The 55478-nt window shown below is 73.3% G+C and carries 52 protein-coding genes and 4 pseudogenes (2 of these 56 only partly in view); 31 read left to right on the top strand and 25 right to left on the bottom strand.

Annotated elements, in window-relative coordinates; genetic code table 11:
• Window positions 1-1392, top strand: the 3' portion of a protein-coding gene (locus OG294_RS03240) for an SMI1/KNR4 family protein (protein ID WP_327064835.1). It extends 615 nt beyond the left edge of the window; the window shows 1392 of its 2007 coding nt (coding positions 616-2007); its start codon lies off the left edge, out of view; the stop codon is at window positions 1390-1392.
• Window positions 1393-1395: 3 nt separating this feature from the next.
• Window positions 1396-1599 (top strand): annotated as a pseudogene (locus OG294_RS03235) (zinc ribbon domain-containing protein); the annotation flags it as partial.
• On the opposite strand, the gene OG294_RS03230 reads toward OG294_RS03235, so the two are convergent.
• On the bottom strand, window positions 1554-1718 hold the full coding sequence (locus tag OG294_RS03230; RefSeq protein ID WP_442789100.1) for a hypothetical protein: 165 nt from the start codon (window positions 1716-1718) through the stop codon (window positions 1554-1556). The pseudogene OG294_RS03235 and the gene OG294_RS03230 sit on opposite strands and share 46 nt — an antisense overlap.
• Before the next feature lie 125 nt (window positions 1719-1843).
• Complete coding sequence (gene polX, locus OG294_RS03225) at window positions 1844-3559, bottom strand: DNA polymerase/3'-5' exonuclease PolX (protein ID WP_327064834.1); 1716 nt, start codon at window positions 3557-3559, stop codon at window positions 1844-1846.
• 546 nt (window positions 3560-4105) lie between these two features.
• Here polX and OG294_RS03220 point away from each other — a divergent pair.
• Window positions 4106-4726 carry a hypothetical protein gene (locus OG294_RS03220; RefSeq protein WP_327064833.1) on the top strand — a complete coding sequence of 207 codons (621 nt, stop codon included), beginning with the start codon at window positions 4106-4108 and terminating at the stop codon, window positions 4724-4726.
• A gap of 1 nt (window position 4727) precedes the next feature.
• On the opposite strand, the gene OG294_RS03215 is transcribed toward OG294_RS03220, so the two are convergent.
• Window positions 4728-5228: a pyridoxamine 5'-phosphate oxidase family protein gene (locus OG294_RS03215; protein WP_327064832.1), complete on the bottom strand. Its 501-nt coding sequence runs from the start codon at window positions 5226-5228 to the stop codon at window positions 4728-4730.
• Between the two features lie 344 nt (window positions 5229-5572).
• Here OG294_RS03215 and OG294_RS03210 point away from each other — a divergent pair, with 344 nt between their 5' ends.
• Complete coding sequence (locus tag OG294_RS03210; protein ID WP_327071429.1) at window positions 5573-6799, top strand: response regulator; 1227 nt, start codon at window positions 5573-5575, stop codon at window positions 6797-6799.
• 31 nt (window positions 6800-6830) lie between these two features.
• On the top strand, window positions 6831-7625 hold the full coding sequence (locus OG294_RS03205; protein ID WP_327064831.1) for a maleylpyruvate isomerase family mycothiol-dependent enzyme: 795 nt from the start codon (window positions 6831-6833) through the stop codon (window positions 7623-7625).
• Window positions 7626-7680: 55 nt separating this feature from the next.
• Here OG294_RS03205 and OG294_RS03200 read toward each other — a convergent pair whose 3' ends face one another.
• Entirely contained in the window at window positions 7681-8277 is a 597-nt protein-coding gene (locus OG294_RS03200) for an HD domain-containing protein (protein ID WP_327064830.1), read from the bottom strand.
• A 126-nt stretch (window positions 8278-8403) separates the two neighbouring features.
• Between OG294_RS03200 and OG294_RS03195 the strand changes: the two genes are divergently transcribed.
• The 3 genes from OG294_RS03195 to OG294_RS03185 all read left to right on the top strand — a co-directional run bounded on the left by OG294_RS03195 (window position 8404) and on the right by OG294_RS03185 (window position 11889).
• Window positions 8404-8937 carry a GNAT family N-acetyltransferase gene (locus OG294_RS03195; protein WP_327064829.1) on the top strand — a complete coding sequence of 178 codons (534 nt, stop codon included), beginning with the start codon at window positions 8404-8406 and terminating at the stop codon, window positions 8935-8937.
• Window positions 8938-9065: 128 nt separating this feature from the next.
• A complete protein-coding gene (locus tag OG294_RS03190; RefSeq protein ID WP_327064828.1) occupies window positions 9066-10448 on the top strand; it encodes a uracil-xanthine permease family protein in 1383 nt (460 codons plus the stop codon).
• A 100-nt stretch (window positions 10449-10548) separates the two neighbouring features.
• The gene (locus OG294_RS03185; protein WP_327064827.1) at window positions 10549-11889 is read left to right on the top strand and encodes a M48 family metallopeptidase; all 1341 of its coding nucleotides are present in this window, start codon (window positions 10549-10551) and stop codon (window positions 11887-11889) included.
• A gap of 11 nt (window positions 11890-11900) precedes the next feature.
• Here the strand turns inward: OG294_RS03185 and OG294_RS03180 are convergent.
• Both OG294_RS03180 and OG294_RS03175 read right to left on the bottom strand, forming a co-directional pair.
• A pseudogene (locus OG294_RS03180) lies at window positions 11901-13316 on the bottom strand (TROVE domain-containing protein); the annotation flags it as partial.
• A gap of 9 nt (window positions 13317-13325) precedes the next feature.
• Window positions 13326-14777, bottom strand: coding sequence for an amidase (locus OG294_RS03175; protein ID WP_327064826.1), 1452 nt, complete (start codon window positions 14775-14777; stop codon window positions 13326-13328).
• Window positions 14778-14918: 141 nt separating this feature from the next.
• Between OG294_RS03175 and OG294_RS03170 the strand changes: the two genes are divergently transcribed.
• Window positions 14919-15527, top strand: coding sequence for a TetR/AcrR family transcriptional regulator (locus tag OG294_RS03170; protein ID WP_327064825.1), 609 nt, complete (start codon window positions 14919-14921; stop codon window positions 15525-15527).
• A 27-nt stretch (window positions 15528-15554) separates the two neighbouring features.
• Here OG294_RS03170 and OG294_RS03165 read toward each other — a convergent pair whose 3' ends face one another.
• The 9 genes from OG294_RS03165 to OG294_RS03125 all read right to left on the bottom strand — a co-directional run bounded on the left by OG294_RS03165 (window position 15555) and on the right by OG294_RS03125 (window position 22027).
• The gene (locus tag OG294_RS03165) at window positions 15555-17087 is read right to left on the bottom strand and encodes an alpha/beta hydrolase (protein WP_327064824.1); all 1533 of its coding nucleotides are present in this window, start codon (window positions 17085-17087) and stop codon (window positions 15555-15557) included.
• A gap of 220 nt (window positions 17088-17307) precedes the next feature.
• Window positions 17308-17952, bottom strand: a complete 645-nt coding sequence (locus OG294_RS03160; protein WP_327064823.1) for an SRPBCC family protein — start codon at window positions 17950-17952, stop codon at window positions 17308-17310.
• A gap of 167 nt (window positions 17953-18119) precedes the next feature.
• The gene (locus OG294_RS03155; protein ID WP_327064822.1) at window positions 18120-18377 is read right to left on the bottom strand and encodes a ribosomal protein L7/L12; all 258 of its coding nucleotides are present in this window, start codon (window positions 18375-18377) and stop codon (window positions 18120-18122) included.
• On the bottom strand, window positions 18374-19075 hold the full coding sequence (locus tag OG294_RS03150; RefSeq protein ID WP_327064821.1) for a hypothetical protein: 702 nt from the start codon (window positions 19073-19075) through the stop codon (window positions 18374-18376). Before OG294_RS03150 ends, OG294_RS03155 begins: the two co-directional genes overlap by 4 nt.
• A 121-nt stretch (window positions 19076-19196) precedes the next feature.
• Window positions 19197-19916 (bottom strand): class I SAM-dependent methyltransferase, encoded by a 720-nt coding sequence (locus OG294_RS03145; RefSeq protein WP_327064820.1) that lies wholly within the window; start codon window positions 19914-19916, stop codon window positions 19197-19199.
• Window positions 19917-20010: 94 nt separating this feature from the next.
• Window positions 20011-20334, bottom strand: a complete 324-nt coding sequence (locus tag OG294_RS03140) for a hypothetical protein (RefSeq protein WP_327064819.1) — start codon at window positions 20332-20334, stop codon at window positions 20011-20013.
• Window positions 20335-20562: 228 nt separating this feature from the next.
• On the bottom strand, window positions 20563-21177 hold the full coding sequence (locus OG294_RS03135) for a hypothetical protein (RefSeq protein ID WP_327064818.1): 615 nt from the start codon (window positions 21175-21177) through the stop codon (window positions 20563-20565).
• A 39-nt stretch (window positions 21178-21216) separates the two neighbouring features.
• Window positions 21217-21648 (bottom strand): SRPBCC family protein, encoded by a 432-nt coding sequence (locus OG294_RS03130; protein ID WP_327064817.1) that lies wholly within the window; start codon window positions 21646-21648, stop codon window positions 21217-21219.
• 151 nt (window positions 21649-21799) lie between these two features.
• Window positions 21800-22027: a DUF6458 family protein gene (locus tag OG294_RS03125; RefSeq protein WP_327064816.1), complete on the bottom strand. Its 228-nt coding sequence runs from the start codon at window positions 22025-22027 to the stop codon at window positions 21800-21802.
• 180 nt (window positions 22028-22207) lie between these two features.
• Here OG294_RS03125 and OG294_RS03120 point away from each other — a divergent pair, with 180 nt between their 5' ends.
• Both OG294_RS03120 and OG294_RS03115 read left to right on the top strand, forming a co-directional pair.
• The gene (locus OG294_RS03120) at window positions 22208-22378 is read left to right on the top strand and encodes a hydrophobic protein (RefSeq protein WP_327064815.1); all 171 of its coding nucleotides are present in this window, start codon (window positions 22208-22210) and stop codon (window positions 22376-22378) included.
• 96 nt (window positions 22379-22474) lie between these two features.
• Window positions 22475-22840, top strand: coding sequence for a PRC-barrel domain containing protein (locus tag OG294_RS03115; protein ID WP_327064814.1), 366 nt, complete (start codon window positions 22475-22477; stop codon window positions 22838-22840).
• A gap of 111 nt (window positions 22841-22951) precedes the next feature.
• On the opposite strand, the gene OG294_RS03110 is transcribed toward OG294_RS03115, so the two are convergent.
• A complete protein-coding gene (locus OG294_RS03110; protein WP_327064813.1) occupies window positions 22952-23590 on the bottom strand; it encodes a TetR/AcrR family transcriptional regulator in 639 nt (212 codons plus the stop codon).
• 84 nt (window positions 23591-23674) lie between these two features.
• Between OG294_RS03110 and OG294_RS03105 the strand changes: the two genes are divergently transcribed.
• Window positions 23675-24562, top strand: coding sequence for an alpha/beta fold hydrolase (locus OG294_RS03105; RefSeq protein ID WP_327064812.1), 888 nt, complete (start codon window positions 23675-23677; stop codon window positions 24560-24562).
• A 46-nt stretch (window positions 24563-24608) separates the two neighbouring features.
• Here OG294_RS03105 and OG294_RS03100 read toward each other — a convergent pair whose 3' ends face one another.
• From OG294_RS03100 to OG294_RS03090, 3 genes are all read right to left on the bottom strand, one after another.
• On the bottom strand, window positions 24609-25028 hold the full coding sequence (locus OG294_RS03100; RefSeq protein ID WP_327064811.1) for a nuclear transport factor 2 family protein: 420 nt from the start codon (window positions 25026-25028) through the stop codon (window positions 24609-24611).
• A gap of 152 nt (window positions 25029-25180) precedes the next feature.
• Window positions 25181-25678: a MarR family winged helix-turn-helix transcriptional regulator gene (locus OG294_RS03095; RefSeq protein WP_327064810.1), complete on the bottom strand. Its 498-nt coding sequence runs from the start codon at window positions 25676-25678 to the stop codon at window positions 25181-25183.
• 80 nt (window positions 25679-25758) lie between these two features.
• Entirely contained in the window at window positions 25759-26460 is a 702-nt protein-coding gene (locus OG294_RS03090; protein WP_327064809.1) for a TetR/AcrR family transcriptional regulator, read from the bottom strand.
• A 90-nt stretch (window positions 26461-26550) separates the two neighbouring features.
• On the opposite strand from OG294_RS03090, the gene OG294_RS03085 reads away from it, so the two are divergent.
• The 7 genes and pseudogenes from OG294_RS03085 (at window position 26551) to OG294_RS03055 (ending at window position 36136) form a co-directional block, all read left to right on the top strand.
• Complete coding sequence (locus OG294_RS03085) at window positions 26551-27705, top strand: FAD-dependent oxidoreductase (protein ID WP_327064808.1); 1155 nt, start codon at window positions 26551-26553, stop codon at window positions 27703-27705.
• A 96-nt stretch (window positions 27706-27801) separates the two neighbouring features.
• A complete protein-coding gene (locus tag OG294_RS03080; protein ID WP_327064807.1) occupies window positions 27802-28509 on the top strand; it encodes an SDR family NAD(P)-dependent oxidoreductase in 708 nt (235 codons plus the stop codon).
• Window positions 28510-28650: 141 nt separating this feature from the next.
• Window positions 28651-28983 carry a trypco2 family protein gene (locus OG294_RS03075; RefSeq protein WP_327064806.1) on the top strand — a complete coding sequence of 111 codons (333 nt, stop codon included), beginning with the start codon at window positions 28651-28653 and terminating at the stop codon, window positions 28981-28983.
• A 47-nt stretch (window positions 28984-29030) separates the two neighbouring features.
• Entirely contained in the window at window positions 29031-34235 is a 5205-nt protein-coding gene (locus tag OG294_RS03070) for a tetratricopeptide repeat protein (protein WP_327064805.1), read from the top strand.
• Between the two features lie 222 nt (window positions 34236-34457).
• Window positions 34458-34553 (top strand): annotated as a pseudogene (locus tag OG294_RS41005) (MOSC domain-containing protein); the annotation flags it as partial.
• A 171-nt stretch (window positions 34554-34724) separates the two neighbouring features.
• Complete coding sequence (locus OG294_RS03060) at window positions 34725-35186, top strand: cupin domain-containing protein (RefSeq protein WP_327064804.1); 462 nt, start codon at window positions 34725-34727, stop codon at window positions 35184-35186.
• Window positions 35187-35314: 128 nt separating this feature from the next.
• Window positions 35315-36136 (top strand): alpha/beta fold hydrolase, encoded by an 822-nt coding sequence (locus OG294_RS03055; RefSeq protein ID WP_327064803.1) that lies wholly within the window; start codon window positions 35315-35317, stop codon window positions 36134-36136.
• Window positions 36137-36311: 175 nt separating this feature from the next.
• On the opposite strand, the gene OG294_RS03050 is transcribed toward OG294_RS03055, so the two are convergent.
• Entirely contained in the window at window positions 36312-36497 is a 186-nt protein-coding gene (locus OG294_RS03050; protein ID WP_327064802.1) for a hypothetical protein, read from the bottom strand.
• A 241-nt stretch (window positions 36498-36738) separates the two neighbouring features.
• Here OG294_RS03050 and OG294_RS03045 point away from each other — a divergent pair, with 241 nt between their 5' ends.
• Entirely contained in the window at window positions 36739-39216 is a 2478-nt protein-coding gene (locus OG294_RS03045) for a helix-turn-helix domain-containing protein (RefSeq protein ID WP_327064801.1), read from the top strand.
• Window positions 39217-39319: 103 nt separating this feature from the next.
• On the opposite strand, the gene OG294_RS03040 is transcribed toward OG294_RS03045, so the two are convergent.
• Complete coding sequence (locus OG294_RS03040; RefSeq protein ID WP_327064800.1) at window positions 39320-39646, bottom strand: hypothetical protein; 327 nt, start codon at window positions 39644-39646, stop codon at window positions 39320-39322.
• 182 nt (window positions 39647-39828) lie between these two features.
• Here OG294_RS03040 and OG294_RS03035 point away from each other — a divergent pair.
• A pseudogene (locus OG294_RS03035) lies at window positions 39829-40155 on the top strand (dienelactone hydrolase family protein); the annotation flags it as partial.
• 32 nt (window positions 40156-40187) lie between these two features.
• Here the strand turns inward: OG294_RS03035 and OG294_RS03030 are convergent.
• Window positions 40188-40493, bottom strand: a complete 306-nt coding sequence (locus tag OG294_RS03030) for a hypothetical protein (RefSeq protein WP_327064799.1) — start codon at window positions 40491-40493, stop codon at window positions 40188-40190.
• 159 nt (window positions 40494-40652) lie between these two features.
• Between OG294_RS03030 and OG294_RS03025 the strand changes: the two genes are divergently transcribed.
• The 3 genes from OG294_RS03025 (at window position 40653) to OG294_RS03015 (ending at window position 43387) form a co-directional block, all read left to right on the top strand.
• Window positions 40653-40946, top strand: a complete 294-nt coding sequence (locus OG294_RS03025; RefSeq protein ID WP_327064798.1) for a DUF3311 domain-containing protein — start codon at window positions 40653-40655, stop codon at window positions 40944-40946.
• Window positions 40943-42424, top strand: coding sequence for a sodium:solute symporter family protein (locus tag OG294_RS03020; RefSeq protein ID WP_327064797.1), 1482 nt, complete (start codon window positions 40943-40945; stop codon window positions 42422-42424). The genes OG294_RS03025 and OG294_RS03020 overlap by 4 nt, the downstream gene beginning before the upstream one ends.
• A 171-nt stretch (window positions 42425-42595) precedes the next feature.
• The gene (locus OG294_RS03015) at window positions 42596-43387 is read left to right on the top strand and encodes a hypothetical protein (protein WP_327064796.1); all 792 of its coding nucleotides are present in this window, start codon (window positions 42596-42598) and stop codon (window positions 43385-43387) included.
• On the opposite strand, the gene OG294_RS03010 is transcribed toward OG294_RS03015, so the two are convergent.
• Window positions 43384-44586 (bottom strand): epoxide hydrolase family protein, encoded by a 1203-nt coding sequence (locus tag OG294_RS03010; protein ID WP_327064795.1) that lies wholly within the window; start codon window positions 44584-44586, stop codon window positions 43384-43386. The two genes, OG294_RS03015 and OG294_RS03010, sit on opposite strands and share 4 nt — an antisense overlap.
• 231 nt (window positions 44587-44817) lie before the next feature.
• Here OG294_RS03010 and OG294_RS03005 point away from each other — a divergent pair, with 231 nt between their 5' ends.
• Window positions 44818-46587 (top strand): RNA ligase family protein, encoded by a 1770-nt coding sequence (locus OG294_RS03005; protein ID WP_327064793.1) that lies wholly within the window; start codon window positions 44818-44820, stop codon window positions 46585-46587.
• Window positions 46587-49466 (top strand): poly(A) polymerase, encoded by a 2880-nt coding sequence (locus OG294_RS03000; RefSeq protein WP_327064792.1) that lies wholly within the window; start codon window positions 46587-46589, stop codon window positions 49464-49466. The genes OG294_RS03005 and OG294_RS03000 overlap by 1 nt, the downstream gene beginning before the upstream one ends.
• 40 nt (window positions 49467-49506) lie before the next feature.
• Here the strand turns inward: OG294_RS03000 and OG294_RS02995 are convergent, their stop codons facing one another.
• The gene (locus tag OG294_RS02995; protein WP_327064791.1) at window positions 49507-50055 is read right to left on the bottom strand and encodes a hypothetical protein; all 549 of its coding nucleotides are present in this window, start codon (window positions 50053-50055) and stop codon (window positions 49507-49509) included.
• 320 nt (window positions 50056-50375) lie between these two features.
• On the opposite strand from OG294_RS02995, the gene OG294_RS02990 reads away from it, so the two are divergent.
• The 3 genes from OG294_RS02990 to OG294_RS02980 all read left to right on the top strand — a co-directional run bounded on the left by OG294_RS02990 (window position 50376) and on the right by OG294_RS02980 (window position 52980).
• Window positions 50376-50918 carry a hypothetical protein gene (locus OG294_RS02990; protein WP_327064790.1) on the top strand — a complete coding sequence of 181 codons (543 nt, stop codon included), beginning with the start codon at window positions 50376-50378 and terminating at the stop codon, window positions 50916-50918.
• A 170-nt stretch (window positions 50919-51088) separates the two neighbouring features.
• On the top strand, window positions 51089-52297 hold the full coding sequence (locus OG294_RS02985) for a sensor histidine kinase (RefSeq protein WP_327064789.1): 1209 nt from the start codon (window positions 51089-51091) through the stop codon (window positions 52295-52297).
• Window positions 52294-52980, top strand: coding sequence for a response regulator transcription factor (locus tag OG294_RS02980; RefSeq protein WP_327064788.1), 687 nt, complete (start codon window positions 52294-52296; stop codon window positions 52978-52980). The genes OG294_RS02985 and OG294_RS02980 overlap by 4 nt, the downstream gene beginning before the upstream one ends.
• 48 nt (window positions 52981-53028) lie before the next feature.
• Here OG294_RS02980 and OG294_RS02975 read toward each other — a convergent pair whose 3' ends face one another.
• A complete protein-coding gene (locus tag OG294_RS02975; protein WP_327071428.1) occupies window positions 53029-54612 on the bottom strand; it encodes an FAD-dependent monooxygenase in 1584 nt (527 codons plus the stop codon).
• A 95-nt stretch (window positions 54613-54707) separates the two neighbouring features.
• Here OG294_RS02975 and OG294_RS02970 point away from each other — a divergent pair, with 95 nt between their 5' ends.
• Both OG294_RS02970 and OG294_RS02965 read left to right on the top strand, forming a co-directional pair.
• Complete coding sequence (locus tag OG294_RS02970; RefSeq protein WP_327064787.1) at window positions 54708-55274, top strand: YbaK/EbsC family protein; 567 nt, start codon at window positions 54708-54710, stop codon at window positions 55272-55274.
• 100 nt (window positions 55275-55374) lie between these two features.
• On the top strand, window positions 55375-55478 hold the start of the coding sequence (locus OG294_RS02965; RefSeq protein WP_327064786.1) for an SAM-dependent methyltransferase. It continues 745 nt past the right edge of the window; the window shows 104 of its 849 coding nt (coding positions 1-104); the start codon lies at window positions 55375-55377; its stop codon lies off the right edge, out of view.

Here is a 55478-nt window from a genome sequence, read left to right as displayed (position 1 = left end):
CAGCCCGCCGAGCCCGCACCGCCGCCGTGGCGGTACGTCCCGGTGCCGGAGGCGGGCTGGGTCGGCGACCACCCGGGATTCCGCCTCACCTTCGTGGCGGGCGTGAGCGGCCCCGAACTGCTGCGCCGCTACGGCGCCGAGGACGATGTCGCGGTCCCGCGCAGCCGGCAGGAGGCCGACGACGCCGCTCGCCGCTGGACCTCCGGCTACCTGCCGGTGGTCCGGACCGGCATGGCGGGCGACTGGGCGTTCGGCTTCGAGACGGGCAGCGGGGAGGCCGACCGGCCGGAGGTGCTGCGCCGGCTGTCGGCCGGGACCCGGGCGGTGCGGGTCGGCTACGACCGCGACGCCACCACCCTCGCCGTGCTGGCGGACGGTGAGCTGGTCGCCTCCTACGACACCCGCCGGCCCGAGCGGCGGGAGGGCCGCGGGCCCGGCCTTCCGGCCGCGGCGCTGCGGCGTGCGGGCCTGCTCCCGCTCGACACCGAGCGCTATCCGGACCAGGACGTCGCGGCGGTGCTCGACCTGCTCGCGGCGGAGTTCGGCATCGCGATGGACGCCGCGCTGCTCGACCAGCCACTGCTCAGCGCGCATGTGCTGCCCGTGCTCGCTGATCAACCCCACACCAGGGGAGGGGAGTTCACCAGCTCCCACGAGCCGGTCATCGGGGGAGCGCTCGCGTTCGCCGCCGAGGGGCCGCTGCGGGCCGCCGTGCTGGAGCAGGCGGGTCTGCTGGCGGCCGAGGTCGGACTGGACGACTGCCCGCCGATCGCCGAGGCACTGGCGACGGCAGCGGCAGGGAAGTTCGCGCCGGCGACCGACGAGAACGCCCTGGGCAAGCTGCTGCGCACTCTGGCCGCCGAGGCCCGGGCGGCGGCGGAATCCCGGTCGGACCCCGTCGCGCGGGACCTGTTGACCGAGGACGAGCGCCGGGCCTGGCAGGTGCGCCACGGCGCGGCCCTGGCGATCGCGCTGGCCACGGGCACCCCGGTGCGTTCGGCTGCGCCCGTCGTGCTGAGCGGACGGCTGGATCCGCACTGGCGGACGGTTTTCATGGCCACGCTGGGCGAGGAGGCGGTGCCCGTGGACGCGGTCGAGCGGCTGGCGCAGCGGGAGGCGGCGGTGGCGGCGGAGCAGCAGGCGCGGTGGGCGGCCGACGGTGCGGCCGGCGGCGCGTGGCCGGTGCTGCCGCCACCGGCCACGCGCCCGAGCCGGCCCGGACCGCAGCTCGGGCTCGGGCTCGGCCCGGTGACCCTCCCGTCGGGCGGCCCGGTCCGCGGGCACGGCTCACCCCTGGTCGTCCCGGCCGGCACGGTGACAGCCGTGTCGCTGGACGGCCTGCCGGTCGGCCCGCCCGAGCCCGGGGACGGTACCCCGGCGAGTGCCGGCTGACGATCAGCGGGGGCTCAAATCCCCGTGGACCCCCGCAACACCTCCCGCACCTGCCCCGAATGCGGGCACGTCGCGTTGGAGAACAGGCCCACCCAGGAGAAGTTCCACTGCCAGTCCTGTGGCCACACGGCGCACGCTGACACAGTGGGAGCCATCACGTTCTACGTGACTCCTCCCCCGGCTTCAGCCGGGGGAGGAGTCACGTAGTTGACGCCCGCCACGGCGAGCCGGACCAGCACCTCCCCGGGGCCCGGGGTGGGATCCGGCAGCTCGCTCCAGGTCAGGACCTCCGGACCGCCGTGCTGGTGGATCAGGATCGCGTGCATGCGAAAGAGCCTGCTGTCGTTGCTCGTTGACGTTTAATCAGATCGCTCGGCCGGGCCGTGGGCCGGGCCGCACAACTGAACGTAGAGCCGGAAAAATGGACCCGCAAGTCCAGAAATCCCCCGCCTCAGTGCCGCAGGAAGCGCCGCAGGCGGGTGAGGGGCCAGGTGTTGACGACCTCGTCCTTGGTGAGCCAGCCGCGCTGGGCGGTGCCGATGCCGTAGCGCAGGTTGTCCAGGTGCGGGATCGCGTGGGCGTCGGTGTTCACCGCGAACCGGACGCCGTGCCGCCGGGCGGCCAGGATCTGCTCGTCGCCCAGGTCGAGCCGCGAGGGCGAGGCGTTGATCTCCAGCGCGGTGCCGGTGCGGGCGCAGGCGGCGTAGACGGCGTCGAGGTCGACGTCGATGGCGGGCCGGCGCCCCAGCTGCCGGGTGGTGGGGTGGCCGATGATCTGCACGTGCGGGTTCTCGCAGGCCCGGATCAGGCGGCGGGTCTGCTGTTCGCGGTCGGCCCGGAAGTGCGAGTGGATGGAGGCCACGCAGAAGTCGAAGCCGGCCAGGAACTCGGCCGGCCAGTCCACCTCGCCGTCCAGGTCGATGTTGAGTTCGGTGCCGTGCAGCAGCCGCATCCGGCCGAAGTGTTCGCCCAGTGCGCGCAGTTGCTCGCGCTGGGCCAGCATCTTCTCCTCGGTCATCCGCTGCATGGAGAGGTTCGGGGCGTGGTCGGTCACCGCGTAGTAGGCGTAGCCGCGCTCGGCCGCAGCCGTCAGCATCTCCTCCAGCGGGGCCAGGCCGTCGGTCAGGTCGGTGTGGGTGTGCAGGTCGCCGCGGATGTCCCGCTCGGTGACCAGCTGGGGCAGCCCGCCGTCCAGGGCGGCCTCGATCTCGCCGCGGTCCTCGCGCAGGGTGGGCGGGATCCACGGCAGGCCCAGCGCCTCGTACACCTCCTGCTCGGTGCGCGAGACCAGCTTCGCGCCGCTCTCCACCTCGAACAGCCCGTACTCGGAGAGCTTGAGCCCGGCCTTGATCGCCCGGGAGCGCAGCTTGATGTTGTGCGCCTTCGAGCCGGTGAAGTAGACCAGCGCCGCGCCCCAGTCCTCGGGCCGCACGACGCGCAGGTCCACCTGCAGGCCGCTGCCGGTGCGGATCGAGGTCTTGGTGCTGCCGTGCACCAGCACCTCGGCGGTGTCCGGCAGTTCGGTGATGGCGGCCATCAGCGCGGTGGAGTCCTTGGCGGCGGCGAGGATGTCGAGGTCGCCGACGGTCTCCCGCATCCGGCGCAGCGAGCCGGCCCACGCGCACCGCACGCAGCCCCGCACCTGCGACAACTCGCCCACCAGCGCCTCGGCGAGTTCGGTCGCCACGTTCAGCAGGGTGCGCCCGCCGCCCTGGCGCAGCTGCTCGATGCCGTGCAGGATGTTCTCGGCGCTGCGCTCCCCGAGCCCGTGCACGTCGTTCAACCGCTCGTCCCTCGCCGCCGCCACCAGCTCCTCGACGGTCGAGATGCCCAGCTCGCGATGGATCAGCGCGGCCTTCTTCGGCCCGACCGTCGGGATCGCCATGATCTCGCGCAGACCGCCGGGCACCTTGGCGCGCAGTTGCTCCAGCGCCCCGATCCGCCCGGTCGTCAGCTGCTCGGTGATCTTCTCGGCGATGGACCTGCCGACGCTCGGGATCTCCAGCAGCCCCTTGGCGTCCAGTTGGGCGAGATCCTCGTGGTAACCGCCGACCGCCCGGGCGGCCTTCTGGTAGGACCGCGCCCGGTAGGCGTCACCGCCGGTCAGCAGGATGAGGTCGGAGTACTCCTGCAGCAGTGCCTCGACCTCGTCGTTGAGACGGGCCATGGGCCCAGTCTAGGCGCCGACCGGAGGCGGGTCGCGGGCTGCGGCGCAACGCCGGTCCGCAGCGGCCGCGCGATGCCCGGCCGTCACTCCAACGGGTGAATGTCGCGCCGGATCGCCCGTCACGCAATCCACCCCGGCGGCCGCACCGAATGACCGTGTGGGTGCCCGGGTGTCGAAGAAATCGGCTCCCCCAGCCCGGGCACCCACCCGCCGTCGCCCGCGGCCGGCACCCGTCGCACGGCCGCACCGGGCGGACGGGCCCGGTGCAGCCGTGCGACGGGTGCCGGCGCGCGCAGGAGCACGACGCCGTCCTGATCGTTCGGGATCAGGGCGGCCGCCTGGCGTGCGGTTCGCACATGCGGCCCCCTGCCAGGTGGACGGCAGCACCAGGTTGTGCAGCGGGTGGACCGCCGTGGTCAGGGCGGCGGCCAGGGCGCGGATCCGCAGCACCCGGCTGCGTTGCGGCGGAGGGCAGCGCGGGAGCGTGCGGCCTGCCGCTCCCGGCCGCCTTCGGTGTGCCGGGGTCCGTCCCGCATACTGGCGCCTGTGATTCTCGTCGTCGAAGGACCGAGTGCCGCCGGAAAGACCAGCTACTGCCGCCGGTTCGAGGCCCGGCTGCTGGTGCCCGAGTCGGCGGCCGGCGGTGGGCCGGGCGCGGGTGCCTCGCTCGAGGAGGCCGGGGCGTTCTGGACGGAGCGCAACGCGGAGCGGTGGCAGCAGTCCTGCCGCACCGAGCAGGCCGCGGACCTCGCCGTCTGCGACACCGATCCGCTCAAGCTCCACTACAGCTGGTGCCTGGCCCGCGCCGGTCTCGGCGCGCCGGCGGCCTTCGGCGCGCAGCTGCGCCACGCCCGCCGGGCCGTCGCCGAACGGCGCCTCGGCATTGCGGACCTGATCGTCTGCGACATCCCCGGACCCGCCGAGCTGCGCCGCCGCCGGGACGGCGATGCCACCCGCACCCGCCGCAACTTCGCGCTCCACGCCCGACTGGCCGAGCCGCTGCGCGAGTGGTACGCGGCGCTCGGCGCACTGGACCCGGGGCGGGTGCGGTGGCACTTTCCATCCGAGCCGCCCGAAGCCGCCACCCGGCCCCGCTACGACCTCGACCTGTTCGACGCCTGGATGCAGCGGCTGCCCGGACCGGCGGGGGAGCCCGGGGCCGGGTGACTCAGGCGCCGCCGGTGCGCTCGGCCTGCTGCCTGAGCAGCTCCTCGACCGCGCTCGGCAGGGTCGTCTCGAAGTCGATCAGCTTCGCCCAGGTCGGGGTCACGACGATCCGGACCATGCCGTCGTAGAGCGAACGGACACCGGCCTCCCACTCGACCCGCTGCTCGGGCGTCATCGAGTAGCTGCCGTTCATCCGGATGAACTCCTCGGGGATGCCCTCGACGACGTCCAGCTCGGCCCGGCCGCGGACGAGCAGGATCTTCGGCGGGTGCACCTCGGTGTCGATCGTCAGGGCGACCGCCGGATTGCGGCGCAGGGCCGGCAGCTTCGGAGCGTTCTTCGCGGTGCACATGACGAACTCCGCGCCGTTCCAGTCGAAGGCGATCGGCACGACCCGGGGAGTGCCGTCCTTGGCCACGTAGGCCAGACGAGTGAGGTCGCGCGCCAGGAGTTCCTGGCTGAGCGGCCGGTTCAGAATCTCGGAGATCTCGCTCGGCTGCACGGTCGGACCGCCTTCCCACGCTCGTCCACCCGTTCCTCCAGCTTAGGAGGCTTCCGGGCGGCCGCTCCAGTCGAAGGCACTTAGGTATCGCCACTCGTGTGTTGCCGGTCTGTTGCCGACTGCTGCCGTGCGGGTGCTGCGAGCGGCGCAACACCTGGAGGCCGGGGCATGCTGACGGTCAACTCGGCCGACCGGTGCCGGTCTTCGGCTGCCTGATCGGGCAGGAGTCCGGCACCAATGGGCGCCCCGGATCGTCGTCCTAGGAGCAGCAGCCGGACAGCACCAGCTGTGGGGGAGGGAATCGGGACGTGGTGACGGACAACAAGGGGCCCAAGGGGGCACGGATGGCGGGGCTGCAGCCTCTGGACGAGGAACTCAACAGCGAGTGCCGGGCGTTGGCCGAGGCCCTGCGCCAGCAGTTCGAGGCGCTGGGGGTGTCGGTGCGCCGCTACGCGATGCGGCGCTACCTCAACCCGGGCACCCTCTCGCGCTACCTGGCCGGCAGCAGGGTCCCGCAGTGGGCCTTCGTCCAGAACCTGCTCGCCGACGTGGCGGCGGACCGTGGCGCGGCGGTGACCCCGGAGGCGATGAACCTGCTGCGCGGGCTGCACCGAGCCGCGCAGCGCACCTCCGCATCCATGACGAAGGCGGTCGCCCAGCTCCAGCAGCAGCTCGCCGACGCCGACCGGGAGGCGCGCCGTTCCTCGGCGCACAAGGACGTGCTGGACGACGCCCTGGTCGAGCGCAACGAGCGGATCGCCGACCTGGAGGTGCGTCTGAGCCTGCAGCCGCTCAACTCCGGTGACGTGGAGGAGGAGGCGCTGCTCGTCGAACGCAATCGGCTGGCCGCCGAGGTCACCCGCCTGCGGGCCGAACTGACGCAGGCGCAGAGCCGGGCCGAGCTCGCGGAGGTCCGCTGCGACCTGCTGGAGCGCCAGCTTGCCCTCGTCGAGGTCCAGCGTGGCATCGACCCCGCCGAGCAACTGCTCACCGCCGTCGGCAACCTGCGGCATCCGCTGCCGGAGGGTGTCCGCCCCAAGGTCCTCCTCGTGGACGACCAGCCCGCCAACCTGCTCGCCCTCAAGAGCGCTCTGCAGGTGCCCGACCAGGAGCTGGTCGCGGTCTCCTCCGGGTTGGACGCCCTCAGGCAACTGCTCCAGCACGAGGACTTCGCGGTCATCATCCTGGACGTCCAGATGCCCGGGATGGACGGCTACGAGACCGCCGCCCACATCAAGCGCCGCGCCAGGACGCGCCACATACCGATCATCTTCCTCACCGCCATCGGGTCGGACGCCGACTACTCGATGCGCGGCTACTCGGTCGGAGCCGTCGACTTCATCGTGAAGCCCTTCGACCCCTGGGCCCTGCGCGCCAAGGTCGCCGTGTTCGTGGACATCTACCTGGAACGCCAGCAGCGCGGCGGTCCGGACGGGCCGCCCGGGCCGCCCGGGTTACCCGTGTCACCGGCGGTCGCCGCCCCCGCCCCCGCCCCCGCCCCCGCCCCGCCGTCGGGTGAGGGCGCTGGACCCCGCACCGCAACGGGTGTCGCCGGCGCAGGAATTGCCTGACCAGGCCCGACAGATGTGGAAGAGTACGAGCATGGACTACGTTCCCCAGTTCCGTCGTGACGCCCTGGCGTTCGAGGCCGCGATCCGTCGGGCGGCCGATGCCGAGGCAGCCCCGTTGGTGCCGTCCTGCCCGGGCTGGTCGGTGGCCGATCTGGTCGTCCACCTCGGCGGTGTCCACCGGTACGTGGCCCGCCTCATCAGGGAACGGCTGGTGGAGGCGCCCGACCACACGGACCTCGCCTTCCTCGAACTCCCCGCGGACACCGAGGGCTGGCCGAGGCCGGAGGACGCGCCCAGCCACGCCCCGCTCCCGGCGAGCCTGATCGACTGGTTCACGGCGGGCGCCGTCGCGCTGGAGTCGCTGTTCGAGCGCAGCAGTCCCGACGACACGGTCTGGACCTGGTCGCGCGAGCAGACCACCGGGTTCTGGGTCCGGATGCAGAGCATCGAGATGGCCGTGCACCGCTGGGACGCCGAGAACGCCCTCGCCGCGGCCCGGCCGATCGACGCCGTCCTCGCGGCGGACGCCGTCGCTCAGACCTTCGAGGTCATGGCCCCGGGCCGCCGGGTCATGCGGCCGGCCCCGCCCGGCGCGGGCGAGCGGTTCCGGTTCCGGCAGACCGACGGCGCGGGTGACTGGACGGTGCGCTTCGAAGGCGACGAGGTCCGGTTCGGCGAGAGCGACGGCCCTGGTGACGTCGAGTTGGCCGGTTCGGCCTCGGACCTGATGCTCTACCTCTGGCAGCGGATCCCGGCGGACCGGATCGAGGTGAAGGGGGACCGGGAGGTGTTCGACCGCTGGTTCACCCTCGTGCCGCCCGTCTGAGCCCTGCCTGTCCGCGTCCTGCCCGCCCGAGTCCAGCCCGTCCGATCGCAGTCGGTCAGGCCTGCGGGTGGCCGTACCGCTCGCGGGCGGCGGTCAGGTCGGGCTCCCCGAACCGGGCGCGCAGCAGGGCGAAGCCCTCGACCTTGGCCGCGCCGAACCGCGCCACGTAGCTGGCGTAGGAGTCGGCGGTGAGGAAGGTCGGGGGCGTGCTCTTGCTGTGGAACTTGTCGGCGTACATCACCAGTTGCTCTTCGGCGGTCTCGGCGAGGTAGTCGGCCTCGGGGATCGGCAGCCCCTGTGAGCGGATGTCGTGCCGGCTGAGGCCGACACCGGTGTGGCAGCTGCAGAACCGGCGCAGCCGTTCCGGGTACCCCTCCTCGCGCAGGATCTCGTGGCCGAGCACCCCGTGACGGATGTAGCCGCGGTGGTCGAGCCGGCCGGCGCTGTCGTAGAGCCGGTAGACCCCGATGTCGTGGAGCAGTGCCCCGACCCGCACCAGGCCGGCGTCGATCGCCGGCCCCGCACCGGCCAGCAACTGCTCGGCGATCTCGCAGACGATCTCGCAGTGGGTGAGCACCAGTTCCAGTGCCTCGCGGCTCGGCGCATGCTTCTCGTGCAGCGCACGCACCTCTTCGACGGTCGGAAGGATCACCGCGGCAGCCTAGCAACGGAACCCCGGGAGGCCCTAAGGTGTGCCGCCGTGACCAAGACCCAACCACGCCACCGCCGGGGCTGGCCGGGGCTGGTCGGGAGGCGGGGTGAAGTGGATCATGGCGGGATGACAGATCACCACCCTTCCGCCGCGCCGACCGTGGTGCGGCTCGCGGAGTACACGAAGGCCGAGCAGGCCGAGATCCTCGGTGACGGCGCCGATCCGTTCGGCGTCGCGGACACCGGGCTGACCTGGCTGCCCAAGGACGTCCACTTCGGCATCAGGTGGGACGGCCGCCTCGTCGCGCACACCGGTCTGCTGCGCCTGCCCCTGGCGGTCGACGGCGTCGCCATCGAGGTGGTGGGCGTCGGCGGCGTGGCCGTCGCTCCCGATCTGCGGGGCCGCGGGCTCGCGCGGGCGGTCGTCACGGGGGCCCTGGAGCACGCACGGACGATGGGGCCGCAGCACGGGCTGCTCTTCTGCCGGCCGCCGCTCGTCCCGCTCTACCGGCGACTCGGCTGGCGAACCGTGGAGCAGGACGTGCACGTCGAACAGCCCGGCGGGTCCGTGGTCATGCCGCTGCGGACCATGTGGACGCCGCTGCGCGAGGGTGTGCGGTGGCCCGCCGGAGGGGTCCGCCTGCTCTCGCTGCCCATGTGACGGGAGCCAACCGATCCTCGCCCACCCGTCCGGCGGCGGTGTTTTTGCGTTGGCGCGCCTCGTGTGATCGGCTGACGGTCCCATCTGCCTGCATGAGCATGACGCATGACCGACGAGGAGAGTGACCCATGGCCGTCTTCGGCTGGAAGCTGCACGGCGACGGAAGGAGCCCGGCGCCCGGTGCAGTCGTCAAGCCGGACGAGCGGCTGAGCTGGGGACGCACCATCGGCCTCGGCGCCCAGCACGTGGTGGCGATGTTCGGTGCGACCTTCGTGGCACCGGTGCTGATGGGACTCAATCCCAACCTGGCCGTGATGGTCTCCGGGGTCGCGACCATCTTCTTCCTGCTGGCCACCGGCGGGCGCATCCCCAGCTACCTCGGGAGCAGCCTCTCCTTCGTCGGCGTGGCCGCGGTGATCAAGGCGCAGGGCGGTGACGCCGCGACCCTGACGGGCGCTCTGCTGGTGGTCGGGGCGGTGCTCGCGGCCTGTGGTGCGGTGGTGCAGGCGGCGGGTGCACGGGTGATCCACGCCGTGCTGCCGCCGGTGGTGACCGGCGCCGTGGTGATGCTGATCGGCTTCAACCTGGCACCGGTCACCGCCGGGACGTACTGGCCGCAGGACCAGTGGACCGCGCTGCTGACCATGACGTTCACCGGTCTCGCGCTGGTGGTGCTGCGCGGCTTCTGGTCGCGGATCGCGATCTTCCTCGGTCTGGTCTTCGGGTACGCGATCTCCTGGCTCTTCGACCGGATCTTCGGGAAGATCCACGCCGCCAACGGGGCCGGCGTGGTGACGGACCACTGGCGCCTGGACCTCTCCGGCGTGGGCAAGGCCCAGTGGCTCGGCGCACCCACCCTGCACGCCCCGAGCTTCTCCGCCTCCGCCATTCTGGTGGCGCTGCCCGTGGTGGTCGCACTGATCGCCGAGAACGCCGGGCACGTCAAGGCCGTCGGCGAGATGACGGGTGATCCGTTGGACGACCGGATGGGCGTGGCGATCATGGCGGACGGCGCCGCCACCATGATCGCCACCAGTGTCGGCGGCCCGGCCACCACCACCTACGCCGAGAACATCGGGGTGATGGCCGCGACCCGGGTCTACTCCACCGCCGCGTACTGGTGCGCCGCCGGGTTCGCGATCCTGTTCGGCCTCTGCCCGAAGTTCGGCGCGGTGATCGCCGCGATCCCAGGCGGCGTGCTCGGCGGGATCACCGTCGTCCTGTACGGCATGATCGGCCTGCTCGGCGCCCAGATCTGGGTGCACAACAGGGTGGACCTGACCAACCCGCTCCATCTCGTCCCGGTGGCGGCCGGCGTCATCATCGGCATCGGCGGGGTGTCCCTGAAGTTCACCGACAACTTCTCGCTCAGCGGCATCGCCCTGGGCACCCTGGTCGTCCTGATCGGCTACCACGTACTGCGCCTGATGGCCCCGGCCCACATGAAGCAGCAGTCCCCACTGCTGGACGCGGGAACCAGCGACTACGACAGCGGCACCCCGGAGCGCTGACCCCGACCGGGCCCGGGTGCCCGTGCCCTGGCAGAACCGGCGAAGATCCGTGGGAGAGACCGACCGTGGACGACCTGGTGGTGTGGCATCATCAGGCGGCGTGACCGATTCCATAGCAACGCGCACCTGCCCGCAGTGCGGTGCGGCGTACGACGCCGACCCGCGGTTCAGCGAGTGGTGCCCCGGCTGCGAGTGGAACCTCGGTGCCGAGTTGCCCGCCAACAGCAGCGCGGAGCGCGGGCGTTCGCGGGAGCGGGAGCGGGCCGAGAAGCTGTACGAGCGACTGGCCGCCGGGTCCGCGGAGGGGCGCCGGCGCGGTCCTGCCCGGCCGGCCGCGCTGGCGCTCGCTGCGCTGGTCCACCTGGTGACCCTGCTGGTGGTGGCCGCCTCGCTCTGGTTGCTGCTGACCGGCCAGGTGTTCTTCATCCTGCTCGGTCTGGTCGGCCTGGGCCTGGCGTACCTGCTGCGCCCGCGGCTCGGCGGGCGGCGGGAGGACCCGGCGCTGGTGACCAGGGAGCAGGCTCCGCAGCTGTACGCGCTGAGCGACCAGGTGTCCCAGGCACTCGGTACCCGCGCACCGGGCCGGATCCGGGTGCAGTCGGGCTACCACACCGGCTACGCCCGGCTGGGGATGCGTCAGGAGGTCGAGGTCACCGTGGGGATGGCGCTGTGGACGGTGCTCACTCCGCAGGAGCGCATCGCGCTGCTGGCCCGGGAGATCGGGCACGGCGCCACCCGCGATCCGCGGAGCGACCTGTGGCTGCGGGTCGCGCTGGACACCCTGGACGCCTGGTACGCCCTGCTGGCGCCGGGCGCCGGCGACGAGTTGATGCGCAACCGCATCGAGAGCAGTAGCCAGTACCACGCCCTGCCGGGCACCGGCATCCTGCCGCAGATGGGCGCGAACGCTCGCAAGGCGCTGATGGAGGACCTGACGGTCCGGCTGCTGATGCTCTGTGCGCTGCCCGTCCGGTGGGCCCGCAACGCCCTGCACCGGCTGATCCTGGCCGGCAGCCAGCACGCCGAGTACCAGGCGGACGGTCTGGCCGCCCGCGTCGGCTCCTCGCGGGCGGCCGCCTCGATGCTCGACGCCCTCCACCTGGAGGCGAGCGCCACGGCCTACCTGCGCAAGCAGTGCACCCTGACCGGCCACAGCGCGGTGGCGCGCCCGGCCGACATCGCGCAGGCCCTGTGGGACGGACTGGCGCAGTACGTCGACTCGGTGCCGGACATCGAGCGTGAGCGCCGCCGCCGGCTGGCCGCCCGTCAGGGCACGGCGGTGGACGCCTGGCACCCGCCGACCCACCTGCGCATCCGGCTGCAGGCCCAGCGCCCCGAGCAGCCGGCGGCTCTCCTCGCCGACGCGGTGGACTGGAGCGCGATCCACGCCGAACTGGAGGACTCGCGCTGGCGGACCGCCATCCTGGTGCTCGGCATCTGACGTTTCGTCAACTACTGTGCCAGCCCCGCCTGCTCCGACTGCTGCTGCCACGGCCAGGCGCCGTCCACCCCGGCTTCGAGGAGCGGGATCATCCGGAACGCCTGGTCCGTGAGACCACCGAAGGTGTGCCGGCCGCGACCGCCCGACGGGGCGTGCCCGGGGCGGTAGCCGGCCAGGTTCCACGTGTACATCGGCACCTGCGCCGGGATCGCCCCATCCACGCTGTCACGGCTCCCGGCCTGCTCGTCGGTGGTGATGACGACCCGGTCGTGGCCCTGGAAGGTCGCCCGCAGCGCCGCCGGCGTGTCGGTTCCGCCGCCCAGGAACCAGCCGCCGTCCTTCCAGCGCCGCACGTCGGACAGCAGCGAGCCCCCGGGGGTGAGGGGGAACGCCAGGACCCGGGGGCCGGGCGCGTCGTTGTAGTAGCGCTGCGCGGAGGAGAACGAGACGACGTCCGCCTGCGCGCAGCGCCGGCCCAGGGCGATGCCGAACAGCGCCGCGGCGTCCCAGCGCTTGAGCGTGCCGTCCTTGGCGAAGGACTCGCTCATGGACGAGCTGGTATCGATCAGGACGAGGGTACGGCCGTCCAGGCGGGGGATGTTGGCGAGCGACGTGGTCAGCGCCTTCTCCAGCGCCCAGCCCCAGCGCAGCGACGGTGCCGCGTTGAAGGCGGAGTAGAACCGCATCGGCAACTGCCGCGACCGGGCCACCTGGTGCGGGTCGGCGAGCCGCGCGGCGACCTGCTGCGCGACCTCGTCGGACACGCCGGCCTGGTCGAAGTTCCGCAGGTTGCGCAGCAGTGCCATGTAGCCCATGGACGGGATGACGGCCTCCCACGCCTGCGCGTCCAACGGCCCCTGCAGCCAGCCGGCCAGCTGCTCCCACGTCACTCCGGCCGCAGCCAGCCGCTCGGCCCCGCCCTCGCCCGTGAGGACCGCGCGCCGTTGCTCGACGGGCACGGCCATCAGCGCCCGGTTGGCGGTCAAGAGCCGGTCGGACTCCGGTGGTCGAGCGGTGTCGGGGTGGTGGCGGCGGTCGAGTGCGTAGCTGAACAGGCTGCCCTGCCACGGCTTGTCGGCGGCCGGTGCGGCGTGCACGAGGTTGAGGACGTCACCGAAGCGGTAGCCCTTGCCGGCGGTGTCGTACTTGAGCAGAGCCTTGCCGTTGTAGAGGCGCCGGACGGCGTCGGCCGTGCCGCGCTTCACCGGCTTGGGCAGGCTGCGGCCGTAGCGGGACGTCCAGTAGGCGAGGAACTCGCCCGGCTCGTCCGGGCGTTGCAGCACGGAGGCGACGACGCTGCGGTTGCTGACCGGCTGCTGCGCGTCCGTCGCGGCGCATTCCAGCCGGGCCTTGACGAATTCGGCCGCGCCCACGAGCGCGGCCGTGCGCAGGTTGCCCTCGCCGCGGAGCCAGCCGAGCAGCCCCGCCGGCGGGCCTCAGGCGTCGTGGTGACTGCCCGCCCACACCGCGGGGGTCCGCTGCGCCCAGGGAGCGGCCTGTTCCAGCTGTCCGGCGAGACGGAAGAGGACGTCCTCGCGTCCGTATCCCGCGGCGAACTGGATGCCGATGGGGAGTCCGGTGGCGGGTTCGCTCTCCAGGGGGACGGACATGGCGGGGGTGCCCGCGACATTGAACGCGGCGGTGAAGGGCGAGCGGTGGAGGAGCTGCCGGAGCCAGCCGAGACCGTCGGTGCCCGCGGCACCCTCGGCGTACGTGCCCAAGGGGAGGGGGAGTGCGGGCAGGGTCGGGGTGAGCAGCACGTCGTAGTCGGTGAAGTAGTGGCCGATCGCGCGCGCGACGCTGTTGCGCATCGCGAGGGCGTGGACGAACTCGGCCCCGCTGACCTCACGTCCGTAGGCATAACTGGCCAGCATCTCGGGTTCGACGGTGGTGGTGTCGACGGGCCGTCCGAAAGCCGCGGCGAAGCCGTCGATCCACGTGACCAGATTGGTGCTCCAGAGGCGGGCGTTGGCCAGGAGGAACTCCTCCCAGCCGACGCCGAGGTCGACCTGGACCTCGTCCACCCGGTGGCCGAGGGACTCGGCGAGTCGTGCGGAGCGGAGGGTGGCGTCGACGACCGGGGCCTCGACGGTCCGACCGCCCCAGGGCCGCGTCAGGAGGCCGATCCGCAGGCTGCCCGGGGAGCGGGTGGTCTCCTGCGCGTACGGCCGCTCCGGGCGCTGGGCGGCATAGGGGTCGCCGGCCTCGGGGCCGTGGACGAGGTCCAGCAGCGCGGCGCTGTCGCGGACCGAGCGGCTGAGGACGCCGTGGACGGCGAGCCCGTTGAAGACCTCGTCCGCGTCGGGGCCCAGGGAGATCCGGCCGCGGGTCGGCTTCAGCCCGAACAGACCGGTGGCGGCGGCGGGGACGCGGATGGAGCCCGCGGCGTCGGTGGCGTGCGCGATCGGGACGATGCCCGCGGCGACGGCGGCTGCCGAGCCGCCGCTGGAGCCGCCGGGGCTTCGCGTCGGGTCCCAGGGGTTACGGGTGGCGCCGTACAGGACGCCCTCGGTGGTGGTGCTGTAGGCGAACTCCGGGGTCGCCGTGCGCCCGAGCGTCACCAGCCCGGCGCGACGGAAGCGCGCCATGAGCGAGGAGTCGGCCCCGGCGACGTTGCCCGCGGCGATACGGCTGCCCAACTCCACCCGCTTGCCGGCCATCGCGACGGCGATGTCCTTGATCAGGAAGGGCACCCCTGCCAGTGGCGTACTGCCCGGAGCCGGCGTGTCCTCGGCCGGCCAGGTCTCGACGACGGCGTTGAGCTGCGGATTCACCGCGTCGGATGCCAGGTGGGCGGTCGAGGCGAGTTCCGCGGCGGTCACTTGGCCGCGAGCCACCAGGTCGGCCAGGCCGACGCCGTCGTAGGTCACGTACTCGGAGAGCTTCATGTGCGTCCGTTCAGGATTCGATACCGGCCGACAGTACCGATCGGTCTCTTGTGAGACCGATCGGTATCATGTGGGACTGGTCGGTACCGTAACATTGGGGCCAGGGCGGTACAACGCCCCACCGGACCGATGAGGGACCGCATGGCGAGCACGGACAGAGTCAGCAGGCAGAGCCGAGTGGCCACACTGCCGCCCCGCGAGCGGATCCTCGACGCGGCGGAGGAGCTCTTCTCGCGCGAGGGGATCAAGGCGGTGGGCGTCCAGGCGATCGCCAGCCGGGCCGCGACCACCAAGATGGCGCTGTACCGCCACTTCGCGACCAAGGACGCGCTGGTCGAGGAGTGGCTCCGCATCGTCGCGGCCGACTACACCGCCGCGTTCGACCAGTTGGCCGCCGCACACCCCGACGAGCCCCGGGCGCAGATCCTGGGGATGGCCCGGTTCATCGCCGACGGACTTCCCGAGATCTCCCACCGGGGGTGTCCGTTCATCAACTCCATCGCGGAACTGCCCGATCGCACCCACCCGGCGCGTCGGCTGATCGAAGCCCACAAGGCCGGCCAGCTGCGCCGGCTCACCGACCTGTGCACCCGGGCCGGGCTGCCCGATCCGGACGGGGCCGCCGCGGAGCTCACCTTCGTCCTCGAAGGAGCCCAGGTGAGCGCCCAGAACGGAAGCGTCGAGCACGCGGGCGCGCGGCTCATGAGCATCGTCGCGGCCGTCCTGGACCGCCACCCGGCCGCCCTCTGAAGGATCGCGCCGCGGAGTGACGGTGTGTCAGCCGGCTGCGGCGCCGCCGACCGCGGTCGGGGACGGGGTCGGGACGGGCAGCGGGTCCGCCGGGCAGCTGGTGTCCTGGGCCGGGGCCGTGCCGGTCAGCAGGTAGCGGTCGACGATGCCGTCCACGCACGCGTTGTGGTTCTGGTACTGGACGTGGTCGCCGCCGCCGGTCACCGTGACCAGCCGGGAGCCCCGCAACTGCTGGTGGGCCCGCACCGCGCCCTCGTAGGAGGTGGCCGGATCGTGCACCGAGTTCAGCATCAGGACGGTCGGCAGCCCGGCTCCGGTGACCTCGATGTGCGGCGCCGGCGCGACGGGCCAGTCGGCGCAGACCGAGGCGAAGGCCAACTCCCGGGCACCCATCAGCGGATAGGCGGCGGCGTCCTTCGCGCTGCGCCGCACCCAGGAGCTCTGGCTACGGGTCCACGGGGTGTCGTTGCAGGTGATGGCGAAGAACTCGGCGGTGAACCCCGGGCTGAGGTAGGAGAGGAAGACCTGGGAGACCGCCTGCCGCTCGGCCGGGGTGGCGTCGGCCCAGTGCTCCAGGCCCGCCAGCGCGGTCGCGAGCGGCTCGAAGCCCTGGCCGGCGTTGTACATCGCCAGGATCGCACCGTTGTCGAGCTGGTTGGGCGCGACCACCGCCGACCCGACGGTCACCGGCTGCTCCGCCAGCGACCGGCGCAGCCGCTCCCAGCCGGCCTTCGCCTCGTCGGCGGTCGCGCCCAGGTGGTAGACCGAGTCGTAGCGGGCGACCCAGGGCAGGAAGTCCTGCTCGAACCGGCGCTGGAAACTCATCGGCTCCCAGGCCAGATCCGTCTGCCAGCTGCCGGTGAACTCGATGTTGCTGTCGAGCACGACCCGCTCGACCCGCTGCGGGAACTCGGTCGCGTAGTAGGCCCCGATCATGGTGGCGTAGGACGGGCCGTAGTAGGAGATCTTCGGTGCACCGAGCAAGGCCCGGAACAGGTCCATGTCGTGGACCGTCTGATCCGTGGTCAGATAGGGCAGCAGGTCGCCGGAGCGCTGGAGACACCCGGCCGCCAACTGCCGGGATCGGTCCAGCACCCCGTGGATCGCCGCCGGGCTGCGGTCGCGGAAGTCGCCCGCGAAGAAGTCCTGGAACTCGGCGTCGCTCTGGCACCGCGCCGGTGTGCTCTGCCCCACCCCGCGCTGGTCGAAGCCGACCACGTCGTACGCCGCCGCCACCGCGGTGGAGTAGCGGACGAACTGCGCGGGCCTGGTCAGCCCGCTGCCGCCCGGTCCGCCCGCCGCCATCATCAGCACCCCGCGCCGCTGCGCCGGATCGGCCGCCTGATGGCGCGACACCTCCACCGTGATGTCCCGGCCGCCGTCCGGATGGTGCCAGTCCATCGGCACGGTCATCGCCGCGCACTCCAGCGAGGGCGCCTGCGCACACGGCTGCCACGCCAACTGCTGCTCGGCGTAGCGCGCGGGCACCGGCACCGCGGCCGACGCGGGGCCGACGGCCGGTCCCACGGCGGTGAGGGCGAGCGCCACCGCGCCCGTCACCCCCCATCCGACCGACCGTAACGTCCTTCGCTCGAACATGTTTCCTCCCGGACCGACCGTGCGACAGCACTGGTGGAAGCGGCCGAACCGCCGACTCCGCGAGGATCCTCGCACGCTACGACGAGCACGAACCATACCGGCAGGCCCCCGTCTGCGGGGTGTAGTCAGCACCACCACGACACTGCTGCCGCGCGCGGCTCCGGTGGTGTGACGATCGGGCTCAGGCGCGGTCGGAGCGGGCCTCGGCGGCGGTTTTGAGGTCGGACAGCCAGGCGTCGAGCCCCGGATAGAGGTACTTGGCGGCGGTGGCCGGGTCGGCGTCGATCTGGCGGCCGGTCCAGCTCTCCTCGGTGCGCACGAGGACCCCGCCCCTGACCCTGGTGAAGTTCCAGACGTGGACGCCGCGATCGATGCTCAGCCCGGTCCCGATCGCGGGCCCGCTCCAGCGGATGCAGCGGCCGGGCTCGATCTGCTGCACGGTGGAGGTGATGACCAGCGTGGTGGCGGGGGTGGAGGCCGTGGCGGGCGCCGGCGTGGTCCACCGGAACTGCGAGCCGCTCCGCAGCGGGCCCGGGTCCAGTCGCTTCATGCTGGTGACGGCCGACTGCCACGCGGGCCACCGGGTCACGTCGGTGTGCAGCCGCCAGACGGTGCTCGGCGGCGCCTTGATGAAGGCCTCGGTCTGGTAGTGGAGTTGGGCGGCGGGGTCGATGCCCTGGCCCAGGCAGCTCAGCGGCGCCGGCGCGGCGGCGTGGGCCGGTGCTGGGGCGGCGCCCAGGAGCCCCGCGAGGGCCAGCGGGATCGCGAGCAGGGCGGAGCGCAGGCGGGCAGGCTTGGGCGAGGCGGGCGGGGTGGTGCTGACCACGGTTCTCTCCTCGTTCGGTGACCATCCGGTATGCCGCGAGTTAGCCCTTCTCGTGACAGATAGAGGGTATAACCGAGCGAGCCTGACGGGCAATAGGAAACGTGAGAGGGTGTAACTAGCGGCTGTGGCCACCCCGGTGGCCACGCCCACGGCGCGCCGAAACGCGCTCAGCTCCGCCGCTCCACGGCAACCGAGGCCCCGGCAGCACGCAGGGTCTCGGCATGCCGTCGGGCAACAGCCCCCTCGATTCCTTCGAGGAGCACGGCCGGCGGCGCCGCGGTCACGGCCTGCTTCGCGTACCACAGCCCGATGCTCATCATGGTGCTGAACACCTTCACGACCTCCAACGGGCTGGGGCCGATGTCATGGAGCACCAGGTCGTATTCGGGGACGTCGTCGCAGACGATCGTGACGTACTCGGTCACCGCTGCTCGTCCTGGATGCCTTCGTACCATAGGCCGCGGATGGGGCCGCGCTTGGTGACCGCCGGGACTCCTGGCGGTAGGGCGGCGGTGCCCAGGTCGCCGCGGATGTGCTGGTAGAGGGTCGGGGCGGGCAGTCCGATGGTCTGGATCCAACCCTGGCCGTGGACGTGACCGGCCGCGATCAGCGCCTCCGCCTGTCCCGGTGGCGCGAGGTCCTCGTTGTAGACCTGGCTGATCGTCTGATTGGTGTCCGCGAACGCGAACCGCGCGGCGTACGCCCATCGGTCGTCGTTCAGCCAGACGTACAGCACGACCGGCTTGCGCAGCACCGCCCGGAACCACTCGGCGGACTGCTGCGCCAGCTCCTCGACCGTTCCGGTCGCCTCCAGATGCCAGCTCGACGGGGAGTCGGTCAGGGTGAGGAGCTGATTGTGCAACCGGTCGCCCCGGACCCGGTCACCGTAGAAGTGGACGCCGATGTCGATCAGGTGCCGAGTCCTGTCGGAGTCGAGGAGAGTGAGGTGGGCGACCAGTGAGTCCCAACTGTCCGAACGGCAGACCAGACCCGACACGTCCGTGCCGGCCCACGGTGTGGTCCGGTCGGACAGCGCATCCACGAACGCGAGCTCAGTGGCGGTGAATTCGAAGAAGTCGTCTTCGTCCGGATCGTCGATCGCGAACCACGGGTGCTCTGGCATGGGTCAAGAGGCTAGGTCCGGAGGCCTTGACGGGCCACCGGATTTCACGCAGCTTCATGAGGCGGTCGCAGGTAGACCTTCTTGTTCATGCCGAACCTGGTCCGCGGCTGTTGCCGATCGCTCAGGCCGGGGCAGGGGGAGTGGAGGCCCGGCCCAGGACCGTCCCCACGAAGTCGTCCTCCGGGCCCGGCAGCACCTCGACCTCCACGTTCGTGAAGCCGTGCCGCACCAGGATGCGCCGCCAGTCCTCGCAGCTGAGCATCCACCGCACCACCGCGAGCCGGTGACCCCGGTAGCCGTTCCCGTACAGGATCTGCGGGCCGAAGCACGGCGCCAGCGGCTCGACGCAGGAGAACGCGAACACACCGCCCGGGTTGAGCCGGGGACGCACCAGTGGGAGCAGGACCTCGGGGTCGATGAACCACGCCGCGCCCCAGTTCGAGAGCACCGCGTCGAAGCGCTCCTCGGTCCGTGCCAGGTAGTCGGGCACATCGTCCTCCACCAGCGTGAGGTTCGGCTCCTCGGCCCACCACTGCCGCGCCCGCTCCATCTGCACCGCGGAGAAGTCGACCGCGGTCACCCGGACACCGGTTCGGGCGAGTGCCACCGAGGCGACACAGGTCGCGCTGCCCAGTTCCAGGGCTGTCCTGGGTGCGCCCAGGAACTCGGCGCCGGGGCCGTGGAACGGGTACTGGGTCCAGTGGACGCGGTCCGCCGCGGGCGCACCGCCGTCACCGGTGCCCGGCCAGAACGTGTCCCAGTACTCTGCCCGGGTCCGGTGCCCGGGCGGTCCGGCGGTCACGGTGCTGCTCTTCGCTCGAACGCCGCCTGCGTCAGCCATCCCCGAGCCCTCTTCCCTCGCGCCGGACGCCTCCGCTCAAGCCTGCCGCCATCGGCCGCGCCGTGTCACCGGTCCTGCACGGAGTGATGGCGCGTCACTGCGGCGTATACGGTGCTGGCGCGCCGTCAGCCTCGGGTGCCGCGCGCCCTGCCTCTCGCTCCGCAGGCAGTTGGTCGACCAGGGCGGCGTAGCCCTGCAGGGCCAGTCGCAGCGACTCGGTGTCGACGCCGGGGCGCTCGACCAGGGCCCGTAGGCGTCGGCGCCGGTCCTCCAGCGTGTGGTTCAGCGCGGTGATGGCGCGGCCGGACAGCTCGTCGGCCCGCCGGACCGCGGCGCGCGGGTCGTCGACGAAGCCGGCTCGCAGCGCGGTCCACTCGGCCGCGAGCACCTCGGCCGGCGGTTGGCCGGGCGAGGTCACGGGCGCAGGCGCAGGCTCGGGTGCTGGTGCTGGTGCTGGTGCTGGTGCTGGTGCTGGTGCTGGTGCGGACGCCGGAGCTGGTGCGTTCGTGGGTGCCTTCGTGGGCGGGGCGGGCGGGATGTCCGTCATGACTGCTCCTCCTGGTTCTCGTCTGCGACGCTGTTCGTCCGGGGCCGGCGTCCGGGGCCGGCGCCCGGGGCGGCGTCCGGGGGCTGACCCGCGGTCCGCTCAGGCCCTGCGCGCCCGGCCGCCGGTGGTCACCGGCCCGCGGGTGCTCCAGGGGCGGCCGGGGCGGCCCCGCACGGTCGTCTCCCGCGGACCGCGGGCCGGCTCGTGCAGGACCACCGCCAGACCCAGCCCGCGCAGCCCGAGCAGCGCGCCGCGCAGTTCCTCGGTGGTGACCTGACGGGCCCGGGTGCGCTCCACCGTGGCGAGTGCGGAACGGTAGGCGGCCAGCTGCCGGGCGAAGTCCACGGAGAGGGCTTCCTCCCGCTGCTCGCGCGGGTAGCCGGCCCGGTCGACCAGGTCGGTCACCAGCTGGTGCATCTCCTCGACCGCGCGCGGCGGATCCGCCACGAAGAGCACCTGGAGGCCGCGGAACTCGTCCAGCGCCAGTTCCCGCTCGGCCGGGCCGGGCGCGGTGATCGGCAGCCGGCGGTGCCGGGCCAGCCGCTGCTCCAACTCGTCCTCCGTCCGGCTCACGGCGCCGCCGTTGCGGGCGAGTTCACGGTCGTACTCGGAGCCGAAGCGGGTTCGCAGCCGGCTGGTTCGCATCCGCGGAATGGCCAGGGCCACGCCCGCCGTGATGAGCAGAACGGCCATGCAGAGCAGTGCCGCGTACATGGATCTCACGCTCCCTTGCCTTGATCGGGTTCGCGGTGATCAGGCCGCCCGGTCGTGGTGTTCCTCGACGTGTTTCTTGAAGTCGTGCAGGTCGTCGATCACCCGCCGGTCGACGAAGCCGAGCGCCTCGGCGACGCGTTCACGTACGCCGTGCGCCTCGATGTCCAGTTGCAGCATCAGCCGGGTGGTCGACTGGTCGATCCGATGGAACGTCACCACCCCGGTCTCCCGGGACGAGCCGGCCTCCGAGCTCCAGGCCACGCGACGGTCCGTCTCGACCTCGGTGGTGTGCGCCTCGAACTCCCGCCGACCGCCGGCGGTGTCGACCACCCAGGTGCTGGCTCCCGGGCCGGCGCGGTGGGCGCTCACCACGCCGCGCATGAAGCGCGGGAACTCCTCGAACCTGTTCCACTGCGCGTACACCTCGGGCAGCGGCGCGTTGACCTCGACGGACTCCTCGATCCGAGTCATTTCTCCTCCTCCACGAGTCTGCGGCCGCCGGTCCTGACAACCGCCCTGTCGCTCGCCTGCCCCGCCCCCGGCGCCGTATGCACCCGCGCATCCGGGCGTTCAGCCGTCCGGGCGTCCGGTCGGGTTGCGGGCTGCAGGCCCGGGCCCCGGCTCAGGGCTCGTCGTAGTAGCGCCGCTCCTCGACCACCTCGTCCGCTCCCGCGCGCCCCACGAAGCGCCTGCGCCGGTACACGCTTCCGTAGACGACCAGGCCGAGCAGTCCGGCGGCCATCAGGACCCAGCCCACCACGGGCACGTCCACCCCGGACATGTGCCAGTCGACCCCGAACGCCAGCACGGCACCCAGCGCGAACAGCAGAATGCAGCCTCCGATACCCATTGCTCTCTCACTCCTCGTCGGTAGGGACCAGACTGCGGATGCCCGCGATCCGCCGTCCGACACCCGCGTCCGTCACGCGCCCGGCGGGTGAGCTGACGGCACGTCATGCGCAGGCTGCCAGGAATGCCCGACCGAAACCCGGGCAGGCGATGGTCGTCACCAACTCGGAGGTGTTTCACCATGGTTCCTCTTCTGCTCGTGCTGCTTCTGACGCTTCTCCTGTTCGGCATCGGGTTCGCCGTGAAGATCCTCTGGTGGGTCGCCATCGTGCTGCTGGTGGTGTGGCTGCTGGGCTTCGTCGCCCGCGGGACCGGTGCATCGGGCAGTCGGGGCCGCTGGTACCGCTGGTGATCCGTCCCGCCGGCAGGCGGGCCGGACGCCGTAGGACGGAAGGCCGGTCCGGCGAACCGGACCAGGCACCGCCTCATGACATGAGAGGGAGACCCCATGAGCGCCATCGACATCTGGGCCTACCGCACCACCGCCGGGTACGCTCCCGGCGCGGATCTGACCGGCTACCACGTCGAGGCCACGGACGGTCACATCGGCAGGATCGACAAGCACTCCGGGGCGGTCGGTGCCGCCTTCCTGGTGGTGGACACCGGCCCGTGGATCTTCGGCAATCGCGTCCTGCTCCCCGCCGGCACCGTCCTGCGGGTCGACGAAGAGGACAAGAAGGTCTATGTGGACCGCAGCAAGCACGAGATCAAGGCCGGCCCCGAGTTCGACCCGGGCGCTCATGACGTGGACACCGGCTACCGCGAGAAGTACGGCGACTACTACGCCCGGTTCTACGGCGGCCCGATCGTCTGACCACCGGCCGCACATGACGGTGGCGGGCCCACCACCCTCGCGGTGGTGGGCCCGCCACCGTCATGTGCGCTCCGAGGGCAACCGCCGGTGGCCGGATGGACCGGCGCTCCGTCAGCCGGCTGCTCCGCGGTGGCCGGCGGAGGTCCTCGCGCCGGAGAACAGCCGGCCGAGGTGGTACTGCAGGACGTCAACGGCGTCGTTCGCCGTGCGCTGCCCGAGCAGGACGCTGAGGCCGAGGCCGGCGGAGGCGGCCAGTAGGACCACGGCCTCCTGGCGCGCGTCCAGGCGAGGGTCGGTGTCACCGGCCCGCTGGGCGGCGGTGAGTTGGCCGACCAGGAAGTCCTCCATCTCGTCTGGCGCCGCGAGGAACGACTGGCCCGCGAGGGCGGGGTCGGTGACGGAGAGCACCGCGTACGCGGTGTAGACGAGGTGGAAGGTCCGGCCTTCCGCGTCGGTCGGTACGGCTTCGAGCAGGACCGCTTCGACGATGTCGCGCGGGGCCGTCGATGATCCGGCCGCCCGGACCCGGTCGCGGACCCGCTCGCCCATGCGCACGGCCAGGCGGGTGAGCGCGGCGAGGAGCAGCTGCTCCTTGGTGTCGAAGTAGTACTGCACGAGCCGCACCGAGACGCCCGCCTCGGTCGCGACGGACCGCAGGGTGACGGCGTGCAGTCCGCTCTCTGCCGCGGTGCGGAGCAGCGCGTCGATGATGTGGGCTCGGCGCTCCTCGTGGTCGACCAGCTTCGGCATCGGATTCTCCGGGATTCCCCTCGAATATTTTTGTGGTACAAACATACCATCAAAAGTTGGCTGTTCGGTGCCAGGGGAGGGGCCATGACCAGGACGAGCGTCGGACGCTTCGTCAGCGAGGAAGCGCGGACCAAGTACCTTGCGGCATATGACCGCGCGATGGACCTGTGGCCGGACCCTCGTCGGGAGCTCGATGTCGAGACCGCCTACGGCACTGTCCGCGTCCACCACTACGGGTCGCGGACCGGCGAGCCGATCGTGCTGCTGCACGGCCACGCCGGTCACGCGTCCAACTGGTACCCCCAGATCGCCGCTCTGGGGGAGCACCATCCCGTCTATGCGATCGACACCTTGGACGACCCCGGCCGCAGTGTCCAGCGGGTGGTCGCCGTCGGATCCGAGAAGAACGCCGCCTGGCTGGGCGAGGTCTTCGCCGGTCTCGGCCTGGAGCGGATCCACCTGGCCGGCCTCTCCTACGGCGGCTGGCTGGCCCTCAACCAGGCCATCCATGCGCCCGAGCGCCTCGCGTCGGTCGCGGCGCTCGACCCGGGCGGCATCGAAAAGGTGCCTGCCCGGTTCTACGCGCACATGATCGGCGGTCTCCTCGGCCTGCTCGCCCCGAGGCCGCTGCGTGCGAGGCTGGGACGGCTGCTCGCCAACCCCGCACTCAGCTCGCCGCCCGAGATGATCGCGCCCCTGATGCTGGGGATGCGCTCCTACAAGCCGAACACCCGCCCGGCGGCCAGGCCCTTCACCGACGAGGAGCTGAGCTCCATCAAGCTGCCCGCCCTCGTCCTGCTCGGCAGCCGCAGCGCCCTGGTCCGCCCGCGCCAGGCGCTGGAGCGGGTCACCGCGCTGATCCCGGGAGTCCGGGCCGAGATCGTGCAACGGGCCGGCCACGGACTCAACCTGGAGCAGCCGGACCTGGTCAACGCCCACCTGCTGCGGTTCCTCGCCGCCCACGGGCAGTAGCCGCAGCTCGGCCCGCAGGCGTGGCTCAGTCCGCCGGCGGCGCCGCTCAGGCCAGGCCGAGCTGGGCGGCGATGACGGAGCCCTCCGCGTAGCAGTCGAAGCGCTTGATCTTGCCGTCGACCAGCTCGAACACGTCGCAGCACGGGGCGTCCATGCGCTTGCCGGTGGGCGGGACGGTGCCCGAGGGCAGTTCGAGCGGGCCGAGGTGGGTGCCCTGCAGGCGCAGCTGGACGACGACCACGTTGTCGACCACGTAGAACCGGCCGAGCTCGCGGTGCATGTCGGGGAACGCCTTCGCGTAGACCTCGACGGTCTTGCCCAGCTCCGCCGCGCCCTGGTAGGTGAGCGGGATGGACTCGTCGGTGAAGGTCCCGTCCTCGGTGAAGGCCGCGACCCAGCCGGCGACGTCCTTGTCCTCGGCGGCCTGGTAGGCGTGGCGGATGATCTTCTCGTTGTCCAGTGACATCTCGGTCCTCCTGGTCCCGGCCGCGCAGTGGCGGCGAGGTGGCGCCGATGGCCCCGAAGGGGCGGCGCCCTTCTGGTATTCACTTTAACCTTCAAGTCATGGCTGCGCGCAAGAGCCAGGAAGGACTGGATGAATCGAGCCGCTCGCGGCGGTCAGCGCGCGGGGGAGTCGATGCGCTGCAGGATGCGCTCGGCGTCCTGGCCGAGGCGGCGCAGGCGTTCGCCGGACAGGTTGTCCACCACGAGGCGGCGGACGTGGGCGACGTGACCGGGCGCGGCCGACTCCAGTTTGCCCAGCCCGGCGGGCAGCAGGATGGCGTTGGTGAACCGGCCGTCCGCCGGGTCCGGTTCGCGGCGGACGTAGCCGCGGCCCTCCAGGCGCTTGACCAGGTGCGACAGCCGGGACAGCGAGGTGCTGGTGTGCTCGGCCAGCGTGCTCATCCGCAGGGTCAGCTCGGGGGCGTCGGAGAGCATCGCCAGCGTCATGTACTCGACCATGCTCAGCTCGGCGTCGCGCTGCAGCTGGGCATCGATGGCCCAGGGCAGGCGGGTGATCAGGCGCACCACCGACATCCAGGAGTCCAGTTCGGCCGGGCTGAGCCACGGCTCGGCGGGCTCGTCCGCCTGCGGCGCCTGGTCGGAGGTGGTCATTTCGAGAGCGTATCAGCCCCCTGTCGCGGGTGGCACGGGCTGCTCGGCGCCGCCGCCGTCCCCCGCCCGCACTTGAAGGCTCAGGTGATCCGAAGAGTGATGCCGGTGAGGATGAGGGTGATCCCGGCGAGGAACTGCTCGCGGTCGTCGTGCTCGCGCAGCTCGTCCGCGACGGCCCGGGTGAACGGGTACTCCTCGGGGTCGAGCTCCTTCCACGCCTCGGATGCGGCGTCGAGGAACGCGCTGCGGTCCGCGCTGGGCCCGAGAACGCGGCCGTTCGCGGCGTTCTGGCCGGCGGCGCCGAGGATGTAGTGCATCAGGGCGGAGGTCGCCGTGAACCGGCTGCCCGCGGGCACGCCCAGCGCACTGACCTGGCGGCCGATGCTCTCGAAGATCCGCGGCGCCACCGACTGCGCGGGGCAGCGGGAGAACTGGGTGGCCAACTGGGTGGCGAGCCAAGGGTGTTCGTCGATCGCGTCGAAGAGGCCGAGTGCGACGGCGTGGATCTCCTCCTGCGGCGACTGCGTGGGCCCAGTGGGCCCGGTGGGCGCCGTGGCCAGTGCCGCGGTGACGACGGCGTCGGTCGCGGCGTCGAGCAGCTCGCCCTTGTTCGCCACGTGCCAGTAGATCGCCCCGGGGCCGGTGGCGAGGCGCTCGGTCAGCGCGCGGAAGGTCAGCCCGCCCTCGCCGGCCGCGTCGAGCAGCTCGACCGCGGCGCCGACGATGCGCTCGCGGGTGAGCGGGTTCTCTCGTCGCTCCGGGCGACGCGTTCTGGTGGCCACCAGGACATCCTGGCACAGCTCTGGAACATTGTTCCAGCTTGACATCTCTGGAACGCCGCTCCAGGCTGATTGTGGAACAGCATTCCAGAGATGGGAGCCCCCATGACCCCGCAGGTCACCACCCCGCACGTCACGATCATCGGCGCCGGCCTCGGCGGGCTGACCCTCGCCCGCGTCCTGCACGTCCACGGCATCACGGCCACCGTCTACGAAGCGGAGGCCTCGCCGACCGCCCGCACGCAGGGCGGAATGCTCGACATCCACGAGGACAACGGCCAGGCGGCGCTCCGGGCGGCGGACCTGACGGACGAGTTCCGCGCCCTGGTCCTGGAAGGCCGCGAGGCGACACGGGTCCTCGACCCGGACGGCACCGTGCTGCTCGACGAACCCGACGACGGCACCCGGGGGCGCCCCGAGGTGCAGCGCGGCGAGCTGCGACGGATCCTGCTCGACTCGCTGCCCGTCGGCACCGTCCGCTGGGGCCACAAGGTCAGCGGTGTCCGGGCCCTGGACGGCGGCCGCCACGAGGTGGCCTTCGCCGACGGCAGCACCGTCGTCACCAGCCTGCTGGTCGGTGCGGACGGCGCGTGGTCGCGGGTCCGGCCGCTGCTCTCCGACGCCACCCCCGCGTACGTCGGCACCTGCTTCGTCGAGACCTATCTGTTCGACGGCGACACCCGGCACCCGGCCAGCGCGAAGGCCGTCGGCGGCGGGGCGCTGTTCGCACTCGCGCCGGAGAAGGGGATCCAGGCCCACCGGGAGAGCGGCGGGACCCTCCACACCTACGTCACCCTCAACAAGCCGCAGGAGTGGTTCGCCGGCATCGACTTCACCGACCCCGCCGTGGCCACCGCGCGGATCGCGGCGGAGTTCGACGGCTGGGCGCCGGAGCTCACGGCGCTGATCACCGCGGGTGAGACCGCGCCGGTCCTGCGGCCCATCCACTCGCTGCCGCTCGACCACCGGTGGGACCGCGTGCCCGGGGTGACCCTGCTCGGCGACGCCGCCCACCTGATGCCCCCCTCCGGCGAAGGCGCCAACCTCGCGATGTACGACGGCGCCGAGCTCGGCAACGCGATCGCCGCGCATCCCGACGACGCCGAGGCCGCACTGCGCGCGTACGAGCAGGCCCTGTTCCCCCGCAGCGCCGCCGCCGCGGCCGACGCCGTCGACGTCTTCGGGCTCGTCTGCGGCGACGGCACCGCACCCCGCGGCCTGATCGCCCTGCTCACCGGAGCCGCGTAGCCGGCCCCTCGTGACGTCGCGGTCCGTCCTGGTACTGCCGTTCCCAGGAAAACGCGACCACTGGCCGATGCCCTCCGCTCGGCCAACCCTGGAGGCATGACGAACACACTCATCACCGGCGCCAACAAGGGTCTCGGCCACGAGACCGCCCGCCGGCTGATCGCCGCCGGGCACGCCGTCCACCTCGGGGCCCGTGACCCCGAGCGCGGCCGGCGGGCCGCCGAGGAGCTCGGCGCGCACTTCGTGCAGATCGACATCACCGACGACGCCTCCGTCGCCGCCGCGGTCACGACGATCGCGGCGGCGGGCGGCCTGGACGTGCTGGTGAACAACGCCGGCATCGAGCCGCGCCACCCCGACGGCGCCTTCCTCGACCCCGCCGAGGTCACCGCCGACCTGGTGCGGACCGTGTTCGAGACGAACGTCTTCGGCATGGTCCGGGTGCTGCACGCCTTCCTGCCGCTGCTGCGCCGCTCGGCGAACCCGGTCGTGGTCAACGTCAGCAGCGGCCTGTCCGCCACCGCGGCGCTGGCCGACCCGGCGGCGCCGGAGCACTTCTACCCGGACCTCGCCTACCCGGCCTCCAAGGCCGCGGTGAACATGCTCACCGTCCAGTACGCGAAGGCGTACGGCGACGTGCGGATCAACGCCGTCGACCCGGGCTTCACCGCCACCGACCTGAACCACCACGCCGGAACCCAGACCGTGGAGCAGGGCGCCGAGGCCATCGTGCGGATGGCGCGGATCGGCGCCGACGGCCCCACCGCCACGTTCAGCAACGCCGCCGGTCCGCTGCCCTGGTGACCCGGCCCGCGGGCGGCAGGCACTCCCGCGCGGTGGCGCTCCTGCACGGGGGTCGGCCAACTGCTGGGTCGGATGGGGTCGTTGAGAGGGGTAGAGTGCCAGCGGTCGCACCCGCGACGCCGGCACTGGAGGGGGAGGACGTTGTCCGACGAGCATGGTGCGGATGAGCAGTGGTTGGACCTGGCGGACGCCGTCTCGCTGCTGCGGCAGCAGATCGCCGAGGCCCAGCGCCGGGTCGCGGATCCGACGGGTGGCGGTGACCAGGGGGTGCTCTTCACGCTGGGGGAGATCACCGTCGAGCTCGGGCTGGAGCTGACCCGCAGTACGGGGGTCGACGGCGGGCTGCGGTGGAGCGTGATCAGTCTCGGGGGGAAGAAGGAGCGCGGGTCGACGGACACCCACAAGCTGACGGTGAAGCTGGCCCCGCACGGGCCCGGGGGCGCTTATGCGGTGGACATCAGCGATGAGGAGTAGCACGTCAGGGCGGTTGCCGAAGTAGCCGGGGGAGTGGGGGAGGTCTGGTGGAGCTGGATCGCCGGGTGCTGATCCGGGTGACGCGACTGGTGGACGGGGTGAAGAGGACCGGATTCGGGTCCGGGTACCTGGTCGCGCCGTGTCTGGTGCTGACGGCCGCTCACGTCCTGGACAACCGGGATCCGGCGGCCGAGGATCCGGTGCGGGTGAGCCGGCCCGACGTCGATGGACGGGAGTACTCCGCGGCCGTGCGCTGGCACCGCAGGGACGACACCATGGACGCCGCGCTGATCGAAGTCCGGGACGGTCAGGACTGGGCTGTCCCGTGGTCGCTCGGGGGTCTGGACACCAAGCCGCCCCAGCGGTACGGCCGGCTCATCGGCGCCCGCCCCCACCCGGTCGGCTCGACCGGCTTCCCCAGCATGCAGAAGGATCCTGACGGCGACCGGCGCCTGGGCGAGCAGCTGACCGGCCGCATCGCCCCGGGAACCGGTGCCCTGGCCGGCCACTACGAGATCACCAGCACCGACCCCACCCCCGGCACCGGCGGGAGCCTGTGGGCGGGCATGTCCGGTGCCGCCGTCCTCGCCGACGCCGGCTCGGGCGACGACCTGCTCTGCGGCGTCGTCCACGGCGACCGCCGCGCCGGGACCGGCGCGCGCCTGACCGCCACCACTGCCGCCGCTCTCCTCACCGACGAGGACTTCTGCACCGTCATCACCGAGGTCACGGGCTGGCGTCCCCTCCTCGAACCCGTCGAGCCGGCCCCGCTGCTCGCCCCCGCCGCCGTCGACCGCGACCTCGGCTCTCCCGCCGCGCTGCTGCGCGCGGGCGCCGAAGCCGTCGCCTTCCACGGCCGCGAGACCGAACTCGCCGAGCTGCAGGCCTGGTGCGAGAACGGGCGCGACACCTTCTCGCTACGGGTCGTCACCGGGCCCGGCGGACAGGGCAAGTCCCGCCTCGCCCGCGAGCTCACCCGCACCATCGGGGAGCTCACCCCGCCTCCTGGCGACCCCACCTGGGTCACCGGACACCTGCGCTCGGACCTCACCGGCGGTCCTGGTCCGGACGGGCAACCGCCCGACTTCACCACCCTGGACACCTCCCACCACCTGCTCCTGGTCGTCGACTACGCCGAGACCCGCCCTCAGCTGCTTCATCGGCTCGTCACCCAGCTGCACCGCTCCCGCCACCGGGTGCGGCTGCTGCTGCTCGCGCGTGCTGACGGCGACTGGCGCGAGGGCTCCGTTCAGGCGGACGCCGCCGTGCGGGACCTCCTCGGACAGGCCCCTGTCATCCCGCTCAACCCGCTCATCCCCACGGACCGGTGGAACGCCTTCCGCCGCGCCGCCGACGACCTCGCCCGCCTGCTGCCGCGGATCGACGCCTTGCCCGCGCACGACTGGTTGTCCCTGGCCTACACGCTCCGCCCTCCGGCCGATGTGCACGAGGACGGCTACGGCAACGTCCTCACCCTGCAACTGGCCGCCCTGGTCGAGCTGCTGCAGCACGGACCTCGGCCCGTCGAGGTGGCTGCCGGCACCGAGCCGGAGGAGGTCCTGCGCAGACACGAGCGAGCGTTCTGGGTGCGCAGCGCAGGTTCGCCTGATCACCAGCTCGGCCTGAGGCCCAAGGTCCTGGGTGGCGCCGTCGCCATCGCCGTGCTGTGCGGGGCCGACAGCCCGGACGAAGCGCTTCAGGTGATCGCCACGCTGCCCGGTCTGTCCGCCGACAAGAGGGAATCGGCTGCGGACTGGCTTGCCTCCCTGTACCCCGCCGATGGAGCGAACCGCTACTGGGGATCCCTCCAACCCGACCGAATCGCCGAGTACCACGCGTCCGAGGCTCTCAGGGAGGGCGCCGTCGCGCTGCCCGCCCTCCTCGCAGCGGGTTCTGCCACCCAGCAGTCCCAGGCCGTCACTGTCCTGGTGCGCGCCGCCATCGCCCATTACAACGCCGCCCGCACCGACAAGAGCGACCGCGTCCTGAAGACCCTCGATGCGGCCCTGGACAGCACCCCACTCGACCACCAGGCCCTGCTGACCGCCACCGACGCGCTCCCGTACCCCTCCCGCGTCACCGCGCCCTTCGCGCTCAAACTCACCACCGCCCTCACCCAGGAGCTGCGGGAGCGCGCGGCCGTCGACCCCGCTGCCCACGAGCCCAGCCTCGCCGCGGCGCTGTCCAACCTCGGCAACCGGTGGGGAGAGGTGGGGCGGCGCAAGGAGGGCCTGGCCGCGGAGCAGGAGGCGGTGGCGATCCGGCACAGGCTGGCGGCCGGCGACCCCGCTGCTTACGAACCCGCTCTCGCCCGTTCCTTGTCGAACCTCGGGGTCCAGCTGGCGGAGCTGGGGCGGAGCAAGGAGGCCTTGGACGCCGCTGTACGAGCGGTGGAGATCTACCGGAGGCTGGCGGACGGCAACGCTGCCGCCCACGAGCCCGAGCTTGCCCACTCGCTGTCGAACCTCGGCGTCCGGTTGTCGGATGCGGGGCGGCGCACGGAGGGCCTGAGCGTCACCGAGCAGGCGGTGGAGATCCGGCGCAGGCTGGTGGCCGATGACCGTGCTGCGTACGAACCCGCTCTCGCCGATTCGTTGTCGAACCTCGGTGCCCGGTTGTCGGAGGTTGGCCGGTACACGGAGGCTCTGGAGGCCGAGGAGGAGGCGGTGGAGATCCACCGGCGACTGGCGATCGGCAATCCCGCTGTCCATGAGCCCGACCTCGCGGCCTCGCTCTCGAACCTCGGTGCCTGGTTGTCGCAGGCGGGGAAGCGCGCGGAGGCACTGACCGCCACCGAGCAGGCGCTGGAGATCCACCGGAGGCTGGCCGGCGACAATCCCGCCGCCTACGAGCGTGACCTGGCCCGCTCGTTGTCGAACCGCGGCGTCCGGTTGGCGGAGGCGGGCAGGCGCGGGGAGGCGTTGGAGGACACCGAGCAGGCGGTGGCGATCTACCGGGGTCTGGCGGCCGGGATCCCCGCCGCCTACCAATCCGACCTGGCCCGCTCGTTGTCGAACCTCGGAGCCTGGTTGTGGGAGGTGGGGAAGCGCAGTGAAGCCTTGGCGGCCACCAGGCAGGCGGTGGGGATCTACCGGGGTCTGGCAGCCGGGGCCCCTGCCGCCTACGAGCCTGCGCTGGCCCGCTCGCTGTCCAATCTCGGTGCGCAGCTCGCGAAGTCGGGGTGGCGTGGGAAGGGTCTGGCGGCCGAACGGAGGGCGGTGGCGATCTACCAGGGCCTGGCGGCCGACAGTCGCGCAGCGCACGAGCCCGATCTGGCGCGCTCACTGTCCAACCTCGGCGCTCACCTGGCGGATCTGGGGCAGCAGGCGGAGGCCCTGAGCGTCACCGAGCGGGCGGTGGCGATTCGGCGCAGGCTGGCGGAGGGCAGTCCGGCCGTTCACGAGCCCGACCTTGCGACCGCGCTGTCCAATCTCGGCAATCATCTGTCGGCGGTGGGGCGGCACGGGGAGGCGTTGGAGGCCGAGCAGCAGGCGATGGCGATCCGGCGCAGGCTGGCGGAGGGCAGTCCGGCCGTTCACGAGCCGGATCTTGCGCACTCGCTGTCGAACCTCGGCAATCATCTGTCGGCGGTGGGGCAGCGTGGGGCCGCGTTGGAGGCCGAGCAGCAGGCGGTGGAGATCTGGCGCAGGCTGGCGGCCCACAACACTGCCGCCTACGAGCCCGATCTCGCCCGCTCGTTGTCGAACCTCGGTATCCGGCTGTCGGCAGCGGGGCTGCGCAAGGAGGCTCTGGAGGCCACCCAGGAGGCGGCGGGGAGGTACCGGCAGCTGGCAGCCGGCAATCGCGCCGCCCATGAGTCCGACCTGGCGCGCTCGCTGTCCAACCTCAGCGTGCACCTGGCGGACCTGGGGCCGAGCGCGGAGGCCCTGAGTGTCATCGAGCAGGCGGTGAAGATCTACCGCAGGCTGGCTGCCCGGCATCCCGAGGTTTACCAGCACCCCCTGGCGACCTCGCTGTCCAACCTGGGCACCCGATTGGCGGAAGCGGGGCGCTCTGCGGAGGCCCTGACCGTCACCGAGCAGGCGGTGGACATCCAACGAGGGTTGGCGGCCGGCAACCCCGCCGTCCATGAGCCCGACCTCGCCACCGTGCTGACCAACCTCGGTGTCCGATTGTCGGAGGTGGGGCGACTCAGGGAGGCCTTGGCCGCCGATCAGCAAGCGGTCGAGCTCTGCCGGCCGCTGGCGGCCGACAGTCCCGCTGCCCACGAGCCCAATCTGGCCCGTGCGCTGGCGCACCTCGGCGTTCGGTTCTCGGCGGTGGGGCGGCATGCGGAAGCTCTGGAGACGGTGCAGCAAGCGGTGAGGGTCTACCGCCGGCTGGCGGCCGACGAGCCCGCCGCTTACGAGCCCGCCCTGGCGACCTCACTGACGAATCTCGGTGTAGGTCTGGCGACCGTGCGACGGCATGCAGAGGCCCTGACCGCCACCGAGCCGGCGGTGCGGATCCAGCGCCGGCTGGCGGCCGACAATCCCGCCGCCCACGAGCCGCAGCTGGCCCGTTCACTTTCCAACCTCGCCCTCCGGTTGTCGGAGGCGGGGCGGCACGAGCAGGCGCTGACCGCCACCCAGCAGGTGGTGGAGCTGTACCGGCAGCTCGCAGCCGGCAACCCCGCAGCCCACGAACCCGGCCTGGCCCACTCGTTGGACAACCTCGGCGGGCACCTGGCTGCGGTGGGGCGACATGCGGAGGCCCTGGAGGCGGAGCAGCAGGCGGTGGAGCTGTACCGCCGGCTGGTCGAGGGCAGCCCCGCCCTCCGCGAAGCAGGCCTCGCCTGCTCGCTGTACAACCTCGGCGTCCGGCTGGCACAGGCAAAACGGCGCCCGGAGGCGCTGACCGCCACCGAGCAGGCGGTGGAGATCCACCGGCGACTGGTGGACGGCAATCCCGCCGTCCACCGGCCCGGCCTGGCCCGCTCGTTGCACAACCTGGGCGTCCTGCTGGCGATGGACCGGCGCCCGGAGGCCCTGGAGACGGAGCGTCAGGCGGTGGAGGTCTACCAGCGGCTGGCGGACGACGACCCCGCCGGCTACGAGCCCGACCTCGCCCGCTGCCTCTACACCCTCGGCTCCTGGTGGTCGGTGGTGGGGCGCCGCGCGAAGGCCCTGCCGCTCGCCGAGCAGGCGGTGGCGGTCTACCGCAGGCTGGTCGCCCGTGACCCCGCCCGCCACGAGGCCGACCTCGAAGGCGCGTTGACCCTCCTGGCGAAGGTCGAGGCGATGGCGGAGTGATCCCGGTAGCCGGCCCGCGAGGCCGTGGCGACCCGCTGTCGTCGCCGTATGCCCGAACCGATCGTGCCCAGCACGCGCCTGCACGCCGCCTGGCTGGAGACGCGTGACGACTGGGGTCCCGGCCGCCACGAGGACGGCTTCGGGCTGGGACCGTGCGACGACGTCGACTCGGCGGACGGGTTCGCGGCCTGGGTGGCGCAGTTGGCCGACGGGTCGAGGACTGTGGAGGGGGACGTACACGCAGGTGTGACGGTCAGGCACCGCTCGCGTGTCGCGCAGGACCCCACCCGACCGAACCTGCGCCAGGTCCACCTGCTCGGCCTGCCGGTCGGGGTCTGACGCACCAGGCCGGCGAGCCCCAGAGCGGCGAGCCCCCTGGCGGAGGTGCGCGCCTGGGCTGAGAGCCGACGCCAATCATGAGAGTGCACTTGCATGAGATCACTCTGTCGGACTAGTCTCATGAGAGTCAGCTCTCACGAAGGATCGGCCATGACAGCAAACGTGTCCGTCACGACTCCCACCGGCGGCGAGGTGATCGACCTCGGTCAGGCCCGGATCCGCATCCTGGAGGACGGCAGCACGACCGCGCACCGCCTCGGCGTCGCCGAGATCACCATCCCGCCGTACACCGCAGGCCCGCCCCAGCACCGCCACGCCCAGCACGACGAGGGCTTCTACGTGGTCTCCGGCACCGCCAGGTTCACCGTCGGCCACGAGCTGCACGAGGCGCCGGCCGGAACGCTGGTCATGGTCCCGCCGGGTGCCCCGCACACCTTCGCCAACCCGGGGGACCAGCCGCTGGTGATGATCAACACCTTCACGCCCGACCTCTACGTCCAGTACTTCCGGGACCTGGGCGACATGATCGCCGGCGGCGGAGCGATGACCCCGCCGGACATCGCCGAGGTGATGGGCCGCTACGCCACCACGCCGGTCACCGGCCCCGAGTGAGCGGCCCTGAGCGACCAGCTCCGAGTGACCGGCCCGCCGCGCATGCCGCGACCCCGGCACCGGCCCCGCCCGCGGCCGACCGCGAACCCAGCAACCCCCCCCGCCCCAAGAGCAGGAAGCCGACGCACATGACTGTCTCCAGCCCCGTCAGCACCACCCGCACCATCGATCTGCGCCACGGTCCGAGCGTCACGATCCAGGAGTTCGGCGAGAGCACGGACGGCACCGGCGTGCTGATGCTGCACGGCGGCGCCGGACCGCGCTCGATGGCCGGCTTCGCCGCCGGCATGTCCCGGCACGCCTACGTCGTCGTCCCGACCCACCCCGGGTTCGACGGCACGCCCCGCCCCGACGGGACCGACTCCGTCGCCGACCTGGCCACCGCCTACCTCGACCTGCTCGACGAGCTCGGGCTGCACGGGGTGATGGTGGCCGGCAGCTCCGTCGGTGGCTGGATCGCCGCCGAGATGGGCCTGCGCGACACCCGCAACCGGATCGCCGGCCTGGTCCTGCTCGGCGCCACCGGCATCACCCCCGAGCCCCCGCTGGTCATCGCGAACCCGGCCGAGATCGGCCCGGTCCGCACCGGCGAACTCGCCTTCCACAACCCCGCCCTGCGCCCCGACCCCGCCGCCCTCAGCGACGAGCAGAAGGCCGTCTTCGCCGCCAACCAGCGCACCCTGGCGCGCTACGCCGGTGATCCGTTCTGCCACGACCCGAAGCTGCGCGGCCGCCTGCACCGCGTCACCGTCCCGGTGCTGGTGCTCGCCGGGGAGCAGGACGGCATCGTTCCGCTCGCGTACGAGCGCGCCCTGGCCGACTCCTTCCCCCGTGCCACCTTCCGGCCGATCGCCGAGGCCGGGCACTTCCCCCACCTCGAGCAGCCGGGCGCGGTCTTCGAGGCCATCGGCGAGTTCGTCGACAGCGAGGTCAAGCCCGAGGACAGCTGAGCAGCTCGGCGAACCCAGGGGCCCCGAGCCCCGCGCGCTGAACCCCGCGCCCCGAAACCCCGAGCGCGGCGACCACACACGGCCCGGCTTGGCCCTCCCCTCGCGCGGCCAAGCCGGGCCGTGTGCGGTCGCCGCGGCCGAGACCGGGCGGGCCCGGTCTTTCCCTTCCTTCGCGTCAGCGGACGACGGCGAGCCCCACGCTCCGCTCCGCGCCCCGGGTGCCCCCGGTGCCGAGAGTGCCGAGGGTGTTCGTCCACGAGGTGTCGTCCTGCCGGCGCAGGCCGCTGGGCGACAGCCCCGTGCGGCGACGGCTGAGCGTGTCCGGGAGCGTCCTCGGGTTCGGTGCGACCATGCGTGCCATGCGTGCCAACTTCCTTGGTTCCGATCGGGGGCCCGGCGGACTCTCGATCCGCCGCCTCCGCGAGCCGGTCGCCTGCACCGTCGGCGTCGCGCTCTGTGCCGGTGGTCGGGGCGTCCGGCGACCATGCTGACGTTCCGGCAGGTCAGAGCACCAGGCCAAGCACCGGCCAGATATGGCCGGAACCCCAGTACAGTGATCCGACGTCAGCGGAAAGTGCGGTTTGTGGAGCGAGGACGTCGAAGTGAGCAGCCAGTTGGGTCCCCTGCTCCATGGGCTGCGGCGTGAGGCGGGACTGACGCAGGAGCAGTTGGCCCGGCGGTCCGGACTGGGGGTCCGGACCATTCACCGGCTGGAGACCGGCAAGCCCACGGACGCCCGGATGGGGACGGTGAAACAGGTCGCCCAGGCCCTGGCCGATGCCCTGGGACGCGATCGCGACGACGTCTGGCGGGACCTGCTGGCCGCGCGCCGCGACGGGGACGCCGCCGCCGAGGCCACCGGCGCCGCCCCCACGGCGCCGGCCCCCGAGGAAAGCGCAACCCCCGCCCCAGCCCCCGCCCCCGCGCCCGACCCGGTGCGGGTCGGCGTGCTGCCGCCCCGGGGTGCCCTGGCCGAGGTCGCCGAGTCGCTGGCACGCGACGTCCACAGCCGCTGGATACGCGAGGAGGAGCAGCGCCGGATCCACGACCCGTTCCCGCTGCCGCTGCGGTGGCGCTCGGCACCCGAGGGTCTGTTGGACCACTGGGGCAACATCAGCGGGGCGCTGCCCGGTGCCGCGCCGGTGCCGCTCTCCCTGGACGGCGGTCTGGCCCAGGTGACCGAGGTCTACCGGCGGATCGGCTCCGGGCGGCTGGTGGTGCTCGGCCGGGCCGGGTCCGGCAAGACCGTCCTGATGCTGCGCTTCGTCCTCGACTACCTGGCGGGCCGCACCGACGGCGATCCGGTGCCGGTCGTCTTCAGCATCGGATCGTGGGACCCGACCGCCACCGCGCTGCGCGACTGGCTCATCGAACGGCTGCTGCGCGACCACCCGAACCTCGCCGCGCGCACGCCGGGCCGCCTGACCCTGGCGGCCTCGCTGGTGGACGCGGGCTGGATCCTGCCGGTGCTGGACGGCTTCGACGAGATCGCCCACGGCCTGCACGGGGCCGCCCTGCGGGAACTCAACGCGATCTCGCTGCCCCTGCTGCTGACCAGCCGCACCGAGCAGTTCGCCGACGCCGCCGCGACCGAGGTGCTCAGGAAGGCCGCCGGCATCGAACTGACCGACCTGACCACCGACGACCTGGTCCACTACCTGCCGCGGACCGCGCGCCCCACCGCACCGGGCCCGCGCTCGGGACCGGCCGCGACCGTCTGGGATCCCGTGCTGGACGGGCTGAGCAGCAGCCCGGACAGTCGCTCCAGCGCCAACCTCGCCACCGTGCTGAGCACCCCGCTGATGGTGCTGCTGGCCCGGACCCGGTACAGCGACGTCCCGGGACAGGACTCGGCCGTCCTGCTGGACAGCGCCCGCTTCCCGACCCCCGAGGCCCTGGAGGAGCACCTGCTGGCCGGCTTCGTGCCGACCGTCTACCGCCGGCGGCCCAAGGCCCCGGCCGGCCCCGGACGCCCGCACCGCGGGTGGGAGCCGGAACGCGCCCGGCACTACCTGGGCTACCTCGCCAGGCACCTCGACCGGCCGGAGCAGCGCGACCGCCAGGACCTGGCGTGGTGGCAGCTCTCCGGTTCGCTGAGCCTGTTCTCGCGCATCCTCGCCGTCGTTCTGGCCTGCTCCCTGGTCACGGCCGCCTCCGGCTTCCTCGTCTCCGCGGCCGTGCACCTGATCAGCGGTCACGGTGCGGCGTCGGTGCTCCGTGCCGACCTGGCGGACGCCCTTCTGTTCGGCCCGACGGTCGGGCTCGCCTTCGGGGTGATCTACGGGACCATGGCCACCCTCAGCGGCAACGCGTTCGAACCCTCCCGCATGCGGCCGAGGCTCCCCGGCCGCGGCCGAGGGGCCGGCGGCGCCCAGCCGCGCAGACTCCGCACCTCGTTCTGCGTCGGACTCCTGGGCGGCTGCACGGTGGGAGCCGGCTACGGCCCGGCCCGCCTGGTGGCGCAGGAGCACTACGGGACCCTGCCGGCCGGCGGGACGGCGATCCGGGCCATGCTGGTCGACTCGCTCCTGTTCGGGCTCCTCTTCGGAGTGGCGGGCGCGCTGGTGCTCACCCTGATGGCCGCTCTGGAGACACCGCTGGATCCCGGCTCCGCCGCCACCCCGGCGGACCTGCTGGCCGTCAACCGCGGCACCGTGGTCCGCCAGGCGCTGCTCTTCCTGCCGCTGCTCACCCTCGCGATCACCTTCGGCGGCCGGCTGATCGCGGACCTGTTCCAGGGTTTCCTGGGCCCGCTCAGCTGGCACCTGCTCCCGGGATTCGTGATCGGCGCCACCGGCGGCCTGGCGGGCGCGCTCTGCTACGCCCTGGCGCTGACCGCCTGGGGCCAGTGGGTGCTCTTCACCCGCATCTGGCTGCCGCTGACCGGCCGGCTGCCCTGGGCGACCGCCGCCTTCCTCGACGACGCCTACCACCGCGGAGTGCTGCGCCAGGTCGGGGCCGTTTACCAGTTCCGCCACGCGCGGCTCCAGAGCCACCTCGGCTCGATCCCCGGATCCGGCCGCCCCGCCCCGGCGCCGCTGCCGCCCGCCCGGGCCCCGGAGCGCGTCCGCTCCCGCTGAGGGAGGCGGGTGCGGGGCCGGGCTTCCTCCGGGACGGGGCTCCACCGGGATGGCATGGCGCAGGGGTGCGGCAGCAGGTGCCGCACCCCTGCGCTGTCGTCGCTCAGCAGATGCAGGAGACCGTCAGGGTGATGCTGGGGGGCGGGGGCGGCGAGTCGAGGTAGGGGGCGATCCAGGCGCTGATGGATTGCGCGCCGGGGCCGACCGTCCACCGCCAGCGCTGGTCGTTGCCGAGCGGGGTGCCGTCGCCGTTGGTGAGGGTCCAGTTGTTGTCCGGGTGCAGGCCGTCGGGGCAGATGGCGGTGACGCCGCTCGGCGAGCCGGTGACGGACACGGTCTCGGGAAGGGCGTCGGCCTGTGCGGGGCCGGCGAGGATGGCTGTCAGTGCCACCGCTGCCAGGCCCGTGCCGGCGAGTCGTCCGGGGCGCATGGATGTCCTCTCGCTGCGCGGCCCCTCGAATGGGGGCCGAGTGGTCAGATGCGTTGCCAGTGGGCTCCAGGCGCACGCCGGCTGCGCCGCACTCCACTCTTCTGCACCGGATGCGGGAGTGCCGGAAGTCGGCGGGGCGGTCGTGGCGGTCGTGGCTCAGGGCGTCCGGGTGTGGTGGTCCAGCAGGGTTCCATCCGTTCTTCCTGGTCACGGGCGCGCCCGACAGCCCGCACCGCTCCTTCCCGCAGATCACCGCCCAGGTCCACCTCGGCCTCGCCGAGGGCGACATGACGCCCGAGTCGCTGACGGGGCTCACCCGGGCCCTGGACGGCGCAGGAGTCGACCACACCTGCGAGATCTACCCCGGCACCGTCCACGGCTTCAGCATGGCCGACACCGACGCCTTCAACCCCGCCGCGCTGCAGCGCCACTGGGACCGCCTGCTCGCCCTGCTCGGCCGTACCCTGGCCGCCGAGCGGCCTGGTGATCAGTGCGGCCACGGCCGGTAGTCGGGACTGTCCACCCGGCCGGCCGGAGCCGCTCACCCCGGCGGCTGGCGGCCGGTGGTGCGGAGCCAGCGGGTCAGCACCGTCACCGTGGCGTGGTCGAGCTTGGCCAGGGTGCGCAGCACCGCGGTGTCGCCGACCTGCAGGGGGACGTCGGCGTCGGCCAGCGCGGTGGCGAGTTCGGCCCAGTTGACCGCGCAACTGTCGATCTGCAGGGTGTCGTCGGCGGCCGCCGGTTCCGCGTGGACGACCGGTGCACTCGCGTCGGCCGGGGGCGGTGCGGCCGGCGCGGACCAGGCGATGCGGGGGTCGGCGGTGCGGGGGAGAGGAGGATGGCTCACACGGTGATCAACGCCGCACGCGCCGGGGCGGCACGGCCGGGGGCGAGTCGACAGCCCCTCTGCGGGTGACATGGTCTTGACAGTGATTGCAGGCCACGGCCAAGCTCGCTTGTCGCCCGCACCTCACGCCAGTCCCGACAACGTTCGACGGGATCCATCATGAGCCCAGACACAGCGCGCGGTTCCGCGCGGCCGGCGGGGCCGCTGCTCGCCCTGCTCGCCGCTCTCCCCTTCCTCGGGATCCTCGGTGGCATCTTCTTCGCCAACCGCATGACGCCCTACGTCCTCGGGATGCCGTTCATCCTCTTCTGGATCGTCCTGTGGGTGGTCCTCAGCTCCGCGATCATGGCGCTGGTCTACCGGCTGGACCCGGCCAACCGGCAGCCCGCCGACCCTGCTGACTCCGCCGACCCCGCCAGCTCTGCCGTCGACCTCGCGGAGGGTGCGTCATGACCGCGCTGCTGGTGATCGCGGCCTTCCTGGTGCTGGCGGTCTTCCTGGGACTGCGGGCCCGGGGCGGCAAGGAGATGACGCTCGAACAGTGGTCGGTCGGCGGCCGGGGGTTCGGGAGCGTCCTGGTCTTCGTGCTGCTGGCCGGCGACATCTACACCACCTTCACCTTCCTGGGCGCCTCGGGCTGGGCGTACGGACAGGGCGGGCCGGCCTTCTACATCCTCGCCTACGCCGCGCCGGCGTACGTGCTCTCCTACTGGCTGCTGCCGGCGGTCTGGCGCTACGCCAAGCAGCACCGGCTGGTCTCCCAGGCCGACTTCTTCGCCAAGAAGTTCGACAGCCCCGCGCTCGGCGCCCTGGTCGCGCTGGTCGGCGTGGTGGCGATGGTCCCGTACCTGGTGCTGCAGCTCACCGGGATGGGCATCATCGTCTCCAGCGCCTCCTACGGCCACCTCTCCCCGCACACCGCACTGGTCATCGGCACCGTCGCGCTCACCGGGTACGTCACCGTCTCCGGCATCCACGGGTCCGCGTGGACCTCGGTGGTGAAGGACGCGATGATCCTGGGCGTCGTCGTCTTCCTCGGCATCTACCTGCCCGTGCACTACTACGGCGGCATCGGCGCGATGTTCCACCGGATCGACACCGTGAAGCCCGGCTTCCTGACGCTGCACCACAGCAGGCAGAGCCCGACCTGGTTCGCCTCGACCGTCCTGCTCTCCGCGCTCGGCTTCTACCTGTGGCCGCACACCTTCAGTGCCTCCTACAGCGCCAGGAACCCGCAGGTGTTCCGCCGCAACGCCGTCGTGCTGCCGCTGTACCAGCTGATCCTGCTCTTCGTCTTCTTCGCCGGATTCGCCGCCATCATCGCCGTGCCGGGCCTGAAGGGCTCCGACGGCGACCTCTCGCTGCTCCGGATCACGGTCAAGACCTTCGACCCCTGGTTCGTGGGCGTGGTCGGCGCCGCCGGACTGCTCACCGCACTCGTCCCCGGCTCGCTGCTGCTGATGGCCTCGGCCACCAGCCTGGCCGACAGCGTCTTCCGCCTGGCCCGGCCGCAGGCCGGTGACGAGACGGTCGCCCGGCTCGCCAAGGCGCTGGTTCCGGTGGTGGCGGCGGTGGCCCTGCTGTTCGCCTTCAACGGCGGCAGCACGCTGGTGAACCTGCTGCTGATGGGCTACGCCCTGGTCACCCAGCTCTTCCCGGCCCTGCTGCTCAGCCTGCCGACCCGGCGGCTGATCACCAAGCAGGGCGCGGCGGCCGGCATCCTGGCCGGTGTCGCCACCGTCGCCGCGGTCACGCTCACCAGCACCACCGTCGGCGGACTGCTGCCCGGCCTGCCGCAGCCGGTGAAGGACCTCAACGTCGGCGTCATCGCCCTGGCGGTCAACCTGGTCGTGCTGGCCGCCGTCTCCGCCCTCACCCGCGCCGGCGCCGCCCGGCCGGCCGTTCAACTCACGAACTCCTCGGCACCGTAACGCAGTGGTCGTCAAGGGGCCTCGGCCGAGGCCGTCACGGCCGCCGTGACCGGGGCTTCCCGGTGGCGGCCTCCCGGCGGCTGATGCAGGGTGATAATCGCTCACGGTCACTGACGGTGAGTATTCGTCACTTGATGTGCGGCCCGTTGGTAGCCGTCGAAGGAGAAGATCGTGAACGCTCGCAGGGCAGCCCGCACGGCCGTGGCCGCCGCGATGGTGGTGGGCCTCGGAGCACTGGCGGCTCCGACCACCTCGGCCCTCAGCCCCGCCGGCGGCGGCGACCACTGCAGGCGCCCCGACGACCATGCCGGCTGCCGCGGCCAGCAGGGGCCCACCGGTCCGACCGGTCCGCAGGGGCCGGCCGGCACGAACGGATCACCGGGGCCGACCGGCCCGACCGGCCCGACCGGTTCACTGGGGCCGACGGGGCCGACCGGGCCTGCGGGCACGAACGGATCACCGGGGCCGACCGGCCCGACCGGCCCGACCGGTTCACTGGGGCCGACGGGGCCGACCGGGCCTGCGGGCACGATCGGCGCGCTGGGGTCCGCCGGCCCGGCCGGTGCGCTGGGGCCGACGGGTGCGACCGGCCCGACCGGTTCGCACGGGCCGACCGGTCCGCGCGGCCCGACGGGCCCCACGGGCAGCGACGGTGCGACGGGGCCGACCGGTCCGACCGGTGCGCTGGGGCCCACGGGTCCGTCCGGCGTGGTGAAGGCCCCCGTGAAGGTGTTCAGCGCCATCACCCCGGTCCCTCCGGGCGGATCCGGCTACGCCATCGCCGGCTGTCCGACCGGAACGGTGCTCATCGCCGGCGGCTTCCAGTTCAGGAGCACGTCCTCCACTGGTCTGTCCGTGGTGACGTCCCAGGCGGTCGGAGAGACCTGGATCGTCTCGATGAACAACGCGTCGACCGAGGCGCGCTCCTTCCAGTCCCAGGCGATCTGCCTGCCGACCGGCTAGCGTCCTGTGCTGTACCGGCCTCCTCGGCCCGTGGCCGCCGCCCGGTAGGGGCGGAAGAAGGCGCGCAGCTCCTCCGCGTAGCGCTCGGGCTCCTCGAACGGTGCGAAGTGCCCGCCGCGTGCCGGCTCGCTCAGGTGCACGAGGTTCGTGGTGCGCTCGAGCCAGGCCCGCGGCGGGCTGAGGATGTCGCCGCCGAAGAGCGAGAAGCCGGACGGTACTTCGACCCGGCGGGTCAGCTGCGCGGGCGGGATCGCGGCGTTCGCGTGGTACATGCGCATCGAGGAGCCGATCGTCCCCGTGAGCCAGTAGATCATGACGTTCGTCAGGATCTCGTCCTTGGTGAAGCTCCGCTCGACGTCACCGCCGCAGTCGCTCCACGCACGGAGCTTCTCGACGATCCACGCGGCGAGCCCGGCCGGCGAGTCGGTCAGCCCGACGGCGGCGGTCTGCGGCTTCGTCCGGTGCATGGCACCGTAGGCCCCCTCGCCGGCGCCCCAGGCCGCGACCTCGGCGAACCAGGCGCTCTCCTCGGGCGTGGGCTCGGGCGCACCGCCGGCGAGGGCGGGCAGGCCCCCGTCCATGCGGTGGACGGCCACGACCCGATCGGGGTGGTCGAGCGCGAGGTAGCGGCTCACGTGGCTGCCGATGTCCCCGCCCGCCGCGCCGAACCGCGGGTAGCCGAGGACGTCCATCAGCTCGGCCCACAGACCGGCGACGGCGATGGAGTCGAGCGGCGCTCCGGTGGGGCGGTCGGAGTAGCCGAAGCCCGGCATGTCGGGGACGACGACGTCGAACGCGTCGGCGGGGTCGCCGCCGTGCGCGCCGGGATCGGTGAGCAGCGGGACGACCTTCGAGTAGCGCCAGAACGAGTCCGGCCACCCGTGGTTGAGGACCAGCGGCAGCGCGGGGCCGGCCGGTGCGACCGCCCGGGCGTGCACGAAATGGATGCCCAGGCCGCCGAGTCGGACCCGGAAGCGGGGCAGCCGGGCCAGCGCCTGCTGCTGCGCCGGCCAGTCGAACCCGTCCGCCCAGTAGTCGACGAGCTCGCGCAGATACCCGACGTCCGTGCCGAGCGCCCACCCAGCGTCCTCGGGCGCATCGGGCCAGCGCGTCGCACGCAGCCGCGTGCGGAGGTCCTCGAGCGCGGCGGGCTCGGTCTGCGGGGTGAAAGGCTCCAGGCGGTGCGCTGCGTCCGGCATGGCCCTCATGCTAGTGCCGCGTCAGGCAGCCTTCGCGCGACGGGGCGAAGGCTGCCTGACGCGGCACCACGGCTTGTCTGCCGCCCGGGCTGCCTGCAGGGCCGACCTCGCCGACGGGTCAACCGTTCCTCGGTGCCAGGTAATTCGCTGGTCAGCCCCCGGCCGCGCTTCCTAGAGTGAGCGCCTGGCGGCATCGCCGCCGTACCCCACCACTGCCGGGAGCGGATCACCATGCGCGTGCACTACCCCCGCACGCCGCACCTGCCCTGGTCGCCGGGGGCGGCCGCGGACGACGTGCGGGCCGGGAGCCTGTCCGCGCTGGCCGGGCGCGAGGTGGTGGTCACCGAGAAGCTCGACGGCGAGAACACCACGCTGTACCGGGACGGTCTGCACGCCCGCTCGCTCGACTCCGCGCACCACCCCTCGCGGGCCTGGGTCAAGGCCCTGCAGGGGCGGATCGGCGCGGCGATCCCGCCGGGCTGGCGGATCTGCGGGGAGAACCTGTTCGCCCGGCACTCGGTGGACTACCGCGAACTGGCCGGTTACTTCTACGGGTTCTCCGTCTGGGACGAGGCGGACCGGTGCCTGGACTGGGACGCGACGGTCCGCTTCCTGCGCGGGCTGGGCGTGCCGGTGCCCCGGGTGCGCTGGCGCGGCGTCTACGACGAACGCGCGCTGCGTGCGCTGCGGGTGGCTGCGGCGTGCGAGGAGGGGTACGTGGTCCGTACCGTCGAGGGTTTCCCGGGCGCCGAGTTCGGTACCCGGGTGGCCAAGTGGGTGCGTCCCGGGCATGTGCAGACCGGCACGCACTGGATGCACGCCGCGGTGGTGCCCAACGGACTCGGTCCGCAGGCCGCACTGTGGGCGGTGCGCGCGGGGGCGGAGCCCGAACTTCCGCGCCTGATCGCTGTGTTGGGGATCGCCGACGCCGTGGGGCGGGCCGGTGAGGCGGCGGCCGAGGCGGCGGCCGAACTCGACCTGCTCGGCCGCACCGGCGACGCCCGGCTCACCGGGGTGCTCGCCGCCGCCCTGGCCGACCGCCCCAGGGCCGAGCTGGCAGCGCGGTCGGCCCCGGTGCTCGGCCTGCCGTTGGCCCGCCGGGTGACCGACCTGATCGGTCTGCATCCGACCCTGCACCAGACCTGCCCGGACGAGGAGCGCCGCCGGGGCCTGGGCACCTTGGCGCTCTCCGCCGACCTCGGGGCGCTGCACGCGGTGGCGCGCGCGGTGCTCGCGGGACGGACCGACGACGCCGCCGCGCGCGGGGCCCGCGAGCAGGTGGACTGGTCCGCGCTGCACGCCGAGGAGGCCGGGCTGTTGGACCCGGACCCGTTCGCCGCGCCGCGCGCCGAGCTGCGCCACGCGTTCGCGGGGCTCGACCCGCTGGCCGCCGACCGCTGCTGGGCGCAGGCCCGGGAGGGCCTCGCGCACGGTCGGCTGGCCGGCGCCGCCGACGCGGTGGCGGCCACCTGGCGCTGGCGCGAGGGTCGGTTCCCGCACCTGGTGCAGCTGGTCGGCCCGGCCGGCAGCGGCAAGAGCACCTTCGCGGCGGCGCTGCCCGGCCCGGTGACCCGGATCTCGCTGGACGACCTGCGCACGGCCCGCGGCTCGCGCAGCGACCAGCGGGCCAACGCCGAGGTGCTGCGCGAGGGCCTGGAGCAGCTGGACGCCGCACTGGCCGCCGCGCGGGAGGGCGGCACCGTCGTCTGGGACGCCACCTCGCTCACCCACCAGCAGCGCGCCAAGGTGCACGCCGTCGCGCGACGCCGCGATGCGCTGCACACCCAGGTGGTGACCCTGGTCGACGAGGCCGAGCTGCTGCGCCGCAACGCCACCCGCGCCCACCCGGTGCCCGCCGAGATGCTCACCGCCCAACTGCACCGCTACAGCCCGCCCTACCCCGGCGACGCGCACCGCACCCGGTACCTGGCGGCCGACGGTACGGTCGCCGACGCGCTCGGCGGCCTGGCCGACCCGGATCCCGAAGGAGGCGGTGCCTGATGCGCACCAGCGAGCAGATCTACCACCAGGTCCGCTGGGACCCGCGGTTCGACCCGGCCCGTTTCGTCCTCGGGGTCAGCAGCCGCGCGGCCGCGCCCAAGCGGATCCCGCTGTCCTCCTTCGTGCCGGGCGGCGACGTGCCGTGGCACCGGGTGCTGTTCATCGAGGCGGACGGCGAGCCGGTCTGGGACCGGGCCATCGGCCTGGACGCGCTGGATTCCGCCACGGTGGGCCGGGTCCGCGCGCCCCGTCGGCTGCACCCGCCGTTCTTCACCGCGCGCACCCCGCACGTCTTCGAGCCGGGCGCCGGCTGGCGGCCCGGCACCCGGCAGGCCGAGCCGACCGGCACCTCGGTGCGGGTGCTGACCTGGAACACCCTCTGGGACCGCTACGACGGCGACCGGATCGACACCGCCCGCCGCCGTCCGCTGCTGCTCGCGGCGCTGCGCCGGGCCGAGGCCGACGTGGTCGCGCTGCAGGAGGTGGAGGCCGGGCTGCTCGACCTGCTGCTGGCCGACCCGTGGGTGCGCGCCACTTACACCCTGGGCACCGACCCGGCGGGTCCGGACGTCGAGGAGAGCGGCGTGCTGCTGCTCAGCCGGCTGCCCGTGACCGAGGCCGCCCGGCACCGGCTCGGCCCGCACAAGGCGCTGGCCGCGATCACCGTGACCACCCCCACCGGTCCGGTGGTCTTCGCCGCCACCCACCTGAGCAGCGACCACTCGGAGCGCGGCGCGCACCGGCGGCAGGACGAACTCGACCGGTTGGCCGAGGGGTTCGCGAGCGTCGGCGGCGAGCTGGTGCTGCTCGGCGACTTCAACGAGGACGGCGACCGGCCGGTCGCCGTGCTCGGCCTGCGCGACGCCTGGAGCCTGGTGCACGGTCCCGCCGACCGCACCCCGACCTTCGACCCGGTCGCCAATCCGCTGGCGGCCGTCTCCTCGCTCTCGGGCCGCGCCGCCCGGCTGGACCGGGTGCTGCTGCGCCCCGGCACGCTCGCCGTCACCGGTGCCGAGCTGCTCGGCACCGAGCCGGCCGCGGACGGTCTCTTCGTGTCGGACCACTACGGTGTGGCGGTCGACCTGAACCCGCAGGGCGCCGGACCGCAGCAGGTCCTGGACAGCGCGCCGACGGCCCGCACGGCGCTGGCCTGGGTGCCGCCGCAGGAGCTGTGGCATGTGCTGCAGCGCCTGCGCGGACGTTTCGACCCGCAGGTGCTCCGCTGGCCGCCGCACGTCAACCTGCTCCACGGTTTCGTCCCGGAGGCCGAGTTCGAGCGCGCCGCCCCGCTGCTGAGCGCCGCCGCGGCCGAGCTGGCGCCGTTCACCGCGCGGCTGGCCGGGGTGCACACCTTCGGCCACCGTGAGGACGCCACCGTCTGGCTCGACCCGGCCGCCGACGGCGACGCGCCGTGGACCGCGCTGCACCACGTGCTCGCGGCGCGCTTCCCGCGCTGCCGGGGCCGCGCCGAGGGTTTCACGCCGCATCTGACGCTGGGGCGCAGCAGCGACCCGCAGTCGGTGGCGGCGGCCTGTGCGGCTCTGCTGGGCCCTGTCACGGCCCGGGTCGGCGAGCTGGTGCTGCTCTCGCGCCGGGGCGAGGAACCGATGGGTGTCCGGGCGACGGTCGAGCTCGGCACCGGCGCGGTGCGCTGGACGGAGTACCGGCCGGCGGAGCAGGACGTCGACGCCAAGGGCACGGGGGCGGACGGGGACGCCGACCGGGCTCGCGCGGTCACCCGGCGGATCGCCGCCGCACTGCCGCAGGCCGCGGTGCACCTGGTGGGCTCGCGGCGGATCGGGGGCGCGCTGCCGGGGGCCGACCTGGACCTGGTGGCAGTGCTGCCCGGCACTGCGGTCGACCTCGCCGAGGTGCGCGACCGGCTGGCCGCCGCGCTGCCCGAGGCGGAGGGGCTGCGCCCGGTGACCAACGCCCGCGTTCCCGGGCTGCGGCTGCGGATCGCGGACCCCGCGGCGGCCAGGACGCGGTGTGCGCCGGCCCCGGGTGCGCTCGCGGTGGACCTGGCGCTGGTGCCCGCCGGGCTGTCGGCGCCGGGCGCGGCGGTGGACCGGCGGGCCGAGCTGGACGAGGCGGCGGCCGTCGCGCTGAGCGCGGTCAGCGACGCGGCGGCGGTACGGGCCGCGGTGGGCGAGCGGTGGGAGGCGTTCGACGGGCTGCTGCGGCAGGTGAAGGCCTGGGCCCGGGCCCGCGGTCTGGACTCGGCGCCGTTCGGCACGCTGCCGGGTCTTGCCTGGTCGGTGCTGGCGGCCCGCACCGTGCGGCAGGCGGGCGAGCTTCCGGACGAGGCGCTGCTGGAGCGGTTCTTCGCCGACTGGGCGGTCTGGGACTGGCGCCGGCCGGTCGAACTGGTCCCGGGTGGCCCGGAGTTCGCCGCCTGGGGCAGCGGTACGGGCCCGCTGACGGTGCTCACCGCGACCCACCCGGTGCGCAGCTGCACCGAGCAGGTCGGTGTCGGGCTCCTCGACCTGCTCGCCGAGGAGCTCTACCGCGGCTGGGAGCTGCTGACGGCCGCTGTGCCCGGCGAGCTGTGCGCCGAGGCGCCGATGCACCGGCGTCACGCGGCCTGGGCCGTGCTGACGGTCCGTCAGCACGAGGGCGAGGACTTCGCGGACACGGTCGGCCGGGTCCGCGGGCGCCTGCGCGCGCTGCTCGGCAGCCTCGCCGAGGAGGCGCCGCGGGTGCACGCCTGGCCGCGCCCGTTCGAGTCCGGCCCGCCGGTCACCCGTTACGCGATCGGCCTTGGTCCCGTGCCGCCGGACCGGGAGCGGTTGGCCGAGCTCGCGGAGCGCTGGACCAGGGGGCTCGTGGGGGTGTCCGTGGAGTGGGCCGAGGGCGGTGCGGTACCGACCCTGTCCTGAGGAGCGGGCCGGCGCCGCACCGCCGTTCGCCGGGTGCCGGTCACCTACGGGCCAGGGCGGGGCCGGTCGCCCGCCCGGGCTCCACGGCCGGCAGCCGCAGCGCCCGCAGGGTCAGGCCGCCGGTGCGCACCGTCAGCATCACGACGGCCATGAAGATCAGCGCGTTGGTGATGGCGGCTCCGGAGACCTGGTGCGCCTGGCACCAGCTCGCCAGCTGGTCGGGGAACCAGTGGGCGGAGCCGTAGGAGAAGGCGGCCCGGACGCCGACCACGGTCGTCCAGAGCAGCGCGTAGCCCCATCCGGCCCGGCTCACCGGCCGGTCGGTCCGCGGGCTGCGGTAGACGTGCAGCAGGGCCAGTGCGCCCAGGCCGGCCAGCAACCCGACCGCGACGCCCGCCAGTTCGACGGCGAGCCCGGCGCCGTGGGTGACGATCGGGTCGAGGAAGAGCGGGATCACGCCCGCGGCGATGCCGAGCGGGCGCAGGACGCGCATCGGGCCGATCTTGCGGGCGCGTCCGAGGTCACTGTGCAGGGTGGCGGTCAGGACCGCGCCGTTGATGATCATGGCCTGGGTCAGTTCGCTGAACATCGGGTCCTCCGGCGGATCGGGAGTGGTTCGGGGAGCGGTTCGGGAGCGGTTCGAACGGACTCCACGATGGCCGCGCGCACCCCGTCGGCGGATCGCAGCGGGGGGTGACCTCGGGGGTGACCGTGCTCGCGCCGTCCGGTAGCGCCCCGGGGTGAGGGGCACGGCCGCGGATCACCCCGCGGGCCACCTCCTGGGGTGACGCGGTGGTACCGGCGCCGTCCGTAGCTTCGGTGGCATCGCACCAAGGGCCGGACGGGCCCTGGAGTGCGCAACCCGAGAACGCGTAGCCCCAGAACGCGTCGCCCGAGAAGGAGTCCGAGATGTCCGGCATCGAAATCCTGGCGGTGGTCGGGATCATCGCCGTGATCGTCTTCCAACAGGTCAGGGGCCAGTACCTGCGGGGCAAGCGCACCGTGCTGCTGCCCGCGGTGCTCACCGTGATCGGCTTCACCGATCTGCACACCGGCGGCGGGCACCTGAAGCCGGTCGACGTCACCTGCCTGGTGGTCGGCGCGGCGGGCTCGGTCGCGATCGGCCTCGCCTTCGGGGCGATGACCCGGCTGGAGTCCCGAGGCGGCGTGCTGTGGGCCCGGCTGCCGCTGCGCGGTCTGTGGCTGTGGGGCGGCCTGGTGGCGTGGCGGGTGCTGGTGGTGGTGCTGGCGGGCGCGATGGGTGCGCACGTCGCCGCCTCCTCCTCGACGCTGCTCTTCAGCCTGGGCCTGAACCGGCTGGCGCAGGCCGCCGTGATCCTGCCGCGGGCCGTCGCGGCCGGGGTGCCGTTCGCCGCCGAGAAGGACGGCTCGACCTTCCTCGCGGGCGCCTTCCGCTCCGGCGGCGCGGGCCGCAGCGGGGGCCGGCGATGACGGACGCGGTGGTCCCCGCGCCACCCGTCCACCTCGCACCCACCCATCCCTCCACCACCTGCCCCTCCGCCACCCATCCCGCCGCCACCCGCCCCGCCGCCACCCCTCCCGCGCCCGCCGTCGTGCCGACCGGCTCCCTCCGGGCCCGGCTGCTCGGCGATACTCGGCTCATGTTGCGAGCAGCTGTCTGGTGCGTCCGGGTCATCGGCTACGTCCTGATCGGCCTGCTCACCTTCCTGGAGCCGCCCGCCGGACACCGGGGCGCCACCGCCCAGACCGTCGCCTACGCGCTGATCGGGGTGGGGGTGGCCGCCTGGGCGGTGATCGACCTGGGTCCTGCCCCGGAGCGCCGCCACCCCCGCGCGCTCGCCGCGGCCCTCACGCTGACCGCCGCGGCGGCCGGCTTCGGGGCCGCCGCGGCGGGCGGCGGTACGAGCCTGATCGCCTACGCCGCGGTGGCCCTGATCGCGGCCGGCACCGACCTGCCGCTCACCCCGGCGCTCACGGTCGGCGCGGTGTCGCTGCTGGCCATCGAGGTCGGCGGGGTGCTCTTCGACCAGGGCATCGGCACCCTGGTCGGGCTGCCGCTGCTGCTCGTGGTCGGGCTGGTCACCGGCCGCAACCGGCTGGCCTACCGGGTGCAGGCCGAGCAGTCCGCCGCCCTTCTGGAGCAGTACCAGCAACTGCGCGCCGAGCAGCGCCGAGCCGACGTGCTGGACGAGCGGACCCGGATCGCACGCGAGATCCACGACGTGCTGGCGCACTCGCTCGGCGCCCTGGGCATCCAGATCCAGGCGGCCCGGGCCCTGCTGAGCGACGGTCAGGATCCGCAGCGCGCCCTGGAGGTGCTGGCCACCGCCCAGCGGATGGCCGGCGACGGCCTGGTGGAGACCCGCCGCGCGGTCCAAGCGCTGCGCACCGACACCCGCCCGCTGGGCGAGGAGCTGGCCGAGTCGGCGGCCGAGCACCGCGAGCGCCACCGCGTCCCGGTGGACTGCCAGGTCACCGGCCCGCCGGTGGCCCTCTCCCCGGAGGCCACGGTCGCCCTGCTGCGCACCGCCCGCGAGGCCCTGGTCAACTGCGCCAAGCACGCCCCGGGGCAGCCGGTCACGATCACGCTCGTGCACCGCCCCGAGCGGCTGCGGCTGAGCGTCGCCAATCCGGTCGGCCCGGCGGCCGGGGGCGGCGCTGCCGCGGCCCCGCTGAGCACCGCCGACATGGGATACGGTCTGACCGGCATGCGGGAGCGACTGCTGCTGGCCCACGGCACTCTGACGGCCGGTCGGGACTCCGACGGCTGGACCGTGACGGCCGAGGTACCCGTCGGCCCGAACCAGGGTCCGTCCACCCGAGCAGATACGGAGCGCCCCACCCGATGAGCACCGACGCCACCCCACCGGTCCCGCTGCGGGTCGTCGTCGCCGACGACCAGGCCAGCATCCGCGAGGGGTTGGTCCTGCTGCTCGGCACCCTGCCCGACATCGACGTGGTGGGCTCGGCCGCCGACGGCGCCCAGGCCCTGGAGCTGGTGGCCGAGCACCGGCCCGACGCCATCCTGCTGGACCTCGGCATGCCGGTGCTGGACGGCATCGCGGCCACCCGCCGGCTGACCGCCGAGCACCCGGGCACCGCAGTGGTGATCCTGACCACCTACGCCGACGACACCTCGATCCTGGACGCGCTGCGCGCCGGCGCCCGCAGCTACCTGACCAAGGACGCGGACCGCACCGACATCGCCCGCGCCCTGCACGCCGCCGCCGGCGGTCTGGCCGTCCTCGACCCGCGCGCCCAGGCCACCCTGCTCGCCGCCAGCGGGGCGCGCGTCGCCGACCCGGCGCCGGAGCACGGCCGCCCCGAGGAGCCGCTGCCCGACGGCCTCACCCAGCGCGAGGCGGAGATCCTGCGGCTGATCGCCCAGGGCCTCACCAACCCGGAGATCGCCACCCGCCTCTACCTGAGCAGCAACACCGTGAAGACCCACATCAACCGGATCTTCACCAAGACCTCCTCGCGCGACCGCGCCGCCGCGATCGGCTACGCCCACCGCCACGGCCTCGCCTGACGGGACCTGACCTGACCTGACCGGGCACGGCGATCGGCGGGATCCCGGTCAGCCCACCGAGTCGTGCCGGGGTGCGGACGAGGTGGAGGACGACGGCGCGCCGGCCCATCGGTGCAGGGCGGCTTCGAGGCCGCTGACGGCGGCGCCGTCGGCGGTGTCGCAGGCCCAGGCGGCCACCCCGTCCGGGCGGACCAGCACCCCGGCAGGCGTCGCGTGGCCGTCGGTCACGCTGGTCACCCGGCCGTCCCAGGCGGTGGCGAGGCGGGCGAAGGCGCCGTCCGCGGTGCGGTCGAGCAGCAGGAATCCGCCGCCGTGGCCGTGGTCGGCCAGCCGGGAGCCGTCCCGCAGCCACAGGTCGGGCACCAGGCGCCCGATCAGCGGGTGGTCGCCGGGCAGGTCGATGCGCTGGGTGACACCGGAGATCTTCTTGACGGCGTAGGTCGTGCCCGCCCGGGTGCCCAGCAGCTCGGCGACGACCTCCCGCAGCGCGGCCGACTTGGCGTCCCCGCGCAGCACCCCGATCTGGGCCCGCGTCCAGTCCAGCACCCAGGCGCCCAGCGGGCGGCGCTCGGCGTCGTAGCTGTCGAGCAGTCCTTCGGGCGCCCAGCCGGCGATCACGGCAGCGAGCTTCCACCCGAGGTTCATCGCGTCGCCGACCCCGAGGTTGAGCCCCTGGCCGCCGAACGGCGAGTGCACGTGCGCGGCGTCGCCGGCCAGCAGCACCCGCCCGGACCGGTAGGAGGCGGCCTGGCGGGCGTTGTCGCTCCAGCGGGTCGCCGGGGCGCGCAGTGCGGTCAGTGTGACGTCCGTGCCCGAGACCCGGCGCAGACTGCTCTGCACCTCCTCCAGGGTGACCGGTGCCGAGCGGTCGGCGGGCGCCCTGCCGAACTCCACGGTGACCACCCGTCCGGGCTGTGGCCCGTAGCGGTAGGCACCCAGCGGCGACCACGTCCAGCCGTCCGCGAGCTTCTCCGGATCGGCGATCCCGGCGACCGCCAGGTGCCCGGTCAGCTCGGGGTCGGTGCCGGGGAAGTCGATGCCCGCCAGGCGGCGCACGGTGCTGCGCCCGCCGTCGCACCCGACCAGCCACCCGGTGCGCACCGGGCCGGCCGTGGTGCCGACGAGCACGCCCTCGCCGGTGTCCTGGAGCGCGGTGACCTCCACCCCGCGGTGCACCGGGACGCCGAGCCGCGCGAGGTGGCCGGCCAGCAGCTCCTCCAGCTCGCGCTGCGGCACCAGCCGCGCGCCGTCGACCGCGGTGTGGGCGGCGAGGTCGGGGTCGGACCAGTCCACCAGGTCGGCATCGAGGACCATCCCCGCGAAGTGGCCGGTGAAGCGCGTGTCGGGTGCTCGCCGTCCGTCGCCGGACGGCTGGTCGCCGCGCTGCTGGTCGGCGGGTACGCGGGTGAACGACCCCATCCGTTCGAGCAGCTCGCGCTGCACCTGCTCGGCGGCCGGCAGCAGGCCGCGGCGGTCGAGCGCCTCGGCCGTCGGCACGTTGATCGCCCCGGCCTTCATCCCCTCGCTCGGCTCGGCGAGCCGCTCGAGCACCTGCACCGTCGCCCCGGCGAGCGCCAGCTCCGCGGCGAGCACGAGGCCCACCGGCCCGGCTCCCACCACGGTCACGTCCATGTTCTGCATGTCCTGGTTCACAGAAATCGTCACGAACACTGTTCTATAAACGAACGGCGTTCGTGTCAAGTCGAGGGGGGCGATAGGCTCGCGCCATGACCGATCTGCTGCGCCCCCCGTTCGGGAACTTCACCGCGGCCCACCGCGCGCTCGACGTCGCTGACCAGCTCGCCCGCCCGGTGGCCGAGGCACTGCGAGGGTGGCGCGAGCAGGAGGCGGCGCAAGCGGTGCTGTATGTGGACTCCGAGCCCGACAAGGCCGACACGGCGGTCTTCTGCCAGGCCTACGACGTGGCGGCGGACGTCTCCGCCAACTGCGTCGTGGTCGCGGCCAAGCGGGCCGGGACGACCACGTTCGCCGCCTGCCTCGTGCTGGCCGACTCGCAGGTCGACGTGAACGCGGTGGTGCGCAAGCGCCTTGAGGCCCGGAAGGCCTCGTTCGCGCCCATGGACACCGCCGTCACCGAGAGCGGCATGGAGTACGGCGGCATCACCCCGGTCGGACTTCCGTGCGGCTGGCCGCTGTTGATCGACGCGGCGGTCGCCGCCGCCCCGCACGTGCTGGTCGGCAGCGGCCGGCGCCGGGGCAAGCTGATCCTGCCGGGCGCGGCGCTCGCCCTCCTGCCGGGCGCCGAGGTCGTCACGGGCCTGGCGAAGTCCTGAGGCGCCCGCCTTCTGGGCGGGCGGCGCGCAACGGCGGTCCCGGCACACCCTCCTGACGTAGAGTCATCAGCCGACAGCGGAGCGACAGAGGGAGCAGGTCATGGCCGAGGGCGGTACCGCGGACGCGGTCGAGACGGCGCGCCGGTACTACGGAAGCGCCGAGGTCGACGGCTTCTACCGCACGGTGTGGGGCGGGCAGGACAT

Origin of the sequence: Kitasatospora sp. NBC_01302, assembly GCF_035976515.1 — a bacterium.
Taxonomy (GTDB): domain Bacteria; phylum Actinomycetota; class Actinomycetes; order Streptomycetales; family Streptomycetaceae; genus Kitasatospora.
Note: the sequence above shows the minus strand (reverse complement) of the source record. Positions and strands in the feature narration are given on the sequence as shown.

What these genes read in the sequence shown, in the direction of transcription:
- OG294_RS03230 (WP_442789100.1), bottom strand. Translation starts at nt 1,718, where the DNA reads ATGCACGCGATCCTGATCCACCAGCACGGCGGTCCGGAGGTCCTGACC.
- polX (WP_327064834.1), bottom strand. Translation starts at nt 3,559, where the DNA reads ATGGCCCGTCTCAACGACGAGGTCGAGGCACTGCTGCAGGAGTACTCC.
- OG294_RS03210 (WP_327071429.1), top strand. Translation starts at nt 5,573, where the DNA reads ATGGCGGGGCTGCAGCCTCTGGACGAGGAACTCAACAGCGAGTGCCGG.
- OG294_RS03205 (WP_327064831.1), top strand. Translation starts at nt 6,831, where the DNA reads ATGGACTACGTTCCCCAGTTCCGTCGTGACGCCCTGGCGTTCGAGGCC.
- OG294_RS03195 (WP_327064829.1), top strand. Translation starts at nt 8,404, where the DNA reads ATGACAGATCACCACCCTTCCGCCGCGCCGACCGTGGTGCGGCTCGCG.
- OG294_RS03190 (WP_327064828.1), top strand. Translation starts at nt 9,066, where the DNA reads ATGGCCGTCTTCGGCTGGAAGCTGCACGGCGACGGAAGGAGCCCGGCG.
- OG294_RS03175 (WP_327064826.1), bottom strand. Translation starts at nt 14,777, where the DNA reads ATGAAGCTCTCCGAGTACGTGACCTACGACGGCGTCGGCCTGGCCGAC.
- OG294_RS03170 (WP_327064825.1), top strand. Translation starts at nt 14,919, where the DNA reads ATGGCGAGCACGGACAGAGTCAGCAGGCAGAGCCGAGTGGCCACACTG.
- OG294_RS03150 (WP_327064821.1), bottom strand. Translation starts at nt 19,075, where the DNA reads ATGCCAGAGCACCCGTGGTTCGCGATCGACGATCCGGACGAAGACGAC.
- OG294_RS03145 (WP_327064820.1), bottom strand. Translation starts at nt 19,916, where the DNA reads ATGGCTGACGCAGGCGGCGTTCGAGCGAAGAGCAGCACCGTGACCGCC.
- OG294_RS03135 (WP_327064818.1), bottom strand. Translation starts at nt 21,177, where the DNA reads ATGTACGCGGCACTGCTCTGCATGGCCGTTCTGCTCATCACGGCGGGC.
- OG294_RS03130 (WP_327064817.1), bottom strand. Translation starts at nt 21,648, where the DNA reads ATGACTCGGATCGAGGAGTCCGTCGAGGTCAACGCGCCGCTGCCCGAG.
- OG294_RS03125 (WP_327064816.1), bottom strand. Translation starts at nt 22,027, where the DNA reads ATGGGTATCGGAGGCTGCATTCTGCTGTTCGCGCTGGGTGCCGTGCTG.
- OG294_RS03120 (WP_327064815.1), top strand. Translation starts at nt 22,208, where the DNA reads ATGGTTCCTCTTCTGCTCGTGCTGCTTCTGACGCTTCTCCTGTTCGGC.
- OG294_RS03115 (WP_327064814.1), top strand. Translation starts at nt 22,475, where the DNA reads ATGAGCGCCATCGACATCTGGGCCTACCGCACCACCGCCGGGTACGCT.
- OG294_RS03110 (WP_327064813.1), bottom strand. Translation starts at nt 23,590, where the DNA reads ATGCCGAAGCTGGTCGACCACGAGGAGCGCCGAGCCCACATCATCGAC.
- OG294_RS03105 (WP_327064812.1), top strand. Translation starts at nt 23,675, where the DNA reads ATGACCAGGACGAGCGTCGGACGCTTCGTCAGCGAGGAAGCGCGGACC.
- OG294_RS03100 (WP_327064811.1), bottom strand. Translation starts at nt 25,028, where the DNA reads ATGTCACTGGACAACGAGAAGATCATCCGCCACGCCTACCAGGCCGCC.
- OG294_RS03095 (WP_327064810.1), bottom strand. Translation starts at nt 25,678, where the DNA reads ATGACCACCTCCGACCAGGCGCCGCAGGCGGACGAGCCCGCCGAGCCG.
- OG294_RS03085 (WP_327064808.1), top strand. Translation starts at nt 26,551, where the DNA reads ATGGGAGCCCCCATGACCCCGCAGGTCACCACCCCGCACGTCACGATC.
- OG294_RS03080 (WP_327064807.1), top strand. Translation starts at nt 27,802, where the DNA reads ATGACGAACACACTCATCACCGGCGCCAACAAGGGTCTCGGCCACGAG.
- OG294_RS03060 (WP_327064804.1), top strand. Translation starts at nt 34,725, where the DNA reads ATGACAGCAAACGTGTCCGTCACGACTCCCACCGGCGGCGAGGTGATC.
- OG294_RS03055 (WP_327064803.1), top strand. Translation starts at nt 35,315, where the DNA reads ATGACTGTCTCCAGCCCCGTCAGCACCACCCGCACCATCGATCTGCGC.
- OG294_RS03050 (WP_327064802.1), bottom strand. Translation starts at nt 36,497, where the DNA reads ATGGCACGCATGGTCGCACCGAACCCGAGGACGCTCCCGGACACGCTC.
- OG294_RS03040 (WP_327064800.1), bottom strand. Translation starts at nt 39,646, where the DNA reads ATGCGCCCCGGACGACTCGCCGGCACGGGCCTGGCAGCGGTGGCACTG.
- OG294_RS03025 (WP_327064798.1), top strand. Translation starts at nt 40,653, where the DNA reads ATGAGCCCAGACACAGCGCGCGGTTCCGCGCGGCCGGCGGGGCCGCTG.
- OG294_RS03020 (WP_327064797.1), top strand. Translation starts at nt 40,943, where the DNA reads ATGACCGCGCTGCTGGTGATCGCGGCCTTCCTGGTGCTGGCGGTCTTC.
- OG294_RS03010 (WP_327064795.1), bottom strand. Translation starts at nt 44,586, where the DNA reads ATGCCGGACGCAGCGCACCGCCTGGAGCCTTTCACCCCGCAGACCGAG.
- OG294_RS03005 (WP_327064793.1), top strand. Translation starts at nt 44,818, where the DNA reads ATGCGCGTGCACTACCCCCGCACGCCGCACCTGCCCTGGTCGCCGGGG.
- OG294_RS03000 (WP_327064792.1), top strand. Translation starts at nt 46,587, where the DNA reads ATGCGCACCAGCGAGCAGATCTACCACCAGGTCCGCTGGGACCCGCGG.
- OG294_RS02995 (WP_327064791.1), bottom strand. Translation starts at nt 50,055, where the DNA reads ATGTTCAGCGAACTGACCCAGGCCATGATCATCAACGGCGCGGTCCTG.
- OG294_RS02990 (WP_327064790.1), top strand. Translation starts at nt 50,376, where the DNA reads ATGTCCGGCATCGAAATCCTGGCGGTGGTCGGGATCATCGCCGTGATC.
- OG294_RS02985 (WP_327064789.1), top strand. Translation starts at nt 51,089, where the DNA reads ATGTTGCGAGCAGCTGTCTGGTGCGTCCGGGTCATCGGCTACGTCCTG.
- OG294_RS02980 (WP_327064788.1), top strand. Translation starts at nt 52,294, where the DNA reads ATGAGCACCGACGCCACCCCACCGGTCCCGCTGCGGGTCGTCGTCGCC.
- OG294_RS02975 (WP_327071428.1), bottom strand. Translation starts at nt 54,612, where the DNA reads ATGGACGTGACCGTGGTGGGAGCCGGGCCGGTGGGCCTCGTGCTCGCC.
- OG294_RS02970 (WP_327064787.1), top strand. Translation starts at nt 54,708, where the DNA reads ATGACCGATCTGCTGCGCCCCCCGTTCGGGAACTTCACCGCGGCCCAC.